We start from the raw sequence: 57,671 nt of genomic DNA, 5'->3' as shown, positions 1-57,671 counted from the left end.
CGACGGCCAGAAGGGCACCTGGAAGGCCCTCGGCCCACCGGTCGCCCGGGTGGCGTTCACCGGCGCGATGAAACTGTGGACGGTGCGGGACCCGGTCGCGAACGCCGCGATCTCCTGGAACCGGCACATCGTCGACACCGTCACCACCCGGACCTGCCCCGAGGTCCGCACCGCGACGCTGAAAGTCCTCGACCAGCCCGATCTGAAGACCGCGATCGGCGGATTCTGAACCGGCGCTTGTCACTTCGCCCGCCCGCTGCGCTAGCATCGCCCGCAGACCTTCGACGGAAGGTGGACATTCGCGACGGGGGAGGCCCGATGAATCATGCCGAAATGCCGGTGAGCGCACTAGTGCTCGCGTCCGCGACGGACGCTGTCGAAGCTCGCCGCGGGGGCGGTGGTGACGGGGTGAGTATCGGCATCGGCCTGCCCGATTGGGTCTGGATCACCATTCTGGCGGTGATCGCGGTGATCATCCTGATCGTGGTCATCCGCAAGGTCAGCGGCGGTTCGAACAACGGTGCGCCCCAGCAGATGCCGCACCAGCAGTACCAGCAGCCGCGACCGCAGCAGCCGTACCCACCGCAGTACCAGCAGCCCCATGGATACCCGCAGCAGCCACACGGACACTATCCGCCGCAGTACCAGCAGGCGCCGTACCCCCAGCCGTACCCGCCGCAGCAGCCGATGCCGTATCCGCAGCAGGCGCCGTACCAGGGACAGCCGCAGTATCAGCAGCCCTACCGGCGCTGACGGACAGGCGAGGCTAGCGCGCGGGCCTGGCGGCGGCATGCACTGCCACCAGCCGGGCCTCGCGGATCGTGTTCCACAGCGGCCGCAGCAGCGACTCGTGCGCACCGATCGCGGTGGCCGAGGTCGGCGAGGACGCCGGTTCGTGCTGGGCGACGGTGAGGATCGCCGCCACATGGTCGGCGGTGTCGAGAATGCGCTTGGCGCGCAACGGAATCGAGTCGGGGTAGGCGTGCCGGGAGTACGCCGCCAGCTGCGCTTCGATCTGCTCGCGCGGATCGGCGTCGGTGTTGCCGACGGAGGTGGTGTGCAGCTGCATGAGGGCGTCGGCGGCGTCGCGGACGGCCTCGCGCATCGTGTACTCGGCCTCACCGAGGGACATGTCGGGACCGGTGACGCGCGGGATATCGACGCTGTAGACGGTCCACTGCAGGGTTTCGTCGTCGTCCCACTGCGGGATCAGGCCGGTGCCCTCCTCGCCGGGAACGCCGAGCAGCAGACCTTCCTCGGCCTCGATCGCGTCGGCGGCGAACGCGGTGCCGACCGGCAGCCCACGCACGTCTCCTGGCGCGGGCAGCACCAGGCGCAGGTGCGCACCCGCGGGCGCCATCGCCTCCCGGATCACCTTCAGCAACGGCATGACCCCGGTGCCCACCCCCTCCTCGCGCGAGGTCCACGGCAGGTCGCTGCGCCCGCCGGTGACCGGATCGCCCGCGGCCAGTGTGTGCCGCGCCGCCCAGGCGTGCAGTGCCTCCAGGAGGTCGTCGGGCGCGCTGGTACCGGCCAGCCAGGAGCCGGCCCACAGCGTCAGCGTGGCACTGGGAGAGCACATAATCATCGAGCATAAAGGTTTGCCCGGCTTCGCGTGCGGGCACCGAGGACCTGTCTGACCTGCGGGTCGACTACTCGGGCTCGGTGACGAAGTCGATGAGCCGTTCGACAGCGCCGATCAGCGGCGCCTCCAGATCCCGGAACGAGCCGACCGCGTCGTAGACCCGGCGCCAGCCTTCCTGCGGTGTTCCCCAGCCGAGGCGGGCGCAGATGCCGGTCTTCCAGTCCTCGCCGCGCGGCACCGTCGGCCAGGCGTCGATGCCGACCGCGGCGGGCCGCACCGCCTGCCACACATCGATGAACGGATGCCCGGTCACCAGCACGTGCGGGCCGAGGCCGGTGGTCAGCTGGGTCTCCTTGGAGCCGGTCACCAGGTGGTCGACCAGCACGCCGACCCTGGCACCGGGACCGGGTCCGAACTCGGTGAGCCGGGCGCCGAGATTGTCCAATCCCTCGAGATGCTCGACGACGACGCCCTCCACCCGCAGATCGTGCCCCCACACCCGCTCGACGAGCGCCGCGTCGTGCACACCTTCCACCCAGATCCGGCTGGTCCGGGCGACCCGGGCGCGCAGGCCATCGACCCGCGTAGACCCCGACGCCGACCGGGCGGGCTGCTTGGCCGCAGACGCGGTCGGGCGCACCAGCGTCACCGGTTTCCCGTCGATGAGGAACGCCGCTTCGCGCAACGCGAACAGCCGCACCGCGCCGCGCCCGTCCTCGAGTTTCACGAAGTCGCCGTCGTAGCTGCGGTCGAAACCGACTACCGCGCCGCAGAATCCGCTCGCCGCGTCCTCCACCACCAGATCCCGCTCGGCACTCACCTTGGGCACCGGTGTCTTCTTGGTCCGCTGGTGTCCGGAATAGATGTCGCCGTATCCGCCACGTGCACTCACGCCATGCAAACTACCGCGCGCAGATGGTCATCGCTGTGACCGCCGCACAGCCGGCCGACTGATTTCGTCCGAACATGGGTAACTCCGCCCCCACCTCCAACGTTTAACTCTCCCAACGCAGGACCTGGCTGGGGGGCGTTCCACCTTCCTACTAGTACGGCCTAAATACGCGGGGAGGCGGTACGGTGGGGTCGTGGCCGCAATAATCTGGCTGATCGCGGGCATCGTCCTGGCGGCGGCGGAAATGCTCACCGGGGATCTCACGCTGCTCATGCTCGGTGTCGCCGCACTCGGCACCGCGGCCGTGAGCGCCGCCGCGGGCCTGCCACTGTGGGGCGATGCGCTGGTGTTCGGCGCGGTCGCGGGGGTGCTTTTCCTCGGTGTGCGGCCGGTGCTGCGCCGCAAGTTCGGTTCCCCGCCCCCGATTCCGACGAATGTCGATGCGCTGCCGGGGAAGTCGGCGCTCGTACTCGAAAAGGTCGCGGAACATTCGGGTCAGGTCAAACTCGGCGGTGAAGTGTGGACCGCGCGGCCGCTCGACCCGAACGATGTCTATGACGCCGGCGTGACCGTCTACGTGATGAAGATCGACGGCGCGACCGCCGTCGTCTGGAAGGGTCCTTAGCAATGGTTGCCTTGATCGTGGCCGCCGTCCTCGTCCTGCTGGTCGTGGTGGTGGTCTTCAAATCGATCGCCCTGGTCCCGCAAGCCGAGGCGGCGGTGATCGAACGGCTCGGGCGTTACTCGCGCACCGTGTCCGGTCAGCTGACGTTCCTCGTCCCGTTCGCCGACCGCGTCCGCGCGAAGGTGGACCTGCGCGAACGGGTCGTGTCCTTCCCGCCGCAGCCGGTGATCACCCAGGACAACCTCACCCTGCAGATCGACTCGGTGGTGTATTTCCAGGTCACCAGCCCGCAGGCCGCCGTCTACGAGATCAGCAACTACATCGCCGCCGTCGAGCAGCTCACCGTCACCACCCTGCGCAACGTGGTCGGCGGCATGACCCTGGAGGAGACGCTGACCTCCCGCGATCAGATCAACAACCAGCTGCGCGGCGTCCTCGACGAGGCGACCGGCCGCTGGGGCCTGCGGGTGGCGCGGGTCGAGCTCAAGTCCATCGATCCGCCGCCGTCGATCCAGGAATCGATGGAGAAGCAGATGAAGGCCGACCGCGAGAAGCGGGCGATGATCCTCACCGCCGAAGGCACCCGCGAGTCGCAGATCAAGACGGCCGAGGGTGCCAAGCAGGCCCAGATCCTGGCCGCCGAGGGTGGTAAGCAGTCCGCGATCCTCTCGGCCGAGGGTGAGCGCCAGAGCCGCATCCTGCGCGCCCAGGGTGAACGCGCCGCCTCCTACTTGCAGGCGCAGGGTCAGGCCAAGGCCATCGAGAAGGTGTTCGCCGCCATCAAGAACGGCAAGCCGACGCCGGAACTGCTTGCCTACCAGTACATGCAGACCCTGCCGATGGTGGCCCGCGGCGACGCCAACAAGGTGTGGCTGGTGCCCAGCGACTTCGGCAAGGCGCTCGAGGGTTTCGCCCAGAACTTCGCCACCAAGGGCGAGGACGGCGTGTTCCGGTACGAACCGTCCGCCGAGGAGCACCCGCCGGTGAAGATCGAGGACGACTCCGACGTCGCCGACTGGTTCGAGACCGCCTCGGACCCGAAGATCGAGCAGGCGGTGCGCGCCGCGGAAGCGACCGCCCGCACTCCCGTCGAGGGTTTCGAGCCGTCGCGACCGAAAACCGTTGCGCCGGTGGAACACCCGTCGCTGCCGACGCCACCGCCGATCGCACCCGAGCAGCAGCCGCCCGCACCACGCCCGGACGACCCGTACGGTCGCCCCTGGCAGCCGCCGCAGCACAGCTGAGCCGAGCGGGGCGGTCGGGCCGACCGCCCCGCGAGTGTGCCGAAAGCCGCCGCCGAGGTCGCTGCGCGTGCGACAGTAGCGGGCGTGGGCAGGCGTGTGTCAGGGAACCTCCCGGCGGAAGTGACCAGCTTTGTCGGCCGCGACGACGATGTCGCGGCGGCCAGGAAACTGCTCGGCGGTACCCGGTTGCTCACGCTGACCGGGGTGGGTGGCGTCGGCAAGACCCGGTTGAGCAGGCGGGTCGGCGAGGCCGTGCAGCGGGTGTTTCCCGACGGGGTGTGGCTGGTCGAATTGGCGCCCGTCAGCGATCCGAACCTGGTCACGGCGACCGTGGCACGCGAGCTGGGCCTGCGCGACGACACCAGCGCGCCGCTGGCCGTCCTCACCGATTTCCTGGCAGAGCGTGACCTGCTGCTGATCCTCGACAACTGCGAGCACGTGATCGACGCGTGTGCGGCGCTCGCGGACCGGATCATCCCGGCGACGACCGGTCTGCGGATCCTCGCGACCAGCCGCGAACCGCTCGGCGTGCCGGGCGAACAGGTCCTGCCGGTCGCGCCGCTGTCGGTGCCGGATCCGGCCTCCGGGGACCTCGACAGCCCTGCGGCCCGGCTGCTCGTCGAGCGCGCGACCGCCGCGGACCCGGCCTTCCGCAGGACCCCGGCCAACGCGGCGACCCTGGCCGCGATCTGCCGTCGGCTCGACGGCATTCCGCTCGCGCTGGAATTGGCGGCCCTGCGGATGCGGATGTTCACCCCCGACCAGGTCCTCACCCGCCTCGACGACGCGATGGGCCTGCTCACCACCGGTCTGCGCACCGCGCCGCATCGTCAGCAGACCTTGGCCTCGGCGATCCGCTGGAGCTATGACCTGTGCACGCCCGACGAGCAACAGCTCTGGGAGCAACTGTCGGTCTTCGCGGGCGGCTTCGACCTCGACGCCGCGGAAGCGATCTGCCTGGTCGGTTCGCCGCCCGCGCTGCTGGCCGCGCTGACGGGGTTGGTGGAGAAGTCGGTGCTGGCCTACGGACCCGGCGCCGACGGCGCGGGACGGTATTCGATGCTCGAGCCGTTGCGTCAGTTCGCCCGCGACCTGTTGCGAGCGCGCGGCGCCGAACACGCGGTTCGCGTCGGCCATCGTGAGTACTACTACCAGCTCGCACGGCGCTCGCGCACCGACTACTGGAGTGCCACCGACGTCGACTGGTTCCGCGATGTCGCCCGCGAGCACGCCAATCTCCGTGCGGCACTGCAATTCTCGCTCGGCGATCCAGCCGGCGCCCGGCGCGCGCTGGAGATCGCGACCGAGCTGTGGCCGTTCTGGGAGCACTGCCACTTTCTGCTGGAGGGCTATCGCTGGTTGTCCGAGGCACTGGCGAAAGACACCGAGCGCAGCGTCGACCGGGCCAGGGCGCTGGCGGCGAGCTCGGTGATCGCGGCCATGCTGTCCGACACCGCGACGGCGGCGGATTTCGTCCGAGCCAGTGCGGAGATCGCCGCCGAATCCGGGTCGGCGCAGGTGCTGGTCGAAGCCGAGATGGCGCGGGCGGTCCTGGCCTTCGGGGCGGGTGATCTGCGCGCCGCACTGGACATCGCCGTGGCGTCGTCGGTGAGCGCGAGCGAGTGTGCCCACCCCCGGGTGGAGATGGAGAGCCTGGCGTTCGCCGCCGTCTGCGCGCTGGCCCTCGACGACCCGGTCGCAGGCGCCATGGCCGAACGCCTGCTGGCACTGACCACCGAGCACGGCTCCCACCTGCTCGGTGGCCTCGCGTACTGGGCGGTCGGCACCCAGCGGTGGCGCGACGGTGATCAGGAGGGCGCGGTCGCGGCGCTGCGACGGTCGATCGAACTGTTCCGGCTGTTCGATCGGTGCGCCTGGCTCGCCACCAGTGTGGACGGCCTGGCCTGGGCGGCGGCCGCCGACGGCGACCTGGTCCGCGCCGCCCGCCTGATGGGGGCGGCTTCGACTGTCCGCCAAGGCAGTTCGCAACGGCTGGCGCACGCGATGACCCAGCTCATCGGTCAGCGGGTCCGTGCTCGCGTCGAGGCCGCGCTGGGGGAGCGGGAGTTCGGTGCCTGCTTCGACGCGGGCGCCTCGCTGACGCTCGACGACGCCGTCGACTACGCGATGGACAGCTCGCCGCCCCCGGTCGCCGCCGTCGAACCGGTCGGGCCGGACGTGCTGACCCGCCGGGAACGCGATGTCGCCCGCCTGATCGCCCTCGGCTACGGCAACCGCCGGATCGGGCAGGAATTGGTGATCTCGATCCGCACCGCCGAGAGCCACGTCGACCACATCCTCACCAAACTCGGCTTCACCTCCCGCACCCAGATCGCCGCCTGGGTCAATCGGAACACCCTCTGACGCTGCCACTTCCGTGCGGAAACGGGGTGGGCGATCCCGGTGGGTGGAGCCGGCTCGCCGCTGAGTGGGACCGCATCCGTGCGTGGCGCGGCCGGGTGACGAGGATGGGGGTATGGCGTCGGCCCGGTGCACACGGGACCGGACAAGATCCGTAGTCGCCGGGTGATCTCCGTAGTTTCCTGGATTCCCGCACGCGCTCGGGACGGCACTGTGAGGAGGGACACAGCAGTGCGAAGTAGATGAGGTGAGCCATGACGGTCGACGTGCTCGTCCAGGCCGGGTCCGCGCAACGCAACGATCCACCGCCGGTATCGATGATCGAGCGGATGACGCTGATCCTGGACGCGTTCGACGGGGCGAGTCCGGTCCGCACCTTGATCGATGTCGCCGAACGCACCGGGCTGCCGCGCTCGAGCGTGCACCGCATCATCGATCAGATGGTCCGGCTGCGCTGGCTCGCGCACGTACCCGGTGGCTACCGACTCGGGACGCGCGCACTCGAACTCGGCGGGCTCGCCGTCGAGCACAACGAGATCCGGGACGCGGTGAGCCCGCTGCTGCACGAGGTGTGTCAGCGGACCGGCATGGTCGGGCACCTCGGCGTGCTCGACGGCCCCGAAGTGCTGTATCTGGACAAGGCGGTCGGCCGCTCCTGCGACAGCATCCCCACCCGCCTCGGCGGCCGGATGCCCGCACACTGCACCGCTGTCGGTAAAGCGTTGCTCGCCACCCTGGAACCGAGCATCGTCGAGCTGGCTTTCCGGGAGCGGCTGCCGCGGCTGACGCCGCGCACGATCAGTAACCGGGCCGAACTGCATCGCGAACTGGGCCGTGTCCGCAGTCATCAGGGGGTCGCCGTCGATCGCGAGGAGTCGGTCGCCGGCGTCGTGTGCGTCGCGGTGCCGATCCGGGGCCGCGCGCCCGGTGCGGTCGCCGCGCTGTCGCTGTCGGGCAGGCTCGGCGGTGCGCGCGCACCCGGCACGAGCAGTCTGGCCCGGATCCTCGTAGAAGTCGCCGACGAAGCAGCGAGGGCGGTCTTTCCCCGGTATGCGCGATGGCGGTAGCGCGGGTTCAGTGGGGGAGCGGGAGCAGTTCCACCAGGGTGCCGCGGCCGGTGCCGGGCGGGAGCACGGCCAGTGCCTGGCAGCCGATGAGGCCGGCCAGGTGGGGCGTGTGCGCGGGACCGGTGCTGCGCCAGACGCCGCCGGTCTGCTGCTGCACCGGCACGATCCGCGTCGCCTCACCGTTCGCCACACCGGCGTCCGACAACCTGCCCCACATCGTCGGGCCGGGCGTACGCAGGGTGAGCGCGTCGATGACGGCGGGGCCGATGGCCAGCAGGGCCGCGACCGCGGCGAACGGATTGCCGGGCAGGCCGAGCAGGACGCGGCCGTCGGGCAGCTGCGCCACCAGTGTGGAACCGCCAGGACGGATCGCCACCCGTTCGACGACGATGCGCGCGCCCAGATCGGCCAGCAGCGTGCGCAGGTGGTCGGCGGCGCCGCGGCCGGTCGCCCCGACCATCACCACCAGGTCGGCATGGGATTTCAGCGTCAGCCAGGAGCGCAGCAGGTCGTGGCCGTCGGCGAGATGCCACAGTCCGGTGCTCTCGATATCGCAGCAGCGCAGGAACTCCGGCAGCACCGGTCCCAGCGAGTCTCTGGTCTCCCCCGGCCCGAGCGGGCCGACCGCGCGGATCTCGTCACCGGTCATCACCACATCGGCCCGCAACGGCCCGCGCACGGTGACCGTCTCGGCCTCGGCGCTCAACGCTGTCGAGGCCAGCGCGGCCGACACCCGGGTGCCCGCGCCCGCCAGCTCGACACCGGTGTCCCAGTGCTCGCCCTGCCGCCGGGTGTCGTCGCGCACCGGCGCGCCCTGCGCCCGCATCACCACCGGCTTGCCCGATACCGTCGTCGTCACCACGTGCTCGTCACGCAGGGTGGCGGTGGTCCCCAGTGGCGTGGCCGCGCCGGTGGCGATCCGCACCGCCTCACCGGGCGCCAGCACCACCGAACAGCTCCGTCCGGCGTACCTGACCTGCTGATGCAGACGCCACCACGGACCAGGACCCGACACGGCGTAACCGTCCATCGCCGCGCTGTCCACCCGGGGGAGCGGAGAGCCGGTGGTCAGGGCGACGGCCAGCGTGGCGCCGACCGCATCGGCCACCGGTAGTTCCCGCACGCCGATCGGCAGCAGGTGTTCGGCAATCTGCGCGCGCACCCTGGCCAGCCCGCATTCCACGGCCGGAACAACCACACCCGCTCGTGCGCTCACCACCACGTCCAGCCTCCGACCACAGTTCACCGACAATCCTGCACATCGTCCGCACGGGCCATTGCCTGCGATTTTCTGTGCAGTTGCCCCACGGTGACGTTGTGCTCACCAGGCCCGATCGGATCTGGTGCGCATTCGGACACATCGCCGTCTCGGCGGTCATCGGAGGCGGGCACCCGGTGAGCCTGGGCCGATTCCCGACTGGTCGTCGTCGGACGGGGCGAGAAGGCACGGTTCAGGGGCGGACGCCCCTGGCGTCGAGAAGCATGCCGAGGTAGCCCAGTTCCTGGCTCTGGGACTGGGCCATGGCGCGCGCGGCCTGCTTCACCGGTCCCGAGGTGAGCAGCGCGTCGGCGGCGCGGGCCATGGTGACACCACCCGAGTGGTGGCGGTACATCAATTGCAGGAACAGGGTTTCGGCCTCGGCGCCCCGCGCGGCGGACAGGGCGTCGAGGTCGGCGGTGGCCGCCATCCCCGGCATCGTTGAGGCCGAATCATGGTGGTGCCCAGCCGATGCCGCCATCCACGTCATCGGCTGCGCGGCGGTCGGCGCGGCGCGGGCCAGCTGGGTCCAGCCGAGGAGCGTCCCGATCTCCACCCGCTGGGTGTCGGCGATCTGGTCGGCCAGCCTGCGCACGGTCGGATCGGCAGCGGGGTCGAGGCGTTCGGTGAGGATCAGCGCCTGCTGGTGGTGTGCGGTCATGTCCTGGGCGAAGCCGAGCTCGACAGCGGTGAGTACCGGTGCGGGCGTGGTGGTTTCGGGAATCAGCAGCGGACGCAGTGCCGCGCCGAGCACCAGCAGGAACGTGGCGGCGGCACACAGCGCGGCCACCCGGATGACACGGCTCATCCTCACGACCCGACCGTGGATTGCTGATCCGCGGGCGGCGTATACACCTCGTTGTCGAGCTGTAGCACCATGAACCCGTTGTCGGAACAGGCGACGTAGAGCTGATCGCCACGCCACTCCGGCGGCGAGAAACACCAGTCGCTCGACATGTCACCGAACGCGATATCGCCTGCGCGGGAAGTCAATACCTGCGCGGGATCGAACAGCCCCTCCGCCATCGCCCGCAGCGCGGCGGGCGCGCTCATGAACGGAACGCCGATGATCGAGACCAGCGCGTGCGGTGAGTTCCAGATCTCCAGATTGCGCCCGGTCCGCGCCGGCGGATTGAAGTAGGCGATCTCGCGGATGGCGTCCGGATCGCGCACGTCGAACACCCGTACCCCGGAGGAGATCCAGCCGCACGCCAGCGCCGTCGGATTGTCGGGGCGATCGGCCGCGCAGTAGTGCGATTCGTAGGAGAACGCCGAACCACCCATCGACGACCCGACATTGGCATCGATATTGTCCGGCAGATTGATCTCCAGTTTGATCTTCGCGGCGATCCGCGGCGCGCTGTCGTCGGAGACATCGATGAGTTTCACACCGCCGGAACCACCTTCGTCGACCGTGAAGATGTGCGGCACGCCGTCGTAGGTGACCGGCACGCTGTGCTGGGTGGCCCACCCGTCGGTCCAGAACGTCCGGCCCAGATGCGGCACCTGCGGATTCGGGTCGCGCCGCTGCACCGCGCTCACATCGAGCACGGTGAAACCGCCGAGCGCGGAGATGTAGAGCCGGTTCCCGTCCGGGCTCACGCCGAGCCCGTGCGCCTCGATCCCGGTCAGCCCCTGCCAGACGACACGCGGCTGCGCCGGATCGGTGAGGTCGACGGCACTGAGGAAGCCGGGCACCAGACCCGAAGCCCAGTACGTGCGGCCGTCGGGGGAGAAGCCGCCCTCATGGGTCGTGATCGGCAGCGGCATCAGTAGATTCGAGCCGGTGCCTGGGTTGAGCAGACGCGGGTGCGCGCAATCGGAGATGTCGTACACCGAGAGATATCCCGCGCCGAGAGCGGCTGGGACACCCGTTCCTACGAGCAGTTTGCGAGTGGTGTTGACCTTCAACGTCTCCCAGGTTCCCGCCAGCATCGCGGGCTCGACGAGTGTCGCCGTCAGCCGGGGGTTCGCGGGATCGGACACATCGAGTACCTGGACGCCCTGGTGTTCGCTGAGCATATTGCCAGGAAAGAACGTGCCGACATAGGCGCAGTGCTCGAAACTCGTGGACGTGATGCCGGCACCGCGGCCCTGATAGTTGCCCACCATCGACACATTGCAGCGATAACCCTGCGTGCTGCGGCCACTGTCTCGGTCACCGGCGGGCACATCGCCCTGTAACCCGGTTTCCGGAAGCGATCCCGGCCCGCAGTCCGCCCGCGGGACGGCGGTCCGCCCGACGTCGAAGAATTCCTGCACCGCACCGCTGAGCTCGGCGAACGGATCCGCCGCCGACCCTGCGGGCAACCCGATGCCGACCAGTGCGGTGACGGCCGCCAGTGCCGTGTACCGCAAGACCGCCCTACCCGAACGTCCGCGCATCCGTTGCCTCCCGACCATTACCAGCCCCACTGACCCAGACAGCCGTCCGTTGTTGTGGATGGTAAATCGAGTGGTGCGTCCGCGCGGGTGGTTTCGCCGAACCGGCCGCTCGTCCGGCGGGTCGAATCCCCCACCCCGATGACGGAACGCTGTACGGTTGCCTGAGTTACGGCAGGTGCAGCCGGCGGGACGGTTCCGCGACCGGAGAGGACTCGGATTCCATGTCGAACGATGTCGCAGGCGGGTCCGATGGTCCGGACGCGACCGGAAAGATGGTTGCGGGACAGTCGCCAGGAAGATACCGGCTGGACCGATTCGTCTTCAGCGCCACCGCGATCGGCGCACTGACCTTCGTCGCCTGGGGTGTCCTCGACGACGAGAGCCTCGCCTCGGCCGCCGGAACCGCGCAGAAGTGGGTCATCACCAACACCGGCTGGTTGTTCGTCCTGGTGGCGACGGCGTTCGTCGTCTACGTGATCTGGCTGGCGGTCAGTAGATACGGGCGGATCCCGCTCGGCGCCGACGACGAGAAGCCCGAATTCCGCACCGTCTCCTGGATCGCGATGATGTTCAGCGCGGGCATGGGTATCGGGCTGATGTTCTGGGGCGTCGCGGAACCGTTGTCGCACTACGTGAGTCCGCCACCGCACACCGCCGAGCCCGGCACGCCAGCCGCCGCCGAGGTCGCGATGGCGACCACGCTGTTCCACTGGACCCTGCACCCGTGGGCGATCTACGCCGTCGCCGGTCTGGCCATCGCGTACGGCACCTTCCGGAAAGGCCGCTCGCAGTTGATCTCCGCGGTGTTCCAGCCGCTGCTCGGCCGGCACGCCGAGGGCATCGGCGGCCGCGCCATCGACATGATGGCGATCTTCGCGACGCTGTTCGGTTCGGCGGCCTCCCTCGGCCTCGGCGCCTTGCAGATCGGCGCGGGCATGGAGTTCAACGGCTGGATCGACGGCATCGGCAAGATCGGCCTGGTGGCCATCATCTCGGGTTTGACGGTCGCCTTCGTGCTGTCGGCGGTGTCCGGGGTGGAGCGCGGTATCCAGTGGTTGTCGAACATCAATATGGTGCTGGCGCTGGCGATCGCGGCGTTCGTCTTCGTCGCCGGGCCGACCCTGTTCGTGCTCAATATGGTCCCGACCTCGATCGGTGACTATGTGGAGTTGCTGCCGACGATGGCTTCCCGCACCGGCGCCGGTGACGAGGTGATGCAGAGGTGGCTGTCGAGCTGGACGATCTTCTACTGGGCCTGGTGGATCTCGTGGACGCCGTTCGTCGGCATGTTCATCGCCCGGATCAGCCGCGGCCGCACCATCCGCCAGTTCGTCACCGGCGTGCTGCTCGTGCCCAGCGCGGTGAGCCTGCTGTGGTTCGCGGTCTTCGGCGGGGCAGGCATCGCCGAGCAGGCCGCAGACGGCGCGCTCACCGAGGCCGACGGCTCCGTCGACTCGAACTTCGCCCTGTTCCACCTGCTCGACCAGTACCCGATCACCTCGGTCACCACGGTGCTGGTGATGATCCTGGTCGGCATCTTCTTCGTCTCCGGCGCCGACGCGGCCTCCATCGTGATGGGCACCCTCTCCGAACGCGGCAGCATCGAACCGTCCCGCCTGATCGTCATCTTCTGGGGCGCGGCCACCGGCGCGGTCGCCGCGATCATGCTGGTGATCGCCGACTCCGACGATCTCGGTGGCGCGCTGACCGGCCTGCAGGCACTGACGACGGTGGTATCGCTGCCGTTCCTGGTGGTGATGGCGGCCATGTGCGTCTCGCTGTACAAGGATCTGCGCGAGGACCCGCTCATCCTGCGCGCCGACCGCGGCATCGAGCTGGTCGAGGTCGCCGTCGACAAGGGCACCGAACTCCACGAAGGCGACTTCGCGCTGGTCACCGAACCCACCGACGACGAGGTCGAGGAACAACCCGACCGCGGCTAGCCCGCTGTCTCGACCCGCTCCAGCACTGCCGAGAGATCGGCACAGGCCTGCCGCAGACGACCCCGCAGCGCGTCGGCCGACTCGGCGATCGCGGCCTGCGCTCGCACGTAATCGGCTCGCCCGCTGGGCGTTTCGATGCGGACCGGCGCATAGCCCAACTCGCGCAGATCATACGGACTGGCCCGCATGTCGAGTTCGCGTGCGGTGCAGGCGAGTTCGAAGCAATCGAGCAGCAGATCCGAGGAGATCAGCGGCGCGAGCTTGAATCCCCACTTGTAGAGATCCATATTCGCGTGTAGACAGCCCGGCTGTTCCCGCAGCACCTGATCGGCCCGGGTCAGCGGTTCGGCATTCCGTCCGACCGCATCGGGAGTGAAGAAGCGAAACGCGTCGAAGTGCGTGCAACGCAACGACATCGACTCGACCACCGCATCGGTCCCCGCATGCCCGAGCCGCAACGGCACCTGCTGATGCCGGACGTCATCGGTCCGATAGACCATCGCCCACTCGTGCAGCCCGAAACACGACAACTGCGCCGGGCGCCGCGCCGTCGCGCCCAGCAGCCTGCCCACGAACTCGACGGTGTCCCGCCGCTTCACCAGATAAGCCGGATCGGCGGTGAACACCTCGCCCTCTACCTGGTGATAACCGCGCGCACCGTCGTAGTCCCGCGCATCGTCCAACCCGACACCGAACCCGGGATGCCAGCGCCGCAACTGCGACGGCTTGTTGCCGTAGTAGGTGAACAGGAAATCGATCACCGGATGCGTGGTACCCGCCGCCCGACGCTCCAGATACGGCCCGACCAGCCGATCGAGCCTCTCCCGATGCGCCAGCGCACGCGCCTGCCACTCGACCGCAGGCAATACCCGCAGGTCGAGAGCATGGTCCAGGTCGTAGTGCGCGCTCACCAGGCCATTCTCCCGCACCGGTCTGCGCGGACGGATTCAGGCCCGGACAGTTGCTTTCGTGCATCGGCCACTCCGCACACTATTTCGCGCCGGTCGGGCCGGAGGTAGATTCAATGTGCGGCGGAGGCCGAGTTGCTCGTGTGGCCGTGGCCGCGACGGCGCGAAATAGCCGTTGTGCGAGACACCGGGAGAGCATTCCGTGTGTCCAAGAAATCACGTCCATACTCTTGCGAGGTGTAATTTCCGATGACACCGGATGAACTCATGGAAGAGGCTTGCAGACTGGCAATAGAGTCGGTCGACAATGATTGGGGCGGACCGTTCGGCGCCGTCATCGCGAAGGACGGAGTGATCGTCGCGCGGGGACAGAATCGGGTGCTGCTCACCGGCGATGCCACTGCGCACGCCGAAGTCGAATGCATCCGCAAGGCGACTCAAGTAGTCAATGGTGAGGCCCCGAGTATTGCCAAAGAACACCAGAACGAGTCGACGCTCGAATTGGTCCCGCGGCCTGCGGGATCCGCCGACAAGCTACCGGAGCGGGCGAAAATGTTGATGGGGATGGAGATCTTCATCAGCGGCGCCCCCTGTCCCATGTGCATGAGCGCGATCTATTGGGCGCGTCTGGACGCCGTGCATTTCGCGAGCGATTTGGCGGACACCAGCGAAATCGGCTTCGACGACGCGTTTCAATACGAGGACTTCACGAGGCCGCTGTCCGAGCGGCGGGTGAAAATCGAACAGTTCCGCAGGGATCTGGGCGCCGAAGCGTACAAGACCTGGGCCGAAAAACCCGATCAGCACCCGTACTGACATGTCGGCCGCGAAAGCGGGATCGCCGCGGCCTGCCCCGGCGACGGTGGTCATCACCCAACAGCTTCGCCCCGGCCGCGAGGCCGAGTTCCGGCGGTGGCAGACGGCGGTGAACGATGCCGCGGCGGAATTCCCCGGGTTCCTCGGCGCCGACGTCACACCACCGGGCGACGCGCAGTCCGAGTGGTCGGTCGTGTACCGGTTCGACGACATCGTCAACCTGAAGCGCTGGCTCGGTAGCGAGACGCGGGCCGAGCTGCTCGCGAGCGGAACCGGGTTCTTCGAACGGCCGTCGACGCAGCATGTGCTGGTCGACGAGCCGGACGACGCGGGAGTGACCGTCGTCGTCTCGCATCCGGTGGCGGCCGGCCGGGAATCGGAGTTCATCGCCTGGCAGGACCGCGTGACCGAGGTCGAGCGGACATTTCGAGGCTTTCGCGGATCCGAACTGCACCGGCCGATTCCCGGTGTTCAGAACGAGTGGACGATCATCTATTCGTTCGCGTCGGCCGGGGATCTCAACCGATGGCTCGAATCGCCCCAGCGCAAGGCGCTGCTCGCGGAAGCCCCGGACTTCAGGGATTTCGAGGTGCACCGCATCGCCAACCCCTACGGGTCGTGGTTTCCGCCGAGCAAGACCGGCGAGGAAGACGGTCCCGCGTCGTGGAAGACGGCACTGTCGGTCCTGGTGGGCCTGTATCCGACGGTGGTGATCCTCACCCTGATCATCACCGAGATCTGGCCGGGCGGGCAGCTGTGGATCAGCTTGCTGATCGGGAACATCCTGTCGGTCAGCCTGCTGACCTGGGTGGTGATGCCGGTCGTCACCCGCGCGCTGGGATTCTGGATGCGACCGGGCCGCGATCCCCGCACCGACGTGATCGGCCTCGCCTGCTCGGTGGGGTTCCTGACGCTCGCCGCGGTGTTGTTCTACCTGGTGACGCGGGTGTTCTGGACGCTACCGTGACCGTCAGCCGCGATCAGGGCGTATCCAGCACGCTCGCCGGAACCCCGTAAGGGAGGAACCGCACCCGACGCCGATCGTCGGTGTTGTCGCGATGCGCGCGCAAGGCCTCGAGCTCGTTCGGAAAGACCTGATCGACCCTGGCCTGGCCGTCGTCATCGAGGGTGTAGATCGCCCACACCCCGCTACCGGTCTCCCCGGCCGTCGGCGGCTCGGCTTCCGGGGGACGTTGCGGTTGAACAAGCTGCCCGAGCAGCGATGTCAGCGAACCGACACCGACCTGATCGACCCGATCCAGGTATCCACCGGCCTTCCCGACAAGGTCGCGCAGCTCGTTTCCTGCCTCACGTAGTGCACGTTCGAAATCTTCCGGATCGATGCCGAAAGGCCCGTTGGTTGCCATCGCATGTCCTCCTGAGGACGAGGTGGGCGCTACGCCCTCAGTGTCCTCGCGAAACGACAGCTTCGCCACGACGAGTCCGGCTGAGCGCCGAAGGCTTGGTTGTCTGGCTCTCACCGGCGTTACCGGCAGTGTTCACTACTGTGAGGCCGCCTGATCTGACGGATCGTGGATGGCGGAATTCGGGGGGACGTGGGATGCGACCGGGTTGGACGAGGTTGATTGTTGCCGCGGGCCAAGCGTGCGTCGGTGTGGTCGTAGGTCTTGCACTGGGTGTTCGGGTGTTGCCATTCGGCGATGGGATGTGGACGGGGTTGGGCGGCGCCCGAGTTGTGGGTGTCGGGTCGGTCGGCTACTGGTCGATGTGGCTGGCTATTCTCCTCATACCGATCGGTGTCGGTGGTGTGCTCGCGCGGTGGCGCATGACGCGGTGGTTCGGGCTCGGTGTGCTGGGATCTTTCGCTGTCACGGGTGTTCCGGCGGTGCTGTTGTCCATGCTGTTTCAACTCGTAGGGCTGCCGGTGCCGACGCCCACGTGAACCGCGCATGCGCCAGCGGTCAGAACCGATTGCCGGACGACGCGGCGGCACTGAAGACGCTGAGCTGGGGAGCCCGAACGGGTCATTCTGCGAAGGGCGTCTGTCCGGTGGTGCACGTAGTGTCCGGTTCGGGAATCTGCAGGTCGATGCGGGAACAACGAGCCGTAGACGATGCCCAAGTAGCTGGCGTAGGAGCTATCTTCGTAGGTCAGCTTCCCCGAGATCGCTGGCCGCCCAGTGGCACAGGACACGTCGGCGTCCCGTCACAAGAGCGCGGGCGCCGGCGTCTTGTGTGCGTTGATCACATCTACCCGGCAGGGAGAGCGAGACATGAACGCACACAAGAAGGTTGCACTGGTCACCGGTGCGAACAAGGGAATCGGCCGTGCGGCCGCCGAACAACTGGCAGCTCTGGGCATGACGGTGCTGGTCGGCGCTCGAGACTCGCGGCGCGGCGAGCAGGCGGCCGAGGAACTGCGCGGGGCAGGCGGTGATGTGCACGCGCTGACACTGGACGTCACCGACCCGGCCACCGTCGCGGAGTCGGCGAAGGAGATCGACGAACGTTTCGGCAGGCTCGACATCCTGATCAACAACGCGGGCATCACCGGATCGGGCCAGGTCTCGCCCGACCAGGCGCACGATCAGATCCCCAGCACCGTCGAGTTGGACATGGTCAGGGCGGTGTTCGAGACCAACGTCTTCGGCGTGATCGCGGTGACCAATGCGCTGCTGCCGCTGTTGCGCCGGTCCCCGGCGGCGCGCATCGTCAACGTCAGCTCGCACGCTGCCTCGATGACCCTCCTCAGCGACCCGGACGGTCCCTTCGCCGGGTTGCTGCCGTCGGCGGCGTACACGCCGTCCAAGTCCGCCCTCAGCGCGTTGACCGTGCAGTACGCCAACGAGCTCCGCAAGGACGGCATCCTCGTCAACGCCGTCGCGCCCGGGTACGTCGACACCGACAGCAACAACCACACCGGATTCCTGACGCCCGCGCAGGGCGCCGCGGTGCTCGTCCGCTGGGCCACGGTCGCCGAGGACGGACCGACCGGCGGATTCTTCGGTGACGACGGTCCGCTGCCCTGGTAGTCAGTCGCGCTCGACGAACGCAACTGCCCTGGGATTCAACCGATCCCAGGGCAGTTCGGGTGACAACCAAGATCGTCGGCACGCCGTCGGCTGATTTCAGGATTCGCGGGCAGCGATCGCGGCTTGGATTCGGCGTAGGGTGCGCAGGCCCTTCTTCGCGGCCACGCTCACCATGCCGTCGAAGACTGTCGAGCCGCGGTCGTGCGCCATCAGCCGTTCCAGCGTCGGCACGGCACGATCGTCGCCGGTCGAACCGAGAGCGACTGCCGCCCAGTACCGTCGGTCCGGATCGTCGCCGTCGGCCGCCTCGCACAGCCTCGGGATGATGTCCGGGGTGAAGGTGGCCAGCGCGCTGGCGATATAGCCGATGCGGAAATAGCGGCGGTTCTCGAATTCGTCCCAGAGTGCGGCCAGGGCGGCGTCGCCGCCGATGCGGCCGAGGGCCTCGGCGGCACGTTCGCGCATTCCGGGGATCGGGTCGCGCAGCACGGGCGTGAGCGCCGGGACGGCCGATTCGTCGCCGAGGGTGCCCAGCGCGATCACCGCTTGCTCGCGGGCCATCTGTTGTGGGTGGTCGAGCAGGGCGAGCAAGCCGGGAACCGCGTCGCGGACGCCGAGCGCCGCGCAGCCCATCGCCGCCCAGGCCTGGCAGTTGTACCGGGTGTCGGCCAGCGACGCGAGCAGCGGCGCCTTCAGGGTGTCGTCGCCGAAGACCGCGGCCCGGTTCAGCGCCCGGCTGTACAGCGACCGGTGGTAGTCGGGATAGTCGCGGACGAGCGCGCACAGTGCTGCCTTGGCTGACGCGTCGCCTTCTTCAGCCCGCGCGAGCAGCAGCCGCAGATTTTCCTCGCGGGTCTCGAGGTCACCGTCTTTGAGGCGTCGCGCATCAGCTGGGTTCACCGCGCAACGGTACCTGTGGCTACCCGCTCGTCTCCGGCGGCCACGTTCGGAGCTGCGTCAGGCGCTCGAGACTCGTGCCACCGCTCTGATCGGAGCTCCGTCCGCTCCACTGAGCCGGAGCGGGAACAGGGAAACCTCGATCGACTCGCCTGCCGACTGGGCGGCCAGCAGCCGGTCGAGGTTGGTGAGGTTCTCGGCGATCACCGCGTGCGCGCCGCACAGGATCCGGTGCGCGGGCAGATCGAGACTCTCGGCTTCGGACGGGTCGATGCTGGGCGCATCGATGCCGATGGTCCGGATTCCCGCGTCCACCACCAGCTGTGCGGCGGCCGGGCTCAGGCACGGGTGGGCGAGATAGTCGTCGGTACCCCAGCGGGAGGACCATCCGGTGGCGATCAGCACGACCGAACCGGGGGCGAGATCAATGTCGAACATCTCGACTCCGATCACACCTCGCGCCGGAACAGATCGCGCGTCCACGATCTGCGCGGGCCCGGTGAAGCGTTCGAGGGGCAGCTCGTCGAGCGTCGGCAGACTGTCGTCGAGATGGGCGGGCGCGTCGACATGGGTCCCTGTTTGCGATCCGAGGTGAACACCGAGCACGTTCACCCCGTCGGTCGCGACGCGAAGTGCCTGTTCCAGCAGGACTTCCGGGTCGCCAGGGAACACCGGCATCCCGGTGTGGATCGGCAGGGTCAGGTCGATCAGGGTCATGTGGCGGGCTCGGGTGACGGCGGGGGCACCACGACCTCGCCACCGTCCGGCTCGTCGGCCTCGGGTCGTGGTGGTCCGGTGGCCGCGTCGATCTGTTCGCCGATATAGCGGATGACCACCGCGATCATCGCGACGACCGGCACCGCGAGGAACGCGCCGGTGATGCCGTAGAGCGAGCCGCCCGCGGTGACGGCGAGCAGCACGATGACGGCGTGCAGTTCCATGCTGCGGCTCTGCAGGACCGGTTGCAGCACATTGCCTTCCAGCTGCTGCACCGCGATGACGACGCCGAGCACGATCAGCGCGGTGGTGAACCCGTTGCCGACCAGCGCGACGAGGACGGCGAGCGCACCGGCGACGAAAGCGCCGACCATCGGGATGAATCCGCCGATGAAGGTGATCACCGTCAGCACCAGCGCCAGTGGAACATCGAGGATGAACAGTGCCGCGCCGATGCAGACCGCGTCGACCAGGCTGACGATCGCCTGGGTACGGATGAATCCGCCGAGGGTCGCCCAGACCCGTTCCAGGACGGCTTCGACGTGGCGGCCGCTGCGGCTGCCGAACACCGTGTGCAGCCAGGGCAGCAGGCGAACGCCGTCCTTGAGGAAGAAGAAGACCAGCACCACCACCAGGAAAATGGTGATCAGGACCGATGTCGCGGTACTCACGCCGGTGAACACGCCGCTGGCGATCTGCGCGCCGCTGGACTGCAGCCGCCCGACGATCGCCTCGACCGCGGAATCGAGTTGCTCGTCGCGGATGCGCAGCGGCGGTCCCTGGATCCAGTCGCGGACCTGGTTGACGCCTGCGGTGGCCTTGTCGGCGAGTTCGGGTGCCTGATCGGCCACCGAGGGCACGATCAGCGCGATGACCCCGGACAGAATCGCGAGGAATCCCACCAGGGAGATCGTCGCGGCCAGCGCGGGCGCCACCTTGTGCTGGGTCAGCCAGCGGGTCGGCGGCCACAGGATCGTGGCCACCACGATCGCCAGCGCGACGGGCAGGAGCACCACCCACAGCCGGGCGGTGATCGAACCGAGTACCCACGCTCCCGCCGCGATCGCGACGATGCACAGTGACCATTTGGCCACCCACAGGATCCCGCTTCCGATCACGTCCCCGCGATCACGCCACGACTTTCCGTTCGGTTGTGCCTCACTGGGTTCTTTCACCGGCCCGCTCACGCAGCCAGTCTGGCACGCCTGCCCGGAATGTCGCGCGACGTCGGCTAGTCGGGTTCGGCACCCGCGGCGGCGATGCGCTCGACGCGGCGCGCGGTGGCGAGCAGTTCGTCGATGTAGCGCCGGCGCGCATCGGCGGTGACTTCGGCGCGGAGCGGGCCGATCTGGACTTCGAAGAGCGCGCGGCCGTCGGCGGCGAGGACGGGGGCGCTGAGGTATCCCAGCGACAGCGACGCCGAGGAGTTCAGGTCGGCTTCGGTGTGGGCGCTGCCGGTGATGTCGCCGAGCAGACTCAGGACCCGCCCGCGAAGTTCGTCGGCGGTGGGTCGGCCGGAAAGCAGATCGACGACATCGGCGAGGACACGCAGCGCGGTGAGTGCGCCGGGGCGCAGGCTCCAGGCGCAGCAGCCGGTGGTGCGAATCGTCGCAAGGACCTCACGGAACTCGGCGCGGCGTGCGGGATCACCGCGATCGAGCCAGCTGTTCTGGGTGGTGGCGGGAGCATGGGCGATGAGGGTCGCGCCCGCGGGCGGGAGCAGCGGGATGCGGGTTCCGTTCTCGATACCGGCGGGGATGAGGCCGTGTCCACCGACGACCGTCACGAAGACGAGGTCGTCTCCGCTCAGTGCGGTGAGGGCGGCGCCGCATCCGACCCGGGTGGCCAGGTGCTCGAGTTCCGCACCGATTGCCGCACCGTCGGCGACCACCGCGGGCGCGAGGAGCCCGACCCGGGCGAGCCCGGGACCCAGCTGGTAGGTCAGGTCGGTGTGCCGCCGGACCCATCCGTGCCGGTCGAGGGTGGACAGGATGGCGCCCACCGTCGACCGGCTCAGGTCGAGCGATTGCGCGATCTCGGCCGCCGAGAGCGCGGTGCCGCGGGTCGCGAGCAGCTCGACCACGGCGACGACCCGGCTGGTCGGCGGTGAATCATCCTGGGGGCGAGACGAATCGGATCGCATGCGGTGCTCAGCGCGGTGCGATGCGGAACAGCCCGCTCATCGTGCCCTGATAGAGGGTGCGGTCGGGGGAGATGGTGCCGACCATCTGGAGCGTGTTGTGCACAGCGGTGGCCCCGATCAGCTTCTCCGTCTCGATGCGCCCGCTGGCGGCATCGATCACGGTGTAGCGGAAGTTGTCGGTCAATCCGACACTGCCGGTCGGGATGACGGTGTGCCGGGTGACGGTGTAGATCATGCCGTCGGCCACCGAGAGCCGTGGAACCGCCGCCGACAGCGCCTTGTTCGTCCACACCACCCGGCACCCGGCGCCGGTGAGGTCGACCCGCACCATGCCGCCGGTGAACTGCGCGCTCGCCGGTTCACTCGTTCCAGCGCCCTCCGGAACGGCGGGGTAGGGATATCCGTAGGTGCCTGCGACGAACAGGCTGTTGCCCGCGCCGATCGGGGAGTTCTCGGTGCCGTCGACCGTCGGCACCGAGCAGATCTGGTTGCCGGTCTCGGTGTCGAAGACCAGCAGATTCTCCTTCGGCACCGCGTTGTCGGTGATCGCCAGATATTCGGTGCCGCTGCCGGGTCCGAGGAAGGTGGGGGTGGCGCCGGTACCCCAGGACAGCTGACCGGGCTTGCGTGCCGGGCCGCGATCGTAGGCCTGGCGCCACACCACCCGGGGGTTGCCGGAGCCGTCGACGTCGACCAGGTACAGCGCGTGCGTGGTGGCGACGGCGACGCCCTGCGGCGCGGTGGAAATACTGTTGGCGACCTTCTCGCCGGGGCCGAGCACGATCGAGCGGGCCACGCCGGTCGCCGGGTCGGAGAAGCCGGCCACGGCGTTGTCGGTCGCGAACCACACCCTGCCGTCGAAATCGGGCATGACCGAGCTGACGGCGTCACAGTCCCCGCCGCCGCAGTGGCCGGTGACCGCCTGGGCGATGTCGGTGGCCGATTCGACGAAGACGGTCCAGTCGCCGCCGTCGCGGCGGTGACCGATGCGCAGCAGTTTTCCGCTGCCGTCGACGGTGACCATGCGGTCGCTGCTGTCGAGGTAGGCGTACACGCCACCGAGGAGGCTGCCCTTGCTCAGATCGAGGGAGGCGAGCGGCTGACCGTTGGCGGGATCGAGCAGGAACACCTTCGGCGCGCGGTCGATGATCTTCGTGCACAGGGCCTGCGGCATACCGTCGGCACCCTGGAGAATGGTCGGGCAGGCCGCCGCGAGCTCGCGGAAGTCGCTGTCGACACGCCCCGTGCCGGGACCGGCGAACGGTGTGGCGTCGGAGGATTCGGCGTCACCGTGCATGGTCGCGGTGCCGGGTGGGCCGAGGTGGGGATTCGCGGGTGGTAGCGGACCGAAGCCTGCCGTTGCGGTGCCGGTGCTGACGATCAGCAACGCTGTCATGCTGAGTGCGGCGGTCGCGGCGGCGCGACCCATTCTCTCGAACACGGGCGACTCCCTGGGGTGTGATGCCGGCGTGCCACCCAACCTGGGAACTCCACCTGGCCACGAATATTCGAAAGTCAACCTTCGAATATTCGTATGGCAGTACAGGCTAGGAGGTCGTCACTACCTTGGCAAGACCCTGTGGTCTGGATGCAGGTCTCGCTACTCGGACGCATCCCGCAACAGTTGGCGGGAGATGGCGTACTTGTGCACTTCGGTCGGCCCGTCGTAGAGCCTGAACGCTCGCATGTCGGTGAAGATCGCCGCGACCGGTGTCTCGTCACTGATCCCGATGCCGCCGAGGACCTGCACGCATCGGTCGGCCACCTTGAACAGCTCCTCGGAGACCATCGCCTTGACCATCGATGACTCGTGTCGCGCCTTGCCGCCCTTGTCCAGGTGCCAGCACGCCCACCAGATCATCAGCCGGCATTGCTGCAGCGCGATCTCGTTCTCGGCCAGCAGGAAGCCGACGCCCTGATGCCTGCCGATCGGTTTGCCGAACGACGTCCGGGTTTTCGCGTGCTCGATGGCGATCGACTGGGCACGGGATGCGGCGCCGAGCCAGCGCATGCAGTGCGTGAGGCGAGCCGGCGCCAGTCGCAGCTGCGCGTAGCGGAATGCCTGTCCGACCGAGCCGAGGACGGACGATTCCGGCAGGGTCAGGTCTTCGAACCGGACGACGCAGTGTCCTTCGACGTAGTTGCGGTCCATCGTGTTCATGACCCGTTCGATGACGATGCCGGGTGTGTTCCCGTGACAGAGGAACAGCGTCGCGCCTTCGCCGGGAACATCGGCCATGATGATCCACGTGTCGGCGCCGACGGCGCCGGTGATCAGCCACTTGCGTCCGTTGATCACGAAGGTGCCGCCGTCGCGGACCGCGGTCGTCGACAACTGGCTGGGATCGGAACCCGCACCGTCGGGCTCGGTCATGGCGAACACCGAACGCGCGGTGCCCGCTACGACAGGGTCCAGGTACTCGGCGGCTTGATCGGCGTCGGCGACCTTCGACAGCAGGAACATGTTGCCCTCATCCGGCGCGGCGCAATTCATGGCGACCGGACCCAGCGTCGACCAACCGGCGGCTTCGAAGATCACTGCCTGCTCGAGGTGTGACATGCCCTCGGGACGCTGCTGGACAGACAGCAGGCCTGCCGCTTTCGCCTTCGCTGTCAGCTCGCGGCGAAGCTCGTCGGTCGGGCCGTGCGCGGTGACGCGGGGGTCCTTCTCGTACGGCACGATTTCCGTGTCGACGAACTCTCGTACCCGGTCACGCAGTTCGGCGACGTCGGCGGGGATCTCGAAGTCGATCATCACTCTCCACTCATCAGGGTTTGCGCGCGTTCGAACAGGCGCAATGTCGTGTGGTGTAGTCGCTCACCGATACTCATCGGCGCGATGCCCGCGAGCGCCCGCGCGTAGCTCCCCTCGAGCACGATGCCGAGTTTGAAGCAGGCCAGCACGGTGTACCAATCGATCGCCGCGACATCGCGATTCGACTGCTCGGCATAGCGGGCGACGAGCTCTCGGGAGGTTAGCAGCCCGCCCGCTCGGGTCAATCGGCCCGCGAACTCGTGCGGCGATCCCGGCAACTGCCAGGTCGCCAGCAGCCAGCCGAGGTCGAGCAGTGGGTCGCCGATCGTGCACATCTCCCAGTCGACGACGGCCACCACCTCGGGCGCCGAGTAGGAGAACATCACGTTGGACGCGTGGTAATCGCCGTGCATCACACCCGGGGAGAACGAGGTGGGGCGGTGTTCGTCGAGCCATCGCGCGACCTCGGTGACCGGGCCGATCGCGGGGCCCGGATACTCGGGGAAGGCCGCGTAGGAGTCGAGTTCGCTCAGCCAGCGGGGCACCTGACGTTCGAGGAACCCGTCCGGCCTGCCGAGATTCCCGAGCCCTACCGCGGTGTGGTCGACGGCGCCGAGCCGGGCCAGTGCGTCGATCAGGCTGCGGCACATGTCTTGTCGAACGGCGACTTCGCGCTCGTGGAGTTCGGGAAGTTCGACGCCCGCGTTGAAACCGGCTACCGGTTCCATGAGATAGAAGACCGCGCCGCCGAGCACCGACTCGTCGCCGCACGCGGCGATGAGGTCGGCGTGCGGCACATCCGATGTCGCGAGGGCGTTCAGGATCTTGAATTCGCGCCGGATGACGTCGTTGCTTCGCGGACGGAGATGGCGCGGACCACGACGCAGAATGTAGCCGCGCCCCGCACGTTCGAAGCGGACCATGACGTTCTGGGTTCCGCCGGTCACCGGCTCGACCGACAGCAACGGCCCCGATCCGAGACCGTGGGCATCCATCCAGGTCGCCAGCGCTGTCAGATCTGCTTGTGCGAGAACGGCATCGGTTTCGATCTCGTCTGTCTCGGACATGCTCTCCTCGAACTGGGGTCAGGCCACTGGGCGCGGAGCGGTCCTCGTGGCGCGCGGTGCGGCGCCGCCGGTGGAACGACTCCGAACGGGGTCGCGCTGTTCCCACCCGTCAAGCGATAGGCGAGAATGAGCGTTAACATAGCGTCACGGTTGACGGTATGTCAACGCCTCATTCGGGCAATTATGCTCGGCGTCTGCTCCGCTTTCGGGCGCTGCCGTGACTGCGGGGTGGCGGATCGAACTTTTACTTCTGTGGTGAATGTGGTGTGGGTTGTTCGCCACACGTAGGCGGCGCCGGATCGCCTCGGTGGGGATGGTGGAACCGGCAGACCTGGGTCAGGCGGATCTGTTCACCACGGCGAGGGCCAGCTCGGTGCAGAGGGTGGCGACTTCGGTGGTCGACTGGCAGGGATCGCGCAGCCAGGTATCGACGAGCTGGTTGACCCCGCCGACGACGAAAAGCGCTTCCCTGCGCCGGATCTCCGGATTCGCGGGAGCGTCGAGGAACTCCGCGCTGTACCGCACCACGAGATCGGTGACGATGCCGACGGCGCGGGCGCGGAGTTCCTCGAGCCCGGCGACGCCGTGCGCGTCGCTGGTGAGGATGCGGTGCACGCTCGGGTCGTCGGCGATCGCGTCGAGGTAGGTCGTCAGTGCCCGTTGCAGCTTGCGTCTGAGTCCACCCGGCTCGGCCTGGCTGGCCTCGACCATGGTCGTGAACAGCTCCTCGTGTGCCTGCTCGGCGACGGCGAGGATCAGCGCGTCCCTGGTGGCGAAGTGCTCGTAGAAGTAGCGCGGCGTCAACCCCGACGCGGCGCACACGCGGCGCACGGTGACTTCGGTCAGGCCCGCCTCGCCCCAGATCTCCCGGCCCGCGGCGAGGAGCTTATCGCGGCGTTCGTCGCGTCGATTCGCCGCGCTGATTCCCCGGTAGGACCGGACGACCTCTGCACGCGCCATTGACAGGACTTTAGCAGCCGACCTACTTTGGATATCAGTCGTTATCCAGTTTGCGTCGCTCAACGAGGAGTGTCGATGGCCACCGTTCCCACCCGTCATCCCGATCGGCCCCACCGCACCCCGGCAGTCGTCGGCGGCTTCGCGGCGATGCTGGGAATCGGGGGCCCCGACCCGGTGCAATGGCAGCGGCTCGGCGAGGGCCTGCTCGTCGGCGACGACCCGATGGACCGGCTGGTCGACTGGATGGTCACCACCGGCACGAAGCAGATGCGCCCGCTGTTCGATCGAGCGCTCACCCACGGCATCGCCGAGGTTCCGGAGGCGCCCGCACCGCTGCGCGAGTTCTTCGCCGCGGTCGAGACCGTTCCGGCCTGGGTCGATCACGACACACTCGTGCGCGGGGCCAAGGTCATGCTCACCGGCGGATCCGACGGCATGTACATCGCGCGCGATGTCGCCATGCTCGGCGGCTACCAGTTCTCCGGCTTCAACAAGACGCTGTTGCGCACGGGAGCGCTGGAAAAGGGCTCCAATCAGCGATGGGCCGAGACGATGCAGTGGGCGATGGATGTCCTGTCCGAGGACGGATTGTCGCCGCTGGGTCTGGGGTACCAGTCCACGATCCGGGTGCGGCTCATCCACGCGTTCGTCCGCAGGCACGTGGCCGCCATGCCGGACTGGCAGGCCGACGACTGGGGCCTGCCCATCAACCAGACCGACATGGCGGCCACCCTGGTCGGTGCCTTCATCGCACCGGCGATCGGCGGGATGGGCCTCGGCCTGCTGCTCACGCCCGCCGAAACCGACGCGATCGCGCACCTGGTCCGCTATGTCGGCTGGCTGCTCGGCGTCGAGGAGCAGTGGCTGCCGCACTCCTTCCGTGACGGCGTGCGCGTACTGGTGCACACGCTGTCCGCCCTGGCCGACCCCGACGAGTCGACCCGTCAACTCGCGGTGCCGATGTCACGAGACCCGTTGTCGTGGAACTACGATCGGCTGCCCGCGATCCGCCGTCGCCTCGCCTACGCCCAGCATCTGTCGGTGACGGGGACCTTCCTCGGCCGTCACGCGATGCGTGCGCTCGGGCTGCCGACGGTGATCGTGCCGTGGTATCCGGCGCTGCGCATCCCCGCCAACGTGGTGCGCTCGGCCACCCGCCTGCTTCCCGGCGGCCTCGACCGCGCGGCGACTCGCGGTGCGCGGGAACAGGATCGGTTCATGCGCACGCTGGTCAGTGCGGGACCGACCGTCGGCGCGGCCGCCGCGCGACTCACCCACGCGGCCTAGGTCACTTCAGGGATCGACCCGGCGCGATTCCCGCCAGGCGCATCCCGTCGGGGACGATCGGGGTGCGGGGCGTGGCCGGGTAATATCTCCGTTCATGCCTTCCGGACTCACCCGGCGCACCCTCCTCGGGGGCGCGATCGGCGCCGGAATCGCCGTTGCAGCCGGGCGTGGGATGTCGGCGGCTGATGCCGGTGAGCGCATGATCGCCGCACGTACTCGGTTCTTCGGTGCCGATAGCGTCGATCCAGCCACCGGTGCTGTCCGCCGCGACCGAGTCGTGTTGTCCTGGTTCGGATGTACCAGCTTCGCGGCCGCGCTGGGCGGAACTGTCGTCTTGCTCGACGCCTGGGTCCCGCGCGGAGTGCATTCCGGCTACGTGCCCACGACGGTCGCGGAGGTCGGTGATCTTCGGCCGGCGGCGATCTTCCTCGGACACGGCCATTTCGATCATGCCGGAGACGCGGGTTTCCTGGCCCAGGCGGCCGATGCCGTGCTGTTCGGTACTGCCGAGCACTGCGCGCAGGCGCGCGGCCACGTCACGTCCCTGACGTTCGGCAGTGCCGAACTCGGTCATGCCGGGTCGGCGGTAGGGGAGGTGTATCGGCACACCGTGGGCGCGGTCGAGGTGGTCGCGGTCAGGCATGCGCACTCTGGCCCGAAGCCTCCCGATCGCAGCGAGCAGGGCTCGGCGCCGTTCTTTCCCGTCCCCGACCTGCAGGACGCGATCGCGAATCCGCCTGACCTGTGCGACATCGTGGACCTGGGATCGAAGTTGGGCGATCAGGAGGGCGGTGTCCTGTTCTACCAGTTCCGGGTCGGGGGCTTCGTGTTGACCTGGCACGACTCCACCGGACCGTTGGCCGAAGCCGCGCCGCACGTCTATGACGTGTTCCGTGGTCTGCCCGCTTCAGATGTACAGGTGGGCGCGATTCAGGGTTTCAATCAGCCGGTCAACGGATTGCGTGATGTCCGCCAGTACGTCGAGGCGGTCAGGCCGAAGGTCTTCGTCCCCAGCCATCACGACAATTGGCTGCCCGGATTCACGGCCCGTGGAGCAACCTACGCGGAGACCTTGCGCACTGAACTGGATCGCATTCCCACGGGCAGTCGCCCCGAACTCCGGTTCCTGTCCGATCCGCACGACTACATTCGCCCGGACCGGCTCACCTTCACGGTGGGATGACAGCGGCGATTCTCGGCTCCGGGCGGCAGATACTCCTTCCCAGCCCGAGTTCGACGCCGCCACGGGCTGGATTCGGTTGAAATTGCGGGCCTGTACGGCCCGGCCATGTCCGCGCGGTGGGTCAGCGGGTGATGACCGGGACGAGGTAGGCGCGGGCGAAAGCGTCCAGTTCTTCGTCGGTGTGGAGCGGGAGCAGGCCTGACGGCGCCAGGATCATCGAGTGCACGATGCGGCACAGGACTTCGGCGCGGGCCAGGAGGTCCGGTGGCTCGGCCAGCATTCCGGCGGCGATCGCTTCGCGGAGCATGGACTCGGTGGTCAGGATCGACGTCGCGATGGTCGGTGCGCTGTCGGTGGTGAGGTGCGGCATCACACGGTCGGGTTCGAGCACCAGCAGGCGCTGAACGAGCGGGTGCGCGCGCCACCGGCCGACGACGGTCACGAGGATGTCCGCGACGAGGTCGTCGAGGTTGTCGTGCTTGCCGGGCAGGCTCTGCAGGTCGGTCAGTACCCGGGCGACTTCGCGGGCGAACACGGCGGTGACCACGTCGTCGCGGGAACCGACCCGGCGATACACGGTGGCCCGGTCGACGCCGGCCTGGCGGGCGATGTCCTCGATCGTCGTCTTCTTGACGCCCACCTGCTCGAACTGGATCAGCGCGGCATCGAGGATGCGCGCCGCCGCGGAATCGTCGGTTTCCGGTGTGTTCGTCGAGGTGACAGACGGGGCGATCATGCAGACCACGGTATCAACCACCGGGTTGGTGCAACAGATCCACACTATTTGTCGCTGCAACATTGCAATCATTTGTGTTGCATCGTACGGTTGAGGCATGGCTCACTCCGCTGACGCAACGAGGCGTCATCACCGCGAGGAAGCGCACGCGATCCACGCACGCGACGTGCACTTCGATTTCGGTGATGTGCCGATGCACTACATCCCGGGCGAGGTCTTCGCGACCCACGTCATCAATGTCATGCACCTGGTGCTGCCGGAAGGCGAGCGCGCGATGGCGCAAGCGCTCGCCGAGGCGTTGCCCTACATCGACGACCAGCGACTCCGGGAGGAGGTGCAGGGGTTCGTCGGTCAGGAGACGATGCACGCCGGCAGCCACGCCGGCGCGCGCGATCACCTGCAGGCCATCGGCCTCGATGTCGATTCGATGGTCAAGACCTTCGCCTGGTTCGTCGATCGCATCCTCGGTGACCACGGCCTGACCGGCCGGGCGAAGGAGGAATGGCTCAAGGAACGCCTGGCGCTGTTCGCCGGGATGGAGCACTACACCGCGGTCATCGGCGAATGGTTGCTGGAGAACGACAAGTTCGAGGACCTGGGCATGGATCCGACCATGCTGGATCTGATCCGCTGGCACGGCGCCGAGGAAGTCGAACACCGCAGCGTGGTCTACGACGCATACATGTATGTCGACGGCGGCTACGTGCGTAAAGCGCGCACGGCGGTGGCCGCCAGTGCGGCGCTGCTGGCGACCTTCCTCGTGTCGTCGGCCTACCTCTATGCCAAAGACCCTGCCCCGCGGAAGGGTCCGTTCTGGCCGGTGCAGCTGGCGCGGGCTACTGCCCGTGGCATCGTGCCGAACTTCGGCTTGTTCGTCAGCGAGATCCCCCGGTACCTGCGGCCGGGTTTCCACCCGTCGCAGTTGGGGCCGATGGATCGCGCGTTGCGCTATCTCGCGCATTCGCCCGCGGCACGTGCGGCCGAGCAGTGACGGCGGCGATGGTGGAGCAGTACACGCCACCGGCCGCCCTGCGCGCGCTGGGTGCCGTCGCCGACGGCTACCGGCATCTGTTCGTGGAGGGTCGCGCGGCGGCTTTGATATCGCGGCCGAACCCGGTGCGGCACAGCGATTTCGAGATTCCGCTGACGATCACCCGGATCGATCCGGTGGCTGTGGATGTTGTCTGTCTGACGCTGACATCGCCGACCCGTGCGCTCCTGCCGCCGTGGCGGCCCGGCTCGCACCTCGACATCGTGCTGCCCACCGGTAAACAGCGCCAGTACTCGCTGTGCGGTGATCCCGGGGACCGTCACCGCTACCGGATCGCGGTGCGCCGCATCGCCGACGGCGAGGGCGGATCAATCGAAGTCCACGACCAATTGGCAGTGGGCGACGCGATGCGGATTCGCGGACCGCGCAACGCGTTCGACTTCATCGCCGCACCGTCGTACCTGTTCGTCGCGGCGGGGATCGGGATCACGCCGATCCTGCCCATGGTCCGGGCGGCGGTCCGCGCGCGGGCGCGTTGGCAGTTGATCTACCTGGGCCGCTCGCGGGAGACCATGCCGTTCCTCGGCGAACTGGTCACCCTCGGCGGCAGCGGGGTAGACATTCGCCCGGACGACGAGTTCGGTACCCCTGATGTGGGTGCGCTGATCGGTCGCGCAGAGCCGGGTGCGGCGATCTATGTCTGCGGTCCGCCGCCGGTGCTCGCGGCCGCGCAACGCCATGCCTTCGCCGTCAATCCGACGGGTTCGCTGCACACCGAGCGTTTCTCGGCGCTGCCGGTGGTCGACGGCAGGGAATTCGATGTGACACTGGCCCGTTCGGGCACCACCGTCCGGGTTGGCGCGGACGAAACCGCGCTGGCCGCCATCGCGCGGGTGAAACCCGACGCCGTGTACTCGTGCCGACAGGGCTTCTGCGGCACCTGCAAGGTCGGGGTCCTGTCCGGCGCGGTGGATCACCGCGACCGCAAGCTCATCGACGCCGAGCGCGGCAGTCACATGCTGACCTGCGTGTCGCGCGCAGCGGGCGAATCCCTCGTACTCGATCTCTGAGTAGGGCACGAACGAGAAAGGTCGTCCATGGGACGAACAACACTTCCGTCGACGTTCGACGTCATCTCGCCGGCGACCGGCGCCGTGGTCGGGAGCTATCCGATCTTCTCCCCGGCCGAGGTCGAGGCAACCGTGACCGACGCGCGCCGGGCAGCGGACTGGTGGGCGGGGCTGGGATTCGCCGAGCGGGCCCGGCGGCTGGATGCTTGGCGGAGCGAGATCACCGGTGGGCGAGCCGAACTCGCCCGGATCATTAATCAAGAGATGGGCAAGCCGCTCTCGGACGCCCGGCTCGAGATCGCCATGGCGCTCGAACATCTGGCCTGGGCGGCGAGCAACGCCCGGCAGGTACTCGGCCCACGTCCGGTCCGGCCCGGCCTGCTCGCCGTGAACCAGGAATGCACGCTGGAGTACCGCCCGTTCGGGGTGGTCGGCGTGATCGGACCGTGGAACTATCCGGTGTTCACGCCGCTGGGGTCGGTGTCGTTCGCCCTCGCCGCGGGCAACGCGGTGGTGTTCAAACCGAGCGAATTCACGCCGGGCGTCGGACTGTGGCTGGCGGAGCGGTTCGCCGAGGTCGTTCCGGAACAGCCGGTGTTCCAGGTGGTCACGGGCATGGGGGAGACCGGTGCCGCGCTGTGCCGGTCCGGTGTCGGCAAGATCGGCTTCACCGGGTCGACCGCCACCGGTAAGCGGGTCATGGCCGCCTGCGCGGAGACCCTGACACCGGTGCTGATGGAGCTCGGCGGCAAAGACGCGTTGATCGTCGATGCCGACGCGGACCTGGACGCCGCCGCCGACGCCGCGGTGTGGGGCGGGATGTCGAACGCGGGCCAGACCTGCCTCGGCGTCGAACGGGTGTATGTGCACACCGACGTCTACGACGAGTTCCTGACGAAACTCGTTGCTTGCGCGCAGGATCTGCGTGCGGGTACCGGTGCGGCGAAGATCGGGCCGATCACCATGCCCAAGCAGATCGCGATCATCCGTCACCACATCGAGGACGCGCTCTCGCGCGGAGCGCGGGCGCTGCTGGGGGGCGCCGACGCGATCGAGGGGCAGTACGTTCAGCCGACCATTCTGGTCGATGTTCCCGAGGACGCCGCGGCCGTCACCGAGGAGACCTTCGGCCCGACCCTCACCGTGGCGCGGGTCCGGGACATGGACGAGGCGATCGAGCGGGTGAACGCCGGGTCCTATGGGCTGGGCAGCACCGTCTTCTCGCGTCACAACGGCAGGCGGATCGCCGACCGGATCCGCGCGGGCGGCACGTCCATCAATGCCTATGTCGCCCATGCCACCATCACGAGCCTGCCGCTGGGCGGGGTCGGTGACTCCGGCTTCGGCCGCGTGCACGGGGCGGACGGACTCAAGGAATTCACCTACGCCAAGGCGACCACGCGGCAGCGCTTCTCGTTGCCGTTGGCGCTGACCACGTTCACTCGCAGCAAGACCACCGACACCGTCGTGGATCGCCTGGTCACCCAGCTGCACGGAAGGAACAGGTAACCATGACCGAACACCGTCACATCGTCGTGATCGGTGCCGGATTCGGCGGCATCGGACTCGCGATCAAACTGCGCGAGGCCGGATTCGACGATCTCGTCATTCTCGAACGTGCCGCGGATCTGGGCGGGACCTGGCAGGCCAACACGTACCCGGGGTGCGCGTGTGATGTGCCGTCGCAGCTCTACAGCTACTCGTTCGCGCCCAATCCCGACTGGTCACGGACCTACGGCAAGCAGTCGGAGATCCTGGCCTATATCCGTTCGGTGGCAACGACATTCGATGTGGTCCGGCACATCCGGCTGAAGACGGAACTGCGCGAGGCCCGCTGGGACGAGGGACGCTCGCTGTGGCACATCGAGACCTCGCGGGGTGCGCTCACCGCGGACTACCTGATCTCGGCGGCCGGAGTCTTCGCCGAGGCGAAGTACCCGTCGCTGCCCGGCCTGGACACCTTCGCGGGCAAGACATTCCACTCCCTGCACTGGGACCACGAACACGACCTCACCGGTGAACGGGTGGCGGTGATCGGCACCGGTGCCTCGGCGGTGCAGTTCGTGCCGGAGATCCAGCCGAAGGTGGCCGCGCTCACCGTCTTCCAGCGTTCCGCGCCGTGGATCATCCCGCGCATGGATCGGCCGACCCTGGGTGCGGAGCGCTTCGTGCTGCGCAAGCTTCCCCTGGCGGGCAAGGCTGTGCGCGGCGCGTGGTACGCGGCGATCGAAGGCTTCGGGCTGGTCGGGTTCGTCGACAACCGCTTCCGGCACCCGTACGAGCTGCTCGGCCGCTGGCAGCTGCGCCGCCAGGTGCGCGATCCGGAGCTGCGCAAGACACTGACGCCGGACTACATGATCGGCTGCAAGCGGGCGATCTTCTCCGACGCCTACCTGCCCGCCCTCGACCAGGACAACGTCGACGTGGTGACCGACGGCATCGCCGAGGTACGCCCGCATTCCGTCGTCACCCGAGCCGGAGCCGAGATCCCGGTCGACACGATCATCTACGGCACCGGGTTCGACCCGGCGCCGTCGGTCTACGACCGGATCGTCGGCAGCGAGGTATCGGTGGGTGACCTCATGCGTCAGCACCGCCGGACCTACCTGGGAACCGCTGTCGCCGGGTTCCCGAATTTCTTCCTCACCCTGGGGCCGTTCGGCGCGGCGGGCAACCAGTCGGCGGTCTTCATGATCGAATCCCAGGTCGCCTACATCGTCGACGCGCTGAAGACCCTGCGCGACAAGGGAGCTCACCGGGTGGAGGTCCGGCAGCAGACCCAGGACGAGTTCATCGAGGAGATGCATCGGCGCAGCGCGTCCACCGTGTGGCTCACCGGTGGCTGCGACAGCTACTACACGACGCCGGACGGGCACAACGCCGGTCTCTATCCGAACTGGAGTTTCGAGTACCGCAAGCGCACCAGTGCCTTCGACGCCGAGTCCTATGAGGTGAGTGCCTGATGGACTTCACCGCCCTCAATCCTGTCGGCCTGTTCGCCCGGCGGTCCTACGACGTCGGCGACAAGGTGGCACTGATCACCGGCGCGGGCCAGGGGATCGGCCGCGAGCTGGCCGAGATCCTGTACTCCCGTGGTGCTTTCGTGGTCGTTGTCGACGTCGACGAGAGTGCCGCGGAGGCGGCCGCCGCGGGTCTCGGGTCACGTGCGCTGGCGATCGCGGCCGACGTCCGGGACCGCGCGGCGATGGTGGCCGCCACCGAGCTCGCCGTGGACACCTTCGGTCATCTCGACATCGTGGTCGCCAATGCCGGGGTCACGCCGAAACCCGCGACGGTGCGCACGATGGACCCGCGCGATTTCGACCGGGTGATGGCGATCAACCTCGAAGGGTGTTTCAACACCGTGCATCCGGCCCTGGACCACATCGTCGTGGCGCGTGGTCACGTGGTGGTCGTGTCGTCGTGCGCGTCGTTCGCACCGGGTATGGCCGGGTCGCCGTACATGATGAGCAAGGCCGCCGTCGAGCAGTTCGGGCGTGCGCTGCGCGTGGAACTCGCCGCAGCGGGCGCGAGCGCGGGCGTGGCCTACTTCGGCGTCGTCGAGACCGAGATGACGCACGCCATGCTCGATCAGGACGACCTCGGCCGGGAACTGGACCAGATGCTGCCCTGGCCGCTGAATGTCCGGATCACCGCCGCGCGGGCCGCGACCGTGATCGCCGACGGCATCGGGCGGCGTGCGGCCCGGACCATCGCACCCAGCGGGTGGGAGCCGTACGCGCTGCTGCGGGGCGCGGTCAATGTGGTCCTTGACGCGCAGCTCGCGGGCAGTGCGAAGGTCAAGGACCTGCTCGAGCGGGTCGAGCAACGGACCATCGGGTGACGCCGGGCGCACGGGGTTCGCTGCGGACCAGGGCCGCTCGGCTGGTGGCGGAGCGGACGGTGCGGCCGTTGGCGGCCGCGATCCCGGTCACCACCGCGACGCTGCCGATGGCCCGCTTGGCGATCGACATCGCGATGCGGGCCGTCGGGCCGAGCCTGGCCGGGACCGCGGTGGATCGGGTCGACGACGGCGCGGTCCACGGTGAGTTCGTCACCGGGCCGAAAGCCACCCGCGCCGACGCGGTGATCCTGTACGTGCACGGTGGCGGGTTCGTTGCCGGGTCGGTCGCGGCGTATCGCGGTGTGGCATCGCGGCTTTCGACGGCGACTCGCACCCGGGTGTTCGTCGTCGGCTATCGCCTGGCGCCGGAACATCCGAGCCCGTGCGCCCAGCTGGATGTGGCGCGCGCGTATCGGTGGCTGCTGCGGCGCGGGTACTCGCCGGACCGGATCGTGGTCGCCGGCGATTCGGCCGGGGGATTCCTCGCCGCCGACCTCGCTTTCGCCAACGCCCGCATGCGGATTCCCGGACCGGGCGCGCTGGTGCTGTTCTCGCCGATGGCCGACCTCGGGTTGCGGATCGCGCACACCGGGAACCGGAACCGTGACGGGGTGATCTCCTACACGCTGTCGGCCAAAGCGGTCGCCCACTTCACGAGCGAGCACCTCGAACTGCGGCCGGAGCCCGGCATGGAGTTGCCTCCCACCCTGATCCAGGCCGGTAGCACGGAGTATTTCGCCGCCGACGCGATCGAACTGGCGGACCGCCTGCGCCAGGCGGGCGCGGAGTGCGAACTGCAGGTGTGGCCGGATCAGATGCACGTATTCCAGGTGATGCCCGCCCTCGCGCCCGAGGCACGGTTCGCCTTCGGCGCAGCCGGCCGATTCATCACTTCTCTCCTCGACACCGAAGCCGCCACCGCGGTCTGAACACGGAAGACACCACACTATGTCGACACCCCGCTTCGAAACCCTCTGTGCCGCATTCCAGTACAACGCCACCATCGATCCCGACGCGGTCGCGTTGCGCACTCCGGGTGACGGGCAAACCCTGACCTGGCGCGAATACGCCGCCGGCGTGCGCGACGCCGCGGCCGGTCTCGCGGCACTCGGGGTGCGGCGCGGCGACACCGTCGCGTTGATGATGAGCAACCGCGTCGAGTTCTACCCACTCGAGGTGGGTGCTCAGCACGTGGGCGCGACGTCGTTCTCCGTCTACAACACACTCTCCGCCGAGCAGCTAGCCCATGTGCTGGGCAATGCTGGTGCGCGCGTGGTGATCTGCGAGGCGCAGTATGTGCAGCGGCTGCGTGACAGCGGAGTCCCGCTGGATCACATCGTCTGCATCGACGATGCCGTCGATGCGACCGTGCCGGTGGCGGAGATGATCGCCGGCGGCGCACCCGATTTCGACTTCGACGCCGCCTGGCGTGCGGTCGGACCGGGCGATGTGGCGACCCTGATCTACACCTCGGGCACCACCGGAAACCCCAAGGGCGTGGAAACGACCCATGCGAATCTGATGTTCCAGGCCTACGGCCTCGGCGATGTGCTCGGCTTCGAATTCGGCGATTCGATCACCTCGTTCATGCCGAGCGCGCACATCGCCGACCGGCTCACCGCGCTCTACCTCCAGGAAGTGTTCGGCACGCAGGTCACCGCGGTGCCGGATCCGAAGCTGATCGCCGCCGCGCTGGCGGACCTGCGGCCGACCATCTGGGGCGCGGTGCCGCGGGTATGGGAGAAGCTGAAGGCCGCCATCGAATTCGTCGTCGCGAACGAACCCGACGAGACGCGCAGGCAGGGCATGCGGTGGGCGCTGTCGGTCGGCGCCAAGCGCAGTGAATACCAGCTGGCCGGGCAGCCGATCCCCGGCGAGGTTGCCGCCGAATGGGCCAGGGCCGACGAACTGGTGCTGTCGAAGCTGCGGGCCAAGCTCGGTTTCGACCGCCTGCGCTTCGCGCTGTCGGGCGCCGCGCCGATCCCGCCACAGACACTCGGCTTCTTCGCCGGGCTCGGTGTGCCGATCTCCGAGATCTGGGGCATGTCGGAACTGTCGTGCATCTGCAGCGTCAGCCACCCGAGCGACACCCGCCTCGGCACGGTCGGGCGGCTGCTGGCCGGCATGGAGTCGCGGATCGCCGAGGACGGTGAACTGCTGGTCAAGGGCCCGCTGGTGATGAAGGGCTACCGCGGCGAGCCGGACAAGACCGCCGAAGCCGTCGACGCGGAAGGCTGGTTGAGCACCGGCGACGTGGTGACCGTCGACGACGACGGCTACCTGCGGGTGGTCGACCGCAAGAAGGAACTCATCATCAACGCGGCGGGCAAGAACATGTCGCCGACAACGATCGAACACGCCATCAAGGCAGCGACCCCGCTGATCGGCGCCATGGCCACGATCGGCGACGCCCTGCCCTACAACACCGCCCTGATCGTGCTCGACGCCGAAAGCGCCGAACCGTACGCGGCCCAGCACAATCTGCCCGACGCCTCGGCCGCGGCGCTGGCCTCGAACCCCGAGGTGCTCGAGCAGATCGCGGCGGGCATCGCCGCGGGCAACGCGAAACTCTCGCGAGTCGAACAGGTCAAGCGCTTCCGGATCCTCCCGGCGTTCTGGGAAGCCGGTGGCGACGAGGTCACACTGACCATGAAGCTCAAGCGAAAGGCGATCGCCGCGAAGTACGCAGCCGAGATCGCCGAACTGTACGCCGAGGACCCGGCCGACCACGTCCACGAACCGGCCTGATCGACGGGCAACGGGATCTTCATGTGGGCCTCGCGGGCAGGTGGGTAAGCGCCCGGCAGCGACACACTGACCGAGTGGGTGTGTGGGACAAGCGAGTGCATCGGGCCGCGGTCGTCCGTCGTCGAAACACGCGGCGGCACAGCGGGTCCGGGGTGGCGACGAGAGGAGTTCGATCTCGTGGAGGAGATTCTTCGGCCGGTGACAGTCGTGTTCGCGACGATGGCGATCACGGTGTCGGCGGGTCTGCTGTTCGACAGGCTGCTGCGCTACAGCGCGCGGCGTCGGTCCGGTACCCATCTGCCGCTGCTGTTGCGTCGTGTGCAACTGCCGCTTCAGGTGCTGCTCGGTGCGGTGGCACTGCACGCCACCTATCCGCTGGCGGAGCTGGAACTACGCCACGATGCCGTGATACGCAACATCCTTGCCTCGGCGGCGATCTTGGCGGCGGCGTGGTTGGTCGCGCGTGCCGCTGACGCGGTCGCCGAGAACCTTCTGCGCCGTTATGCCGAGCGCACCAGCGAGATTTCGCGGGTGCGGCAGTTGCGCACGCAGCTGGGACTCGTGCGCCGTGTCGTCACCTCTGTGCTGGTGGTGACGACCGCGGCGGCGGCCATCCTGTTGTTGTTCCCGAGTTTGCGCACGCTGGGAACCTCGCTGTTGGCCTCCGCGGGAGTGATCGGCATCATCGCGGGTGTCGCAGCGCAGTCGACGCTGAGCAATCTCGTGGCGGGGTTGCAGATCGCTTTCGGCGATTCGGTGAAAATCGGCGACACCGTGGTGGTGGAGGGCGAATGGGGGACCGTGGAAGAAATCACCCTCGCCTTCTTGACGGTGCGGATCTGGGACGACCGCAGGCTGACCATGCCGGTCTCCTACTTCAACAGCAAGCCGTACGAGAACTGGTCGAGGGGCGGCCCGCAGGTCACCGGCACAGTGTTGCTGCACCTCGACCACAGCACACCGGTGCCGCTGCTGCGAGAGCACTTGCGCGACTTCCTGCGCGGCCGATCGGAGTGGGACGGGCGCAGCGCGAACCTTCTGGTCACCGACTGCACGCCGACCAACATCGTGGTGCGGGCGGCGATGTCGACGTCGAATGCCGACGACGCGTGGGATCTGCGGTGCGCGGTCCGCGAGGAACTCCTGGACTGGCTCGGCCGGCACCACCCGAGCGCCCTGCCGAAGATTCCCGCATCGATCGTCTAGCTAATCGCCGGCGGCGTGCGACTGGGTGGTCGAGGCGATGTTCGATGCGGTCGCTACGCGTTCGAGCGCCGCGAGATCCTCCTTGATGACGCCGAACAGCACATAGGCGAAGACGAAGCAGATGATGCCGCCGACACACAGGATGCGGACCGCCCAGATTATGGAATCGATCGCGGTCCCGGGCAGGAACGTGATACCGGTGACGCCCAGCATCGGTACCGCGGCCGCCACGGTGAGATAGAAGCCGGTGCGCGCACCGAGCCGGCGCAGGTGTTCGACATCGGCGGCGTCGGACCGTCCATGCACCAGGAAGACGGGGTACAGGCACCGCACCACATACCAGGTGATCGCGAAGTTGGGATAGGCCACCGCGATCGCGCCGCACACGACCACCGACAGAATGAAATGGGCGTAGGTGCCACCCGGAACCCCGCCGGCGATCAGATTCAGCAGCAACGGAAAGGTGATGCCGCCGAGAGCCCAGAAGGCAAAAGCTATCCCCGCCACCCGGTTGCCGAGGCGTAGCGCATCGATCCGTGCCCGGGTGAGCGTCTGCTCGGAGAATTTTCGTCCTATGTGCAAGCCGATGAGTACCAGAATGAGGCGGCGCGCGACGTAGAGAATCAAGACCGTGGCGACCGCGATGGCGAGTGGATACAGAATCGCGGCGACATAGTTGAACGAATACTGGGCCTCGGTCGTGAGCGTACTGACGATGAGGGTTTTGTTGTAGTAGTAGTTGTACCCGGCCGCCACGACGTTCGGCACACCGATCGCGATCACCAGGATCGGTATCGGCCACAGTGGCCCGGTCGGCCGGTGGCTGCGCTGCGGCGGGTCGACCAGATCCCGGGCACGAGGGTCAAGGCACAGCTCGAATTGCTGAGCCAGCTCCGCACCATGGGCCCACCGATCCTCCCGTTTCGGCGACATACATGTCAGCAATACTCGGCGCAGCGAAGCCGGGCAGTCGGCGGGGAGGTCGTCCAGGAACTCTTGCGCGATCGGACGGCGACGCAACTCCAGCAGCTGCTCGACCGCCGCCTGCGAATCCTTCGCCTCGATCCGGGGAAAGGGTCGCCGCCCGGTCAGCAGTTCCCACAACATGACACCGAGGGCGTAGATGTCGCTGCGCGTATCCAGGTCGTCGACCGTGCCGGGCAGCGCCGGGTGGCTCGCCTCGAGGTGTTCGGGGGACATGTAGGCCAGGGATCCGCCGAAGTACGCCACCGGATTGCTGCCCGCGAGATGATCGCTGAAGCTGATGTTGAAATCGGCCAGCTTCGGCACACCGTCGGCGGAGAGCAGCACATTGGCCGGCTTGATGTCACGGTGCAGCACACCGCGATTCTCGGCATAGTCCACCGCCTCGGCGAGTCGACGTCCCAGCCAGGCCACCGTCTCCGGCCACGACAGGGCGGCGATCTCGTCACGCACCCGGGCGTCCGAGGTACGGATCTCGCCCTTGTCCGCCAGCGCCTCGTCGACGGCGTCGAGCAGTAGTTGTCCGCCGCGTTGTTCCGGAGCGGTCTCGCGGACCCGTTCCAGCACCGATGCCAGCGTTCCGCCCGGCAGGTACTGCATGTACAGCAGCCTCAGCGCGTGGTCGGGGAGCAGACGCTGGTCGTAGACCCGAACGATGTACTCGTGTTCCAACCGGGCGAGGGTCTGGGGCTCGGTGCCATGATCGGCGGAGATCTTCACCGCCACCAGTCGCTGCATGGAGCGTTGCCGCGCCAGGAACACCCTGGCGAACGCGCCGTGGCCCAGCTCGAGCAGCAAGTCGAAGTCGTCGATCCGGTCCCCGGGTTCGAGCTCCTCGCCGGCGACCGACGCGATCGAGCGCGGATCGACAGCAGCTGTGGCGTCCTCAGCCGGTTCGGTCATCGCACGTCACTCCGAGGCGAACTCCGAAGCATGATCAATGTTATCGCGGCGCACACCGGCACAGTGGTGGCGACCGGGGAGTCCGGTCGCCACCGTCTGTGCGTCGAGATCTGCGGTCAGAATCCCGCGTCGGGGCGCGGGATGTCGCCGCGCCAAGCGCCGGTCTCGAGGCCCTCGCTCTCGATGAAGTGCTTGAAGCGGGTCATGTCACCGTGCACGCGGTGCTTCAGCACGCCGAGCTTGTCGGCGGCGGTTTCGACGAACCCTTCCGGGTCGACCTCCATCTGCGCGGTGATCCGGGTGTGGGTGTCGTCGAGGCGGTGAAAGGTGATGACTCCGGCGTGCTCGGGTCCACTGTCGGATTTCCAGGCGACGCGCTCGTCCGGGTGCTGCTCGGTGATGGTGGCGTCGAACTCGCGCGTCGACGGGCCGACGTGGATGCGCCAGTGCGTGTGCCGGTCGTCGAGCTGGCTGACCTGCTCGACTCCCTCCATGAACTGCGGAAATGTCTCGAACTGGGTCCACTGGTTGTAGGCCGTCCGGATCGGGACATCCACATCGACAGTTGCGGCTACCGTGCTCACTGGTACTCCTTCCCCAGCCCGACGGCGTCGCCGCCACGGGCTGGATTCGGTTTCTCGTACAGTGCGGCCCATACCCGGCGCCGCACAGCGCAAACGAGTGCCTCGGCGGCGCACTGGTTCGCCGACCGCGCATTGGTAGCGTGGCGGACGGGCGTGTGAGCACAAGGATGGACAGAAACTGGTAGCGAGCCGAAAAGCTCAGCTGCGTTGGTCGATGCGGAATCGGTGTCCCCCCGGCGAGAGGCATCTTCGATGCGCGCGCAGATCAGTTTGACCGTCGACGGACAGGACCGGACGGTCACCGTCGACACCCGAGCCACACTGCTGGACGTCCTGCGTGAACAGCTGGGCGTGACGACCCCGAAGAAGGGGTGTGATCACGGGCAGTGCGGGTCGTGCACCGTCCTGCTGGACGGGCGCCGGGCCACCCTCTGCCTGGCATTGGCCGTGGCCAACGAGGGCGCGACGATCGTCACCGCCGACGGGCTCACCGACGGTGACGAGCTGCATCCGGTCCAGCAGGCATTCCTCGCGCACGACGGCTTCCAGTGCGGGTACTGCACGCCGGGCCAGATCTGCTCGGCGGTCGGCATGCTCGACGAGATGAAGGCGGGCGCGCCGAGCCTGGTGACCGCGGACGCGACCGCCGAGATCGCACTGAGCGCCGAGGAAGTCAGCGAGCGGATGAGCGGCAATCTGTGCCGGTGCGGTGCCTATCCGAACATCGTCGCGGCGATCCTGGAGGTTGGGCGATGAGGGAGTTCGTCTACGAGCGCGCCGACGACGCGGCGGGTGCGGTCGCCGCGGTTCTCGCCCAGCCCGATGCCGTATTCCTCGGCGCGGGAACTAATCTCGTCGATCATCTCAAGCTCGGGATCATCGCTCCCGGTCGGCTGGTCGATGTCAGCAGGCTGCCGTTCGACGAGGTGACCGAGCGTCCAGGAGGCGGCGTGCGCATCGGCGCGGCCGTGCGCAATGCCGATCTGGCCGCCCACCCGATCATCCGGGCGCGCTATCCGATGCTGTCGTCGGCACTGCTGGCCGGCGCGTCGGCGCAACTGCGCAACCTGGCCACCACCGGCGGCAACCTGCTGCAACGCACCCGGTGTCCCTACTTCCAGGATCCGACAACGCCGTGCAACAAACGGGAACCGGGCAGTGGTTGCTCGGCGATCGGCGGATTCGATCGGGACCATGCCATCCTCGGCGCGTCCAGCGACTGCATCGCCACCCATCCGTCGGACATGGCGGTGGCGCTGGCCGCGTTGGACGCGGTGGTGCGGGTGCTCGGCGCGAACGGCGAGCGTGAGATTCCCGTCGTCGACCTGCATCGGCTGCCGGGTGCCGAACCCGAGCGCGATACCGTGCTCGAACACGGCGACCTGATCACCGCTGTCGACGTGCCCGCGCTGGACTGGGCCACCAGGTCCACCTACCGCAAGGTGCGCGATCGCGCGTCCTTCGCGTTCGCGCTGGTGTCGGTGGCGGCGGCGCTCGATATCGCCGACGGTGTCGTGCGCGACGCGCGGATCGCGTTCGGCGGGGTCGCGCACAAGCCGTGGCGAGCCCGCGCCGCCGAGGACGCGCTGCGCGGCACCGCCGCCACCGAGCAGAACTTCGCCGCCGCGGCGGACGCCGAGCTCGCCGCCGCGCGACCACAGCGCCAGAACGCGTTCAAGATCCCGTTGGCGCGCAATGTCGTCGTCGCGACGCTGCGCGCACTGACCGAGCAGGAGGCGCGATGAGCTCCTCGATTCATCCACGGGCGATGGGCACTTCGCCCACCCGGATCGACGGCCCGGCGAAGCTGCGCGGTCGCGCGCCCTACGCGATGGAACATCCACAGCGGGACCCGCTGCACGGTTATCCGATCCAGGCGGCCATCATCCGTGGCCGGGTGCGGGAGATCGACACGAGCGCGGCCGAGCGGATCGACGGCGTCGTCGCCGTACTCACCCGGCACAATGCCGCGCGGTTGGCTTGCGACGACGACAACGAACTGTTCATCCTGCAGAACGACGACGTGGCCTTCCGCGGTCAGCTGATCGGCGCGGTCGTCGCGACCAGCCCCGAGGTCGCCCGTGAAGCGGCGGCTCAGGTGCGGGTGACCTACGACGAGAGCCCCGCCGATGTCATCCTGAGCGCGGACCGGGACGACCTCTACGCGCCCGACGACGTCAGCGGAGGCTTCGCCACCGATACCGCCATCGGCGATGTGGACACCGCGCTCGACCTCGCACCGGTGACGATCGACCACACCTATACGACCTCGATAATCCACAACAATGCGATGGAGCCACACGCCACCGTCGCGCAGTGGACCGGCGACGCGTTGGTCCTGTTCGACTCCACCCAGGGCCCGCATGTCGTGCGGTCCACGATCGCGTCGTTGTTCGGGCTGGCGCCCGAGCAGGTCGAGGTCATCGCGCCCTACGTCGGCGGCGGCTTCGGGTCCAAGGGCGTACCGCACGCCCACATCGTGCTCGCGGCGATGGCGGCGAAACTGGCCGACGGCCGACCGGTGAAGCTGCCGTTGACCAGGCAGCAGTTGTTCTCGCTCACCGGCTACCGCACGCCGACCATCCAGCGGGTCCGGCTCGGCGCGCATCGGGACGGCACCCTGACCGCGATCGCCCACGATGTGGTCGAACAGACCTCCACGGTCAAGGAATTCGCCGAGCAGTCGGCCGTCGCCTCCCGGATGATGTATTCGGCGACCAATCGTTCGACCTCCCATCGCCTCGCGGCATTGGATGTGCCCGTCACGTCGTGGATGCGCGCGCCGGGCCACTGTCCTGGCATGTTTGCCGCCGAGACGGCGATCGACGAGCTCGCGGTCGCCCTCGGGATGGACCCGATCGCGGTGCGCATCCACAACGAACCCGAGGTCGACCCGGAGTCGGGGCGGCCGTTCTCCAGTCGCGGGCTGGTCGAGTGCCTCCGTACGGGAGCCGAGCGCTTCGGGTGGGCGGATCGCGATCCGGCACCGAGGGCGCGGCGTGCGGGGCGATGGCTGATCGGGTCCGGGGTTGCGGCGGCGACCTATCCGGCCGATGTGGCCGGAGGCAACAGTGCCCGGGTGCGGTGGACCGGCGATCGATACGAAGTCGCCATCGACGCCGTGGACATCGGTACCGGCACCTGGACGACCCTCGGTCAGATCGCCGCCGACGCTCTCGGTGTCGACCAGCGCCGGATCGATCTGCGCATCGGCGATTCCCGCCTGCCCGCCGGATCAGTCGCGGGTGGCTCGAGCGGCATGGCGTCCTGGGGCTCTGCCGTGGTGGCGGCGGCGAAGGCCTTCCGGGATCGATACGGGCCAGAACCCGCCGACGGTGCCGAGATCACCACGGCAGCTCCCGAAAACCCTGCGCGCGAGGACTATTCGACACACGCGTTCGGCGCACACTTCGTCGAGGTCCGGGTGGACATCGACACCGCCGAGATCCGGGTGCCGCGCGTGGTCAGCGTGTTCGCCGCGGGCCGCATCATCAATCCGCTGACGGCGCGTTCGCAATTCATCGGCGGCATCACCATGGGGGTGTCGATGGCGTTGCTCGAACAGAGCCAATTCGACGAGCGTTTCGGGCAGGTGGTCAACCACGACCTCGCCGGCTACCACCTGCCGACCAACGCCGATGTCGGCGACATCGACGTGAGCTGGATCGACGAACACGATCCCCACGTCAATCCCATGGGCTCCAAGGGAATCGGCGAGATCGGCATCGTCGGCTCGGCCGCGGCGGTGGGCAACGCGGTCTATCACGCCACCGGTGTGCGCATCCGTGACCTGCCGATCCGTCTCGAAGACCTGCTCGGGGTGATGTGACACGGCGGCCCTGATCAGGCGCCGGACCAGGCTTGTTCGACTATCTTGAGTCCGATGTGCACGCCCGAGATCGTTCGTCTCGCCCACGACGGTGCGCCACGGCCCAGCCGGCGAGCCCTGCTCGGCCTCGCGGGTCTGACCGCGCTGGCCGCGGTGGCGCCCGCGCCCGCCGTCGCCGCGCCCCGCTCCGGTGGCGTCGTCGATCTCACGCACACGTTGACTCCCGAGCTGCCGGTCTGGCCGGGAAATCCGCCGATGGTCAAGATCCCGGTGGCCTGGCACGCGTCGGGTGGGTTCGGCCAGTTCGCGCTGGGGTACTGGGAGCACACCGGCACCCATGTCGACGCACCGGCACATCGGATACCCGGCGCCACCACGACGGACGCCCTCGCCGTCGACGATCTCGTCGCGCCGCTCGTCGTCATCGACATCAGTGCCAGGGCCGCCGTCGACGCCGACGCGATGGTGACTGTGGCCGACATCGACAGGTGGCGCTCGCAGCACGGGGAAATCCCGGAGCGCGCCTTCGTCGCGATGTATTCCGGCTGGGAAGGCCGCATCGCCCGACCGTCGACCTTCCTCAATCTCGACGAGCGAGGGCGGCCGCACGCGCCGGGATTCTCCGCCGAAGCCGCGGACTACCTCGTCGCGCACTGCGGAATCGTCGGTGTCGGCGTCGATACGCTCAGCCTGGATTCCGGAGCCGACTCCGAATTCGGTGCGCACACAGCCATTCTCGGCGCCGGTCGCTACGGCGTGGAGATGCTCGCCAACCTCGCCGCGGTACCGGTGGCGGGTGCGACGGTCATCGTCGGCGCGCCGAAACACGCGGGCGGTACCGGCGGGCCGTGCCGGGTGCTCGCCCTCACCTGACCGGTGTCACCGATCGAAGCCGCGGAAAACACCGTCGAGCCGAACCCGAGAGCACCCGAGTGACAGTCACCAGTCCGGTCGGCCGATCGAGAGACTGTGCTGGAAGACATTTTTCGGGTCGGCGGCCTGCTTGATCCGGAGCAGTCGCGGGTAGTTGCCGCCGTAGTAGAAGGCGTGCCACGGCAGGCCGGAGGTGTTCCAGGCGGCGTCGGCCAGATCGGGGTCGGGATAGTTGATGTAGCTGCCGCCGTAGGTGTCGTTCGGTACCGGAACGCCGCCGGTTTCGGCATGGACGTCGCGGTACATCTCGCGGGCCCAGCGCACGTACCGATCGTCGTCGAAGGGGAAACGCCAGGATGCGTGAATCAGCATTGTCATGAACGAATTCCGCGCGGGCATGGCTGTCGCATCGGCGGGGACGGCATTGACCGCGCCGCCGAACGGGAGGAATTCGAGCTGGGATTCGCCGAGGAAGCGGAGGTCGGTGAGGTAGCGGTAGAAGATTCGGAGTTGGTCGGGGGAGTAGGACTTGCGCAGGTACGCGGCTTTTACTTTGACGCGCGTGGTGTTCGGGCTCTTCGCGTAGTACACCTGGTTCACGGTGTCCGGGTAGGAGAGTTCGGTGACCGGGGTGCGGAAGGGCGGGGGAAATACGCCGTCGCTCACCGTGGCGACGAAATCGTCGAAATGGATTCGCGCATCCGGGGTTTCGGCATCGAACAAGATCAGCATCTCGGCCGCGCCGGTGCCGGTCGTCCTGATCATCAGTGGCGCGTAGAGGCCGGCGAATTCATTGCCGGGTGCGCTGTGACGTTCGAAGAAGCCGAGGTAGTTGCCGAGGAAGCGGACGAACGAATCCTCCGTGGTGATGGGCAGGATCAACCGCGCGTTGAGCATGGCGCCCGGGGGTTTCGGCAGCGCGTTCGCCGGGTCGGAGCCGTCGGATTCGGGGGATCGGAGCAGGAACCGGGTCACCACGCCGAAATTGCCGCCCCCACCACCGGTGTGCGCCCACCACAGGTCGTGGTCGGGTCCATTCCTGGTCGCGACAACGACTTTCGCGTCGCCGTCGTCGTCGACCGTGACGACCTCCACCCCGGCCAGATGGTCGGCGACGAGCCCGTATCGCCGCGACAGCGGACCATAGCCGCCACCGCAGAGATGACCGCCCATCCCGACGCCGAGGCAGATCCCACCCGGCACCGTGACGTCCCAGCGGTGCAAGGCGTTGTACACGGTGCCGATATCGGCGCCCGCGTCGACCGAGAAGGCGCGGTGGTGCTCGTCCCAATACACCGCGTCGAGCCGGCCGAGGTCGATGATCGATCGGGTCCGCGCGTTGTCGACGAAGTCGTCGAAGCAGTGCCCGCCCGAGCGCGCCGCGATCCTCGAGTCCTCGGCGACCGCCCTGGCGACCGCGCTACGCACCTCCTCGGTACTGGTGGGCGCGTAGATCTTCGCCGGTCGAGCCTGGAACCGCCGGTTGTAGCCGCGCGCGGCGAGCGCGGCGAACTCGCCCGTACCGAGAACAGGAGCCTGCGCGTGGCCGACCGGAATTCCGAGCGCGGCGAGCGATCCGCCGACCGCGGCCGCGGTGATCAACTGTCGACGTGAGAGCGACATCGGCTTCCTTCCGACCGGCGCCATGCGAGGCGGATCTGCTCGGACACTAGCGGAACCGGCGGTCCACGGCCTGGCGGCGAGAAACACAATCGACGCGTGTCCGCGACCTTGTTATCGTCGACACCGTGCATGTGTACTTCCTCTGAGAGCTTCGGGCCCGCGTCCGCACCGACGGACAGCTGACGGCCCCGCCATCGATGTTTCTTCGCGCCCGCTGTGCGCGTTCATCGACCACGGCACATCCCGTACCCCGGCAGTGGGGTGACGCGTGCCCGGAGGAAGACATGACCAACCGAATTCGGCCTGCCCGTGCGCGGGCACAACTGACCTGCCAGAACATTCGTGTCCAGCGCGGTGAGCGCACCGTGCTGGACGGCGTCGACATGACGGTGTCACCGGGATCACCGTGGGGGATCGTCGGGGAGAACGGACGCGGCAAATCCACGCTGCTGCACGTCCTCGCCGGGCTGCTCTCCCCCGACGACGGCGCGGTGCAGCGCGTCGGCACGCTGGCGCTGGCCACGCAGGAGATGCCCGACCACGACGAACGCACCGTCGGCGCCGTCATCGACGAGCACCTGGCCGCCGCCCGCGTCGCGATGCAGCGCCTCGACGAGGCGACCGAGGCCATGGCCGCGGGCCGTCCCGGGGCCGACCAGGACTACAGCGAGGCGCTCGACCTCGCGCAGCTGCTCGACGCCTGGGACGCCGACCGACGCGTCGACATCGCCCTGGTCGGGCTCGGCGCCGTCACCGACCGCGACCGTCCGCTGTCCACGCTGTCGGTGGGGCAGCGCTACCGGGTGCGGTTGGCGGTGCTGCTCGCCGCCGGGGACGACTTCCTGCTGCTGGACGAGCCGACCAACCATCTCGACCGAGCCGCGCTCGACTTCCTGACCGCCCGGTTACGGGCATTCCCGGGTGGCATTGTCGTGGTGAGCCACGACCGGGCCCTGCTCTCGGATGTGGCGCAGACCTTCCTCGATCTCGATCCCACCCGCGACGGCCGTCCGCGCGTCTACGGCGGTGGCTACGCGGGATACCGCGACGGGCGCCGGGCCGAGCGGGAACGCTGGGCCGAGGAGTACGAGCAGCAGCGCGACGAACGGTCCCGGCTGGCGCAGGATCTGTCGGCGGCCCAGAACCGCCTGGTCACCGGCTGGCGACCGGACAAGGGCACCGGCAAACACCAACGGGCGACGCGGGCGGGCTCGGTGGCGCGCGCTGTGCACCGTCGCCAGGACGAACTGGAACGGCACCGCATCACCGCACCGGTGCCGCCGCAGCGGTTCGCCATGCCCGAACTGCCTGTCCGGGCCGGGGTCACGCTGGTGCGCGCCGAGCAGGTGACGGTCGCGGGACGATTGACCGCACCGGTCGAGCTGTCGCTGGACTCCGGGGACCGGCTGGTGATCAGCGGCGCCAACGGGGCGGGCAAGTCCACCCTGCTGAGTGTGCTGAGCGGATCGCTCACCCCGACCACCGGGCAGCTGCACCGGGCGCGCACAGCGCGAATCCGCTTGCTGGAGCAGGAATCTCGATGGCCGCTGCGTCGCAGGGCCCGCGAGGTCTACGACGCGCACACCGCCGGGCTGGTCACCGCAGGGCTACTCGCCGAGAGTGAGCGGGTCGCGCTGAGCTCGCTGGGCTTGCTGTCCTCGCACGAGGCGAACAAGCCGATCGGCGACCTGTCGATGGGCCAGCAACGCCGCCTCGATCTCGCCTGCGCCCTCGCCGCCCGCCCGCACCTCCTGCTCCTCGACGAGCCGACCAACCACCTGTCCGGCACGCTGGTCGACGAGCTCACGGAGGCCTTGCGGGCCACCACGGCCGCCGTCGTCGTGGCCACCCACGACCGGCAATTGGGGCGTGACCTGCGGGACTGGCATCGGCTGGACCTTCAGGTTCCCGCGGCGCACTGCGGATGACGGCCGTCACGACTCCGTTCGCGCGCCCCAACTGGCCGCGCGTGCGGAGATCGCCGGATCGCTCAGGCGCCGGGGATCGCTGCCGTCGCTGTTCATCACCCAGATCCCTGGAAACCGTCCACAATCTCTCCACATTTGTTCGCCTGGGAGAGGACACGCCCTGCGTGTGGGGCGTCGGTCGGCGTTTCGTGGGTCGTAGGCTTGTCCCATGGCATCCGATACCGACCCGTCGATCGACATCAAGCCGCGCTCCCGTGATGTCACCGACGGACTCGAGAAGACCGCTGCCCGTGGCATGCTGCGCGCTGTCGGCATGGGCGACGAGGACTGGGCCAAACCGCAGATCGGTGTCGCGTCCAGCTGGAACGAAATCACCCCCTGCAATCTCTCGCTCGACCGTCTGGCCGACGCGGTGAAGGAGGGTGTCCACGCGGCGGGTGGTTATCCGCTCGAGTTCGGCACGATCTCGGTGTCCGACGGGATCTCGATGGGCCACGAGGGCATGCATTTCTCGCTGGTCAGCCGCGAGATCATCGCCGACTCCGTCGAGACCGTCATGATGGCCGAGCGCCTCGACGGGTCGGTGCTGCTCGCCGGGTGCGACAAGAGCCTGCCCGGCATGCTGATGGCCGCCGCGCGGCTGGACCTGGCCAGCGTCTTCCTCTACGCGGGCTCGACCCTGCCGGGCAATGTCGACGGCAAGGACGTCACCATCATCGACGCGTTCGAGGCCGTCGGCGCCTGCATCAAGGGCCTGATCACCCGGGACGAGGTCGACCGCATCGAGCGGGCGATCTGTCCCGGCGAAGGCGCCTGCGGCGGGATGTACACGGCCAACACCATGGCCTCGGCCGCCGAGGCACTCGGCATGAGCCTGCCCGGATCGGCCGCCCCGCCCGCTCCCGACCGTCGCCGTGACGACTACGCCCGCAAGTCCGGTGCGGCCGTCGTCGAGTTGCTGCGCCGGGGCATCACCGCGCGCGACATCCTGACCTTGGAGGCGTTCGAAAACGCCATCACGGTCGTCATGGCACTGGGCGGATCCACCAATGCCGTATTGCATCTGCTCGCCATCGCCCGCGAGGCCGGGGTCGACCTCACCCTCGCCGACTTCAACCGGGTCGGTGACAAGGTGCCGCACCTGGGCGACCTCAAGCCGTTCGGCCGCTACGTCATGAACGACGTCGACCGCGTCGGTGGCATCCCCGTCGTGATGAAGGCCCTGCTCGACGCGGGCCTCATGCACGGCGAGGTCATGACCGTCACCGGCAAGACCATGGCCGAGAACCTCGCCCACCTCGAGCTGGGCCTCGACGGCGAGGTCATCCGGCGGCTCGATCGGCCGATCCACAAGTCGGGCGGGCTCACCATCCTGCACGGCTCACTGGCGCCCGAAGGCGCGGTGGTGAAGAGCGCGGGCTTCGACTCCGACGTCTTCCGCGGGACGGCACGGGTGTTCGACGGGGAGCGCGCCGCGATGGACGCGCTCGAGAACGGCACGATCGTGGCCGGTGACGTGGTCGTCATCCGCAACGAGGGACCCAAGGGCGGCCCCGGGATGCGCGAGATGCTCGCCATCACCGGCGCGATCAAGGGTGCGGGTCTCGGCAAGGACGTCCTGCTGCTCACCGACGGCCGATTCTCCGGCGGCACGACCGGTTTGTGCGTCGGCCATGTCGCTCCCGAAGCCGTGGACGGCGGGCCGATCGCCTTCGTCCGAGACGGTGACCCGATCGTCCTCGACGTCGCCAACCGGATCCTCGACGTCGAGATCGACGAGACCGAACTCGCTCGGCGCAAGGTCGGCTGGGAGCCGCTGCCGCCCAAGTACACCTCCGGCGTCCTGGCCAAGTACCGCAAACTCGTCAGCTCGGCCGCGCACGGAGCGGTCACCGGGTAACACCTCGGCGACCGCCCGCGCGACGCCTACTCGATGAGGCGATGGGTTCCGTCGCGCACGGTGCCGACGAACTCCTCGATCAGGTCCTCCATCGCCACCACACCGACGGTGTTGCCGCGGCTGTCCACCACCCTGCCGAGGTGACTGTTGGTGCGGCGCAGCCGGGCGAGCGCCTCGTAGAGGGTGGTGCCCGTGCTCACCGTCGGCAGCGGCCGGATATCGGTGCGGGGGATCTGCGTCTCCGGGCCCGCGGTGTCGTCGGCGACCTTGTCGAGGACATCCTTGACGTGCAGGTAGCCGACCAGCGACCCGTCGGTGGCGCGCACCGGATACCGGGAGAAGCCGGTCTCGCCGACCGCGGCCTCGATGTCGCCGAGCGTGGTTCCGTTGCCGCGCAACGGCACCGAACGCGCCTGCGCCAACGGCACCATCACATCGCCGACGATCCGCTCCGAGGTGCCGAGCGCCTGGGTGAGCCTGCGGTGTTCCTCCTCGTCGAGCAGTCCCTCCGAGCGCGACTCGCCGATCATCTCGGCCAGTTCCACCGTCGACACCGTGGCGTCGAGCTCGTCCTTCGGCTCGACCCGCATCGCCCGCAGCGAGACGTTGGCCAGGAAGTTGTAGAGCGCGATGAGCGGGCGTGCGATCCGCAACCAGACCAGGTGGATCGGCACCAGCAGCAGCGCCGAGCGTTCCGGACCGGCCAGCGCGATGTTCTTCGGCACCATCTCGCCCAGCAGGATGTGCAGGATCACCACCACTGTGAGCGCGAGAGTGAACGCCACCGGATGCAGCAGCTGATCGGGCAGGCCCGCCAGGTCGAACGGCCGCTCGAGCAGATGCGCCACCGCGGGCTCACCGACCCGGCCGAGCAGGATCGAGCAGATGGTGATGCCGAGCTGGGCCGCCGCCAGCATGATCGACAGGTTCTCGCCCGCCTCGATGACGGTCTTCGCGTTCTTCTTGCCCTGGGCGACAAGGGCTTCCAGCCGGTCACGGCGGGCGGAGATCAGCGCGAACTCGGCGGCGACGAAGAACGCGTTGCCCGCCAGCAGCACGAAGGTCAGCACGATGCCGAACAAATCACCCATGATTGTGCTCCCGTGCCGCCAGGTACGCCGCGTCGACGGGGATCAACCGCACCCGGTCGATGCGCCGCCCGTCCATTCGTTCCACCCTGGCGATCCAGCCGCCGCCGGAACCGCGGGATGCGGGCAGCACCACCTCGTCGCCGGTGGCCGGAATCCGGCCGAGCTGGGTCAGCACCAAACCACCCAGTGTCTCGTATTCACCTTCCGGCGCTTCGTATCCGGTCGCCCGCGACACCTCGTCGATGCGCATCAGGCCCGAGCAGTCCCAGCCGTCGGAGACCCGGCGCACATCGCGTTCCTCCTCGTCGTGCTCGTCGCGTACGTCGCCGAGGATCTCCTCGATGAGGTCCTCCATGGTCACCAGGCCCGCGGTGCCGCCGTACTCGTCGACGACGAGCGCCACCTGCATGCCGTCGGCGCGGACCCGCTCCATGACGTCGTCGCCGTCGAGGCTCGCCGGCACGATCGGCACAGCGACGGCCAGCTTGCTCAACGGGATCTGCTTGCGCAGATGCGCGGGATGGGTGAACGCCTGCTTGACGTGCACGACGCCGAGCGCGTTGTCGAGATCGCCGTCGATGACCGGGAACCGGGAGTATCCGGTGCGGGCGGAGGCGGCGATGAGGTCGGCGATGGTGTCGTCGCGATCGAGCGACTCGACCTTCACGCGCGGTGTCATCAGGTCCTCGGCGCTGCGCTCACCGAACTCCAGCGAGCGGTCCATCACCTGCGCGGTGCGTTGATCCATGGCCCCGCGCAGGGCGGAGGTGCGCACCAGCGAACCGAGCTCCTGCGGTGAGCGGGCCGAGCGCAGTTCCTCGGCGGGCTCGATGCCCAGCCTGCGCACGATCCAGTTGGCGGCGCCGTTGAGGAAACGGATCAGCCATTTGAACATGACCGAGAACCCGATCATCGGGCCCGCGGTGAGCCGGGCCGTCGCCATCGGCTTGGCGATGGCGATGTTCTTGGGCACCAGCTCGCCGTAGATCATCGACAGCGAGGTCGCCAGGATCAAGGCGACCACCAGGGCGACACCGTGCGCGGCGCTCGGGCTCAGCCCGGCCGCCTCCAGCAGCGGGTCGAGCAGCCGGGCCAGCACGGGTTCGGCGATGAAGCCGGTGACGAGCGTGGTGATGGTGATGCCCAGCTGGGCGCCCGAGAGCTGGAACGACAGGGTGTGATGGGCCTGCTTGACCAGCCGGGACCGGACGTCACCGGCGCGGGCCGCCGCTTCGACGGTGCTGCGTTCCAGCGCGGTGAGGGAGAATTCGGCGGCGACGAACAGTGCGGTGCCGAGCGTGAGAGCCACGAAACCGATCAGGCTGAGCACGGTCAGAACGATGGACATCCTCAGCACCACCCGGGCGGTGCGGCGGGGAAATCGAGAGATCGAACGGACGCTGCGAAAAGGAGGACGCCGGGTTGGTCACCCGGCTCCGTAGAGGAACCCTCCTGTGTGGCGCCCTTGGACGCGGGTGACAACTGGATCCTTTCGCGGTGGGAAAAAGCGCTGCCGAGATCGGCAACTCCATAGTAATCGTTCCCCACCGATGATGTGTCAGCGGCGCGGTCAGCTCACCCGCGGGCGCTCTGGTGCGCGTCGAGCACGACTGTGGCCGAGCGGAACACGAGTTCCGATCGGCCACGGTCAGGCAGCGATCACCAGCCGCTGGGCAGCGGGCGGCCCTCGGCGAAACCGGCCGCGGACTGCACACCCAGGATCGCGCGCTCGTGGAATTCGGGCAGCGTGCGGGCTCCGGCGTAGGTGCAGGAGCTGCGCACGCCCGAGCAGATGTGGTCGATGAGATCCTCGACGCCGGGACGCTCGGGGTCCAGACGCATGCGCGAGCTGGAGATGCCCTCCTCGAACAGTGCCTTGCGGGCCCGGTCGAAGCCGCTGTCGGCGGCGGTACGCGCGGCGACGGCACGCTTGGAAGCCATGCCGAAACTTTCCTTGTAGGCGTTGCCGTCCCGGTCGACGCGCAGATCGCCCGGGGATTCGTAGGTGCCTGCGAACCACGAGCCGATCATCACGTTCGACGCGCCCGCCGCCAGTGCCAGCGCGACATCGCGCGGATGCCGCACGCCGCCGTCGGCCCAGACGTGCACGCCGAGTTCCTTGGCCGCCGTGGCACATTCGGCCACCGCGGAGAACTGCGGGCGGCCGACGCCGGTCATCATGCGGGTGGTGCACATGGCGCCGGGGCCGACCCCGACCTTGATGATCGTCGCGCCCGCCTCGGCCAGATCGCGGGTGCCTTCGGCCGAGACCACATTGCCCGCGACCAGCGGCAGTCCGAGCCCGAGATCGGCGACGGTACGCAAGGATTCGAGCATCTTGGCCTGGTGGCCGTGCGCCGTGTCGAGGACGAGCACGTCGGCGCCCGCCTCGGCCAGCGCCTTGGCCTTGGCTGCCACGTCACCGTTGATGCCGACGGCGGCAGCGACGCGCAGCTGCCCCTTGTCGTCGACCGCGGGGGTGTAGATGCCTGCGCGGATCGCGCCGGTGCGGGTTATCACGCCCGCGAGGGTTCCGTCGGTGTGTGTGAGCACGGCGAGCTTGGCGTGGTCCTCGGCGAGCCGGTCGAAGATCTCGCGCGGGGACAGATCTACCGGGGCCTGGACGAAATCGGTGAGCGCCACCTCACGCAGGCGCGCGAACCGGTCGACATCGGCGCAGGCGGCCTCGGTGACCACACCGACCGGCTTGCCGTCCTCGACGACGACCACAGCGCCGTGCGCGCGCTTGTGCATCAGCGCCATCGCGTCGGACACCGACCGATCGGGATCGAGGGTGACGGGGGTGTCGGCGGTGAGCGAGCGGCTCTTCACGAACGCGATGGTGTCGGCGGCCGCCGGGATCGGCAGATCCTGGGGCAGGACAACGATGCCGCCGCGCCGGGCGACGGTCTCGGCCATCCGCTTGCCCGCGACGGCGGTCATGTTCGCGACCACGAGGGGGATGGTGGTGCCGGATCCGTCGACGCTGGCCAGGTCCACATCGAACCGGGACGCGACATCCGTCCGGTTCGGGACGAGGAAGATGTCGTCGTAGGTCAGGTCATACGGCGGCTGGGGTCCCGGAAGAAAGCGCACTTGGCCGATGATAGCCCTGTGAGGGTCGGCGTGTGCGAGACCTCAGTGCCCGGGTTCGCCCGTCTCGGACAGCGGCGCCGCCTGGGTCCGGCACAGCGCGACCGTGGCCACACACATCACCACGACACTGGCGGCGACGACGATCAGACCGGCGCCGTCGGTGCGCAGCTGCTCGTCGAGGGCGGTGAGACCGAGGAACGCGGCGGCCAGCGGTTCGGCGACCGCCGCGGCGGGCAGCGACGCGGCCAGCGGTCCGGCGTGGTAGGCCCGCTGTTGCAGGTAGAAGCCGAGGAGGCCGGCCGCGACCAGCGCCCAGGTCTGCCAGCCGGTGAGCAGGGCGCCCGGTCCGTCGCCGAACAGGGTGACCACGCGGTCGGTGAGCGCGGCGGCCAGGCCGAACAGCGCGCCACCGGCGAGACCGAGGGCCAGCGCCCGCTCCGACCGGTTGGGGACGAGGAACCCGGCCAGGGTCGCGAGGGCGACGATGCTCAGCAGAATCGCCAAGGGCACCAGCCACTCTCGTAGCGGCGCGGTCTCCTCGCCCGCGGTCGGGTTGCCGACGATCAGGAACACGACAAGGGCTGCGACGAGGACCAGTGCGGTCGCCGCGGCCCGCCCGGTGATCCGCTGATGGTTCAACCGCGCCGCCAGTGGCAGCGCGAAGACCAGCGAGCTCACCAGAATCGGTTGCACGACGAGTACCGCGCCGAGGCTGAGGGCGAGCACCTGCATGCCGTACCCGCCGGCGTCACCGACGATCGCGGCCCACCACCGCTTGCTCCGGAGCAGAGACCGCATCAGCGCCGATCCCTCCGGGACGGCCGCGGCCGCGTGTTGCTGCGCTACCGAGGCCACCGCGAACAGGAGCGCGGCGACGAGGGCGCACACGATCGCGGCGATCTCACGGTTCGTCACGAGGTCAGTGTGGCGGATCCGTGGACGGCCGGGTCGGTCTGCCGTCGGTGAGTCGCTGTCGACGTCCGCTCGGGAGCGCTCGACTGCGCCGCAATGCCCTGATCGATCGGGCTGAGCGACCCGGGCTGGACGTGGCGGCGGTGCCGCGCACGATCCCGATCAGCCGTCCAGGAAAGCGCGGCGTGGGGGGGGGCCGAGAGGTGGGGGCGGCCGCGGCGGGGCGTTTTGGGGGCGCGGGGGGGGGGGGGGCGGGGCGCGCGCGCCC

At 68.5% G+C, this 57,671-nt stretch carries 49 protein-coding genes and 1 pseudogene (1 of these 50 running past the window's edge); 27 read left to right on the top strand and 23 right to left on the bottom strand.

The genetic code is table 11. The annotated features are described in order from the left end of the window. Both ACWF9G_RS13740 and ACWF9G_RS13735 read left to right on the top strand, forming a co-directional pair. On the top strand, nucleotides 1-229 hold the 3' portion of the coding sequence (locus ACWF9G_RS13740) for a hypothetical protein (protein ID WP_379306621.1). It extends 173 nt beyond the left edge of the window; 229 of the gene's 402 nt are visible here — the last part of the coding sequence; the start codon falls outside the window, past its left edge; the stop codon is at nucleotides 227-229. Between the two features lie 89 nt (nucleotides 230-318). Then, the gene (locus tag ACWF9G_RS13735; RefSeq protein ID WP_452515511.1) at nucleotides 319-753 is read left to right on the top strand and encodes a hypothetical protein; all 435 of its coding nucleotides are present in this window, start codon (nucleotides 319-321) and stop codon (nucleotides 751-753) included. A 13-nt stretch (nucleotides 754-766) separates the two neighbouring features. Here ACWF9G_RS13735 and ACWF9G_RS13730 read toward each other — a convergent pair whose 3' ends face one another. Both ACWF9G_RS13730 and ACWF9G_RS13725 read right to left on the bottom strand, forming a co-directional pair. Continuing rightward, nucleotides 767-1,582, bottom strand: coding sequence for a hypothetical protein (locus ACWF9G_RS13730; RefSeq protein WP_379306617.1), 816 nt, complete (start codon nucleotides 1,580-1,582; stop codon nucleotides 767-769). Between the two features lie 70 nt (nucleotides 1,583-1,652). Continuing rightward, nucleotides 1,653-2,477, bottom strand: a complete 825-nt coding sequence (locus ACWF9G_RS13725) for a DUF3097 domain-containing protein (protein WP_452515509.1) — start codon at nucleotides 2,475-2,477, stop codon at nucleotides 1,653-1,655. Nucleotides 2,478-2,670: 193 nt separating this feature from the next. Between ACWF9G_RS13725 and ACWF9G_RS13720 the strand changes: the two genes are divergently transcribed. The 4 genes from ACWF9G_RS13720 (at nucleotide 2,671) to ACWF9G_RS13705 (ending at nucleotide 7,774) form a co-directional block, all read left to right on the top strand. Continuing rightward, nucleotides 2,671-3,102 carry an NfeD family protein gene (locus tag ACWF9G_RS13720; protein ID WP_379306613.1) on the top strand — a complete coding sequence of 144 codons (432 nt, stop codon included), beginning with the start codon at nucleotides 2,671-2,673 and terminating at the stop codon, nucleotides 3,100-3,102. A 2-nt stretch (nucleotides 3,103-3,104) separates the two neighbouring features. Continuing rightward, nucleotides 3,105-4,346, top strand: coding sequence for an SPFH domain-containing protein (locus ACWF9G_RS13715; protein ID WP_379306611.1), 1,242 nt, complete (start codon nucleotides 3,105-3,107; stop codon nucleotides 4,344-4,346). Between the two features lie 120 nt (nucleotides 4,347-4,466). Next, nucleotides 4,467-6,710 (top strand): ATP-binding protein, encoded by a 2,244-nt coding sequence (locus tag ACWF9G_RS13710; RefSeq protein ID WP_452515506.1) that lies wholly within the window; start codon nucleotides 4,467-4,469, stop codon nucleotides 6,708-6,710. A gap of 251 nt (nucleotides 6,711-6,961) precedes the next feature. After that, nucleotides 6,962-7,774, top strand: coding sequence for an IclR family transcriptional regulator (locus tag ACWF9G_RS13705; protein ID WP_379306607.1), 813 nt, complete (start codon nucleotides 6,962-6,964; stop codon nucleotides 7,772-7,774). Between the two features lie 7 nt (nucleotides 7,775-7,781). Here ACWF9G_RS13705 and ACWF9G_RS13700 read toward each other — a convergent pair whose 3' ends face one another. The 3 genes from ACWF9G_RS13700 to ACWF9G_RS13690 all read right to left on the bottom strand — a co-directional run bounded on the left by ACWF9G_RS13700 (nucleotide 7,782) and on the right by ACWF9G_RS13690 (nucleotide 11,417). Then, nucleotides 7,782-8,990 (bottom strand): molybdopterin-binding protein, encoded by a 1,209-nt coding sequence (locus ACWF9G_RS13700; protein WP_379306605.1) that lies wholly within the window; start codon nucleotides 8,988-8,990, stop codon nucleotides 7,782-7,784. A gap of 235 nt (nucleotides 8,991-9,225) precedes the next feature. Further along, on the bottom strand, nucleotides 9,226-9,840 hold the full coding sequence (locus ACWF9G_RS13695; RefSeq protein ID WP_379306717.1) for a DUF305 domain-containing protein: 615 nt from the start codon (nucleotides 9,838-9,840) through the stop codon (nucleotides 9,226-9,228). A 2-nt stretch (nucleotides 9,841-9,842) separates the two neighbouring features. After that, complete coding sequence (locus tag ACWF9G_RS13690; RefSeq protein ID WP_452515503.1) at nucleotides 9,843-11,417, bottom strand: LVIVD repeat-containing protein; 1,575 nt, start codon at nucleotides 11,415-11,417, stop codon at nucleotides 9,843-9,845. 221 nt (nucleotides 11,418-11,638) lie between these two features. Here ACWF9G_RS13690 and ACWF9G_RS13685 point away from each other — a divergent pair, with 221 nt between their 5' ends. Continuing rightward, nucleotides 11,639-13,360, top strand: coding sequence for a BCCT family transporter (locus ACWF9G_RS13685; RefSeq protein WP_452515501.1), 1,722 nt, complete (start codon nucleotides 11,639-11,641; stop codon nucleotides 13,358-13,360). On the opposite strand, the gene ACWF9G_RS13680 is transcribed toward ACWF9G_RS13685, so the two are convergent. Beyond that, nucleotides 13,357-14,235, bottom strand: coding sequence for a 3-methyladenine DNA glycosylase (locus ACWF9G_RS13680; protein WP_452515633.1), 879 nt, complete (start codon nucleotides 14,233-14,235; stop codon nucleotides 13,357-13,359). The two genes, ACWF9G_RS13685 and ACWF9G_RS13680, sit on opposite strands and share 4 nt — an antisense overlap. Nucleotides 14,236-14,517: 282 nt before the next feature. Here ACWF9G_RS13680 and ACWF9G_RS13675 point away from each other — a divergent pair, with 282 nt between their 5' ends. Further along, a complete protein-coding gene (locus ACWF9G_RS13675; RefSeq protein WP_452515499.1) occupies nucleotides 14,518-15,084 on the top strand; it encodes a nucleoside deaminase in 567 nt (188 codons plus the stop codon). A gap of 1 nt (nucleotide 15,085) precedes the next feature. Continuing rightward, complete coding sequence (locus ACWF9G_RS13670) at nucleotides 15,086-16,051, top strand: antibiotic biosynthesis monooxygenase (protein WP_452515497.1); 966 nt, start codon at nucleotides 15,086-15,088, stop codon at nucleotides 16,049-16,051. 13 nt (nucleotides 16,052-16,064) lie between these two features. Here the strand turns inward: ACWF9G_RS13670 and ACWF9G_RS13665 are convergent, their stop codons facing one another. Beyond that, nucleotides 16,065-16,451 carry a hypothetical protein gene (locus tag ACWF9G_RS13665; protein WP_379306596.1) on the bottom strand — a complete coding sequence of 129 codons (387 nt, stop codon included), beginning with the start codon at nucleotides 16,449-16,451 and terminating at the stop codon, nucleotides 16,065-16,067. Between the two features lie 866 nt (nucleotides 16,452-17,317). On the opposite strand from ACWF9G_RS13665, the gene ACWF9G_RS13660 reads away from it, so the two are divergent. Next, nucleotides 17,318-18,076, top strand: a complete 759-nt coding sequence (locus ACWF9G_RS13660) for an SDR family oxidoreductase (RefSeq protein ID WP_379306594.1) — start codon at nucleotides 17,318-17,320, stop codon at nucleotides 18,074-18,076. Between the two features lie 96 nt (nucleotides 18,077-18,172). Here ACWF9G_RS13660 and ACWF9G_RS13655 read toward each other — a convergent pair whose 3' ends face one another. The 8 genes from ACWF9G_RS13655 to ACWF9G_RS13620 form a co-directional block, all read right to left on the bottom strand. Next, entirely contained in the window at nucleotides 18,173-18,976 is an 804-nt protein-coding gene (locus ACWF9G_RS13655) for a HEAT repeat domain-containing protein (protein WP_379306592.1), read from the bottom strand. A gap of 57 nt (nucleotides 18,977-19,033) precedes the next feature. After that, a complete protein-coding gene (locus ACWF9G_RS13650) occupies nucleotides 19,034-19,690 on the bottom strand; it encodes a cyclase family protein (protein ID WP_452515495.1) in 657 nt (218 codons plus the stop codon). Continuing rightward, nucleotides 19,687-20,865, bottom strand: coding sequence for an AI-2E family transporter (locus tag ACWF9G_RS13645; protein WP_452515631.1), 1,179 nt, complete (start codon nucleotides 20,863-20,865; stop codon nucleotides 19,687-19,689). The genes ACWF9G_RS13650 and ACWF9G_RS13645 overlap by 4 nt, the downstream gene beginning before the upstream one ends. Nucleotides 20,866-20,921: 56 nt before the next feature. Next, complete coding sequence (locus tag ACWF9G_RS13640) at nucleotides 20,922-21,833, bottom strand: helix-turn-helix domain-containing protein (RefSeq protein WP_452515493.1); 912 nt, start codon at nucleotides 21,831-21,833, stop codon at nucleotides 20,922-20,924. Nucleotides 21,834-21,840: 7 nt separating this feature from the next. After that, on the bottom strand, nucleotides 21,841-23,262 hold the full coding sequence (locus ACWF9G_RS13635; protein ID WP_452515629.1) for a hypothetical protein: 1,422 nt from the start codon (nucleotides 23,260-23,262) through the stop codon (nucleotides 21,841-21,843). A gap of 171 nt (nucleotides 23,263-23,433) precedes the next feature. Then, on the bottom strand, nucleotides 23,434-24,588 hold the full coding sequence (locus tag ACWF9G_RS13630; RefSeq protein ID WP_452515492.1) for an acyl-CoA dehydrogenase family protein: 1,155 nt from the start codon (nucleotides 24,586-24,588) through the stop codon (nucleotides 23,434-23,436). Then, a complete protein-coding gene (locus ACWF9G_RS13625) occupies nucleotides 24,588-25,655 on the bottom strand; it encodes a phosphotransferase family protein (RefSeq protein ID WP_452515491.1) in 1,068 nt (355 codons plus the stop codon). Before ACWF9G_RS13625 ends, ACWF9G_RS13630 begins: the two co-directional genes overlap by 1 nt. A gap of 336 nt (nucleotides 25,656-25,991) precedes the next feature. Next, nucleotides 25,992-26,615 carry a TetR/AcrR family transcriptional regulator gene (locus ACWF9G_RS13620; RefSeq protein WP_452515490.1) on the bottom strand — a complete coding sequence of 208 codons (624 nt, stop codon included), beginning with the start codon at nucleotides 26,613-26,615 and terminating at the stop codon, nucleotides 25,992-25,994. 75 nt (nucleotides 26,616-26,690) lie between these two features. On the opposite strand from ACWF9G_RS13620, the gene ACWF9G_RS13615 reads away from it, so the two are divergent. The 3 genes and pseudogenes from ACWF9G_RS13615 (at nucleotide 26,691) to ACWF9G_RS13605 (ending at nucleotide 29,085) form a co-directional block, all read left to right on the top strand. Beyond that, nucleotides 26,691-27,902 (top strand): oxygenase MpaB family protein, encoded by a 1,212-nt coding sequence (locus tag ACWF9G_RS13615; RefSeq protein ID WP_452515488.1) that lies wholly within the window; start codon nucleotides 26,691-26,693, stop codon nucleotides 27,900-27,902. 94 nt (nucleotides 27,903-27,996) lie between these two features. Beyond that, a pseudogene (locus ACWF9G_RS13610) lies at nucleotides 27,997-28,398 on the top strand (MBL fold metallo-hydrolase); the annotation flags it as partial. Nucleotides 28,399-28,512: 114 nt separating this feature from the next. Then, the gene (locus ACWF9G_RS13605; RefSeq protein ID WP_379309422.1) at nucleotides 28,513-29,085 is read left to right on the top strand and encodes a hypothetical protein; all 573 of its coding nucleotides are present in this window, start codon (nucleotides 28,513-28,515) and stop codon (nucleotides 29,083-29,085) included. Nucleotides 29,086-29,206: 121 nt separating this feature from the next. Here the strand turns inward: ACWF9G_RS13605 and ACWF9G_RS13600 are convergent, their stop codons facing one another. Further along, nucleotides 29,207-29,821, bottom strand: a complete 615-nt coding sequence (locus tag ACWF9G_RS13600; protein WP_452515486.1) for a TetR/AcrR family transcriptional regulator — start codon at nucleotides 29,819-29,821, stop codon at nucleotides 29,207-29,209. A gap of 97 nt (nucleotides 29,822-29,918) precedes the next feature. Between ACWF9G_RS13600 and ACWF9G_RS13595 the strand changes: the two genes are divergently transcribed. From ACWF9G_RS13595 to ACWF9G_RS13560, 8 genes are all read left to right on the top strand, one after another. Next, the gene (locus ACWF9G_RS13595) at nucleotides 29,919-30,812 is read left to right on the top strand and encodes a metal-dependent hydrolase (protein ID WP_452515484.1); all 894 of its coding nucleotides are present in this window, start codon (nucleotides 29,919-29,921) and stop codon (nucleotides 30,810-30,812) included. Nucleotides 30,813-30,820: 8 nt separating this feature from the next. Next, entirely contained in the window at nucleotides 30,821-31,882 is a 1,062-nt protein-coding gene (locus ACWF9G_RS13590; RefSeq protein ID WP_452515482.1) for a PDR/VanB family oxidoreductase, read from the top strand. A gap of 27 nt (nucleotides 31,883-31,909) precedes the next feature. Beyond that, nucleotides 31,910-33,391, top strand: coding sequence for an aldehyde dehydrogenase family protein (locus ACWF9G_RS13585; protein ID WP_452515480.1), 1,482 nt, complete (start codon nucleotides 31,910-31,912; stop codon nucleotides 33,389-33,391). Between the two features lie 2 nt (nucleotides 33,392-33,393). Further along, nucleotides 33,394-34,845, top strand: a complete 1,452-nt coding sequence (locus ACWF9G_RS13580) for a flavin-containing monooxygenase (protein ID WP_452515478.1) — start codon at nucleotides 33,394-33,396, stop codon at nucleotides 34,843-34,845. Next, on the top strand, nucleotides 34,845-35,726 hold the full coding sequence (locus tag ACWF9G_RS13575) for a short-chain dehydrogenase/reductase (protein WP_452515476.1): 882 nt from the start codon (nucleotides 34,845-34,847) through the stop codon (nucleotides 35,724-35,726). The genes ACWF9G_RS13580 and ACWF9G_RS13575 overlap by 1 nt, the downstream gene beginning before the upstream one ends. Next, nucleotides 35,723-36,655 (top strand): alpha/beta hydrolase, encoded by a 933-nt coding sequence (locus ACWF9G_RS13570; protein WP_452515474.1) that lies wholly within the window; start codon nucleotides 35,723-35,725, stop codon nucleotides 36,653-36,655. Before ACWF9G_RS13575 ends, ACWF9G_RS13570 begins: the two co-directional genes overlap by 4 nt. Before the next feature lie 19 nt (nucleotides 36,656-36,674). Next, nucleotides 36,675-38,474, top strand: coding sequence for a fatty acid--CoA ligase FadD11 (gene fadD11, locus ACWF9G_RS13565; RefSeq protein ID WP_452515472.1), 1,800 nt, complete (start codon nucleotides 36,675-36,677; stop codon nucleotides 38,472-38,474). Nucleotides 38,475-38,672: 198 nt separating this feature from the next. Then, complete coding sequence (locus tag ACWF9G_RS13560) at nucleotides 38,673-39,680, top strand: mechanosensitive ion channel family protein (protein WP_452515470.1); 1,008 nt, start codon at nucleotides 38,673-38,675, stop codon at nucleotides 39,678-39,680. Here the strand turns inward: ACWF9G_RS13560 and ACWF9G_RS13555 are convergent, their stop codons facing one another. Continuing rightward, nucleotides 39,681-41,567 (bottom strand): serine/threonine-protein kinase, encoded by a 1,887-nt coding sequence (locus tag ACWF9G_RS13555; protein WP_452515468.1) that lies wholly within the window; start codon nucleotides 41,565-41,567, stop codon nucleotides 39,681-39,683. 116 nt (nucleotides 41,568-41,683) lie between these two features. Continuing rightward, complete coding sequence (locus tag ACWF9G_RS13550) at nucleotides 41,684-42,151, bottom strand: SRPBCC family protein (RefSeq protein ID WP_452515466.1); 468 nt, start codon at nucleotides 42,149-42,151, stop codon at nucleotides 41,684-41,686. 252 nt (nucleotides 42,152-42,403) lie between these two features. On the opposite strand from ACWF9G_RS13550, the gene ACWF9G_RS13545 reads away from it, so the two are divergent. Genes ACWF9G_RS13545 through ACWF9G_RS13530 form a run of 4 tightly spaced genes read left to right on the top strand, consistent with a single transcriptional unit; the run spans nucleotide 42,404 to nucleotide 46,853 of the window. Then, entirely contained in the window at nucleotides 42,404-42,907 is a 504-nt protein-coding gene (locus ACWF9G_RS13545; RefSeq protein WP_452515465.1) for a 2Fe-2S iron-sulfur cluster-binding protein, read from the top strand. Beyond that, a complete protein-coding gene (locus ACWF9G_RS13540) occupies nucleotides 42,904-43,896 on the top strand; it encodes an FAD binding domain-containing protein (protein WP_452515463.1) in 993 nt (330 codons plus the stop codon). The genes ACWF9G_RS13545 and ACWF9G_RS13540 overlap by 4 nt, the downstream gene beginning before the upstream one ends. Next, entirely contained in the window at nucleotides 43,893-45,980 is a 2,088-nt protein-coding gene (locus tag ACWF9G_RS13535; RefSeq protein WP_452515461.1) for a xanthine dehydrogenase family protein molybdopterin-binding subunit, read from the top strand. Before ACWF9G_RS13540 ends, ACWF9G_RS13535 begins: the two co-directional genes overlap by 4 nt. Nucleotides 45,981-46,034: 54 nt before the next feature. Continuing rightward, a complete protein-coding gene (locus ACWF9G_RS13530; protein ID WP_452515459.1) occupies nucleotides 46,035-46,853 on the top strand; it encodes a cyclase family protein in 819 nt (272 codons plus the stop codon). Between the two features lie 66 nt (nucleotides 46,854-46,919). Here the strand turns inward: ACWF9G_RS13530 and ACWF9G_RS13525 are convergent, their stop codons facing one another. Beyond that, a complete protein-coding gene (locus ACWF9G_RS13525) occupies nucleotides 46,920-48,476 on the bottom strand; it encodes an FAD-binding oxidoreductase (protein WP_452515457.1) in 1,557 nt (518 codons plus the stop codon). 284 nt (nucleotides 48,477-48,760) lie between these two features. Between ACWF9G_RS13525 and ACWF9G_RS13520 the strand changes: the two genes are divergently transcribed. After that, nucleotides 48,761-50,404 carry an ABC-F family ATP-binding cassette domain-containing protein gene (locus ACWF9G_RS13520; RefSeq protein WP_452515455.1) on the top strand — a complete coding sequence of 548 codons (1,644 nt, stop codon included), beginning with the start codon at nucleotides 48,761-48,763 and terminating at the stop codon, nucleotides 50,402-50,404. 208 nt (nucleotides 50,405-50,612) lie between these two features. Beyond that, nucleotides 50,613-52,304 carry a dihydroxy-acid dehydratase gene (ilvD, locus tag ACWF9G_RS13515; protein WP_452515453.1) on the top strand — a complete coding sequence of 564 codons (1,692 nt, stop codon included), beginning with the start codon at nucleotides 50,613-50,615 and terminating at the stop codon, nucleotides 52,302-52,304. A 26-nt stretch (nucleotides 52,305-52,330) separates the two neighbouring features. Here ilvD and ACWF9G_RS13510 read toward each other — a convergent pair whose 3' ends face one another. The 4 genes from ACWF9G_RS13510 to ACWF9G_RS13495 form a co-directional block, all read right to left on the bottom strand. Continuing rightward, complete coding sequence (locus tag ACWF9G_RS13510) at nucleotides 52,331-53,395, bottom strand: hemolysin family protein (protein ID WP_379309401.1); 1,065 nt, start codon at nucleotides 53,393-53,395, stop codon at nucleotides 52,331-52,333. Then, complete coding sequence (locus ACWF9G_RS13505; protein ID WP_452515451.1) at nucleotides 53,388-54,743, bottom strand: hemolysin family protein; 1,356 nt, start codon at nucleotides 54,741-54,743, stop codon at nucleotides 53,388-53,390. The genes ACWF9G_RS13510 and ACWF9G_RS13505 overlap by 8 nt, the downstream gene beginning before the upstream one ends. A 311-nt stretch (nucleotides 54,744-55,054) precedes the next feature. Further along, nucleotides 55,055-56,491, bottom strand: coding sequence for a GuaB1 family IMP dehydrogenase-related protein (locus tag ACWF9G_RS13500; RefSeq protein ID WP_452515449.1), 1,437 nt, complete (start codon nucleotides 56,489-56,491; stop codon nucleotides 55,055-55,057). A gap of 42 nt (nucleotides 56,492-56,533) precedes the next feature. Then, a complete protein-coding gene (locus tag ACWF9G_RS13495; RefSeq protein ID WP_452515448.1) occupies nucleotides 56,534-57,406 on the bottom strand; it encodes a DMT family transporter in 873 nt (290 codons plus the stop codon). Nucleotides 57,407-57,671: the final 265 nt, after the last annotated feature.

The organism is Nocardia sp. NPDC055029 (genome assembly GCF_053608525.1).
Note: the sequence above shows the minus strand (reverse complement) of the source record. Positions and strands in the feature narration are given on the sequence as shown.

Excerpts from the sequence above, each read along its gene's own strand:
- ACWF9G_RS13735 (WP_452515511.1), top strand. The coding sequence starts at position 319 with ATGAATCATGCCGAAATGCCGGTGAGCGCACTAGTGCTCGCGTCCGCG.
- ACWF9G_RS13730 (WP_379306617.1), bottom strand. The coding sequence starts at position 1,582 with ATGTGCTCTCCCAGTGCCACGCTGACGCTGTGGGCCGGCTCCTGGCTG.
- ACWF9G_RS13715 (WP_379306611.1), top strand. The coding sequence starts at position 3,105 with ATGGTTGCCTTGATCGTGGCCGCCGTCCTCGTCCTGCTGGTCGTGGTG.
- ACWF9G_RS13705 (WP_379306607.1), top strand. The coding sequence starts at position 6,962 with ATGACGGTCGACGTGCTCGTCCAGGCCGGGTCCGCGCAACGCAACGAT.
- ACWF9G_RS13695 (WP_379306717.1), bottom strand. The coding sequence starts at position 9,840 with ATGAGCCGTGTCATCCGGGTGGCCGCGCTGTGTGCCGCCGCCACGTTC.
- ACWF9G_RS13690 (WP_452515503.1), bottom strand. The coding sequence starts at position 11,417 with ATGCGCGGACGTTCGGGTAGGGCGGTCTTGCGGTACACGGCACTGGCG.
- ACWF9G_RS13685 (WP_452515501.1), top strand. The coding sequence starts at position 11,639 with ATGTCGAACGATGTCGCAGGCGGGTCCGATGGTCCGGACGCGACCGGA.
- ACWF9G_RS13675 (WP_452515499.1), top strand. The coding sequence starts at position 14,518 with ATGACACCGGATGAACTCATGGAAGAGGCTTGCAGACTGGCAATAGAG.
- ACWF9G_RS13670 (WP_452515497.1), top strand. The coding sequence starts at position 15,086 with ATGTCGGCCGCGAAAGCGGGATCGCCGCGGCCTGCCCCGGCGACGGTG.
- ACWF9G_RS13665 (WP_379306596.1), bottom strand. The coding sequence starts at position 16,451 with ATGGCAACCAACGGGCCTTTCGGCATCGATCCGGAAGATTTCGAACGT.
- ACWF9G_RS13660 (WP_379306594.1), top strand. The coding sequence starts at position 17,318 with ATGAACGCACACAAGAAGGTTGCACTGGTCACCGGTGCGAACAAGGGA.
- ACWF9G_RS13650 (WP_452515495.1), bottom strand. The coding sequence starts at position 19,690 with ATGACCCTGATCGACCTGACCCTGCCGATCCACACCGGGATGCCGGTG.
- ACWF9G_RS13640 (WP_452515493.1), bottom strand. The coding sequence starts at position 21,833 with ATGCGATCCGATTCGTCTCGCCCCCAGGATGATTCACCGCCGACCAGC.
- ACWF9G_RS13635 (WP_452515629.1), bottom strand. The coding sequence starts at position 23,262 with ATGGGTCGCGCCGCCGCGACCGCCGCACTCAGCATGACAGCGTTGCTG.
- ACWF9G_RS13630 (WP_452515492.1), bottom strand. The coding sequence starts at position 24,588 with ATGATCGACTTCGAGATCCCCGCCGACGTCGCCGAACTGCGTGACCGG.
- ACWF9G_RS13625 (WP_452515491.1), bottom strand. The coding sequence starts at position 25,655 with ATGTCCGAGACAGACGAGATCGAAACCGATGCCGTTCTCGCACAAGCA.
- ACWF9G_RS13620 (WP_452515490.1), bottom strand. The coding sequence starts at position 26,615 with ATGGCGCGTGCAGAGGTCGTCCGGTCCTACCGGGGAATCAGCGCGGCG.
- ACWF9G_RS13615 (WP_452515488.1), top strand. The coding sequence starts at position 26,691 with ATGGCCACCGTTCCCACCCGTCATCCCGATCGGCCCCACCGCACCCCG.
- ACWF9G_RS13600 (WP_452515486.1), bottom strand. The coding sequence starts at position 29,821 with ATGATCGCCCCGTCTGTCACCTCGACGAACACACCGGAAACCGACGAT.
- ACWF9G_RS13595 (WP_452515484.1), top strand. The coding sequence starts at position 29,919 with ATGGCTCACTCCGCTGACGCAACGAGGCGTCATCACCGCGAGGAAGCG.
- ACWF9G_RS13590 (WP_452515482.1), top strand. The coding sequence starts at position 30,821 with ATGGTGGAGCAGTACACGCCACCGGCCGCCCTGCGCGCGCTGGGTGCC.
- ACWF9G_RS13585 (WP_452515480.1), top strand. The coding sequence starts at position 31,910 with ATGGGACGAACAACACTTCCGTCGACGTTCGACGTCATCTCGCCGGCG.
- ACWF9G_RS13580 (WP_452515478.1), top strand. The coding sequence starts at position 33,394 with ATGACCGAACACCGTCACATCGTCGTGATCGGTGCCGGATTCGGCGGC.
- ACWF9G_RS13575 (WP_452515476.1), top strand. The coding sequence starts at position 34,845 with ATGGACTTCACCGCCCTCAATCCTGTCGGCCTGTTCGCCCGGCGGTCC.
- fadD11 (WP_452515472.1), top strand. The coding sequence starts at position 36,675 with ATGTCGACACCCCGCTTCGAAACCCTCTGTGCCGCATTCCAGTACAAC.
- ACWF9G_RS13555 (WP_452515468.1), bottom strand. The coding sequence starts at position 41,567 with ATGACCGAACCGGCTGAGGACGCCACAGCTGCTGTCGATCCGCGCTCG.
- ACWF9G_RS13545 (WP_452515465.1), top strand. The coding sequence starts at position 42,404 with ATGCGCGCGCAGATCAGTTTGACCGTCGACGGACAGGACCGGACGGTC.
- ACWF9G_RS13540 (WP_452515463.1), top strand. The coding sequence starts at position 42,904 with ATGAGGGAGTTCGTCTACGAGCGCGCCGACGACGCGGCGGGTGCGGTC.
- ACWF9G_RS13535 (WP_452515461.1), top strand. The coding sequence starts at position 43,893 with ATGAGCTCCTCGATTCATCCACGGGCGATGGGCACTTCGCCCACCCGG.
- ACWF9G_RS13530 (WP_452515459.1), top strand. The coding sequence starts at position 46,035 with ATGTGCACGCCCGAGATCGTTCGTCTCGCCCACGACGGTGCGCCACGG.
- ACWF9G_RS13525 (WP_452515457.1), bottom strand. The coding sequence starts at position 48,476 with ATGTCGCTCTCACGTCGACAGTTGATCACCGCGGCCGCGGTCGGCGGA.
- ACWF9G_RS13520 (WP_452515455.1), top strand. The coding sequence starts at position 48,761 with ATGACCAACCGAATTCGGCCTGCCCGTGCGCGGGCACAACTGACCTGC.
- ilvD (WP_452515453.1), top strand. The coding sequence starts at position 50,613 with ATGGCATCCGATACCGACCCGTCGATCGACATCAAGCCGCGCTCCCGT.
- ACWF9G_RS13510 (WP_379309401.1), bottom strand. The coding sequence starts at position 53,395 with ATGGGTGATTTGTTCGGCATCGTGCTGACCTTCGTGCTGCTGGCGGGC.
- ACWF9G_RS13505 (WP_452515451.1), bottom strand. The coding sequence starts at position 54,743 with ATGTCCATCGTTCTGACCGTGCTCAGCCTGATCGGTTTCGTGGCTCTC.